The sequence below is a fragment of the Sphingobium sp. UBA5915 genome (genome assembly GCF_002431195.1).
Taxonomy (GTDB): domain Bacteria; phylum Pseudomonadota; class Alphaproteobacteria; order Sphingomonadales; family Sphingomonadaceae; genus Sphingobium; species Sphingobium soli.
The window spans coordinates 1-55,994 of the sequence record NZ_DJDV01000100.1 but is presented as its reverse complement, the minus strand read 5'-3'; the positions used below and the strand labels follow the sequence as shown (position 1 = coordinate 55,994).

Sequence of the window (55,994 nt, the reverse complement as noted above, 5' to 3'; positions counted from 1 at the left end):
GCTGCCCAGGCGGCGCGCGTGTCGAACTGCTCGATCGGCGGCATGGTGATGACGTCCGCGCGCAGATCATAATAAGCACGATCGCCGCCGCTGCGCAGCCGCGCGGGCAGCCGATCGACGAAGCGCGCCGCCCGCGGACCGAGGCGGTCGCCCGGCGGGACGAGGGAGAGGGCTTCGGGATAGAAATCGCCCGGCAGTGTATCGATCTGATCGGCATTGAAGACCGCATAGGACCGCATGACCCGGCGCTGCTCATCGACGAGCTCACCCGGACGTTCGTATGAATCGACCTTCTTCGAATAGGCTTTGTAGAAGATCGCAAATTGCGACTGCTCACCGGCACGGACCTGCCCGCCGAGGCTTTGTGCTTGCCGATAGGTCATCCAGTAGCGAGACCGATAGCCGCACTGCTCGGCGGCCAGCCATAGCCAAAAGGTGTTCATGCCGCGATAGGGCTCGCCATTGGCGCGCAGCGGGCGCCCTTGCGCGGCGCATGATCGCCAGGGCCGTACCCAGGGACGCACACCGGCCTCGAGCCGGTCGATGATGGCGCGCGTGATGGTCTCGGCCGGCGAGGGCCGGCCCGATGATTGGGTCATGGTGGATACTCCGCGAAAGAGCGGCTGCCTCAGCGCCGCCAATGAAGGGCGGCGGGCGACACGAAAGCGCCGCCCGCCGTTAGGCGTTCGCCTCAGGCGGCCTGTTCGAAGTCGCCAGCATCGCCATCGGGGGCGATCTCCCCTGCCCCGCCGTCGCTGTCGTCTTCATCGCTGAGGAAAGCGGAATAGCTCCGGAAGCTTTCGGGCTTTTCGATCGCGTCGAACCGCATCTCGTCGGGCAGCCAGGAGAGCGCCTTTTCCCGGACTTCGGCCTCGACGATGCCCTGCCCCGAACAGAGCGCAGCGCAGGCATTGGCAAGGTCACCCTTCTTGGCGTCCTTGTATCGGCCGCGCAGCACCGGCCCGCCGATCTCGTCGAGCGCTTCGAGCATGACGTCCTTCTTCACCCGCCCGAAAAAGTTCTGGGCATCGGGCCGCCACCATTGCGCGACATCAATGTCGAGCAGCCGTCCGAGATGATCGTGGAAGCCGTTGCGGCGCCCGCCATCGTCGACGTTGAGTGTCGGCTCCAGCGTCTGCGCCATGACATGGGCGAGCCAATCGGCGCGCGCCTGTTCATCCAGTTGCCGGAAGGCATCGAAACGCGACGACAGCGTGTTCCCGCCTGCCCAGCTCACATCGAGCGCCTGGCGCTGTTCGGTCAGGACATTGCTCGCCGCGCTGCCTTCATCGCGGAAGCTGACGATCGGGAAGCTCGCGGCGGCCGCCTGCAGCGTCGCGTGGTCCCGGACATAGCTGCTGGCGAACACCGTCCGGTGCGCCATCAGGAATATCGTGAGATCGAGCGCGAACCCGGCATCCGAGGCGACATGGGCTGCCAGGATCTGCCGGCGCTGGGTCGCGAGTTCGTCAACCAGCGTCGCGCTGAGCCGGGAGGCCGCGACCTTGCCGGACGGTGCTTCGGGTTCTGCATCCTCGCCCGCCTGCCGGATGGCGCGCTCGCTGAACATGCGGCTGTGCACCCGCGGACTGCCATCGGGCGCCAGATAGATGAAGGTGCCCAGCTGGTCCTTGATCGCATCATCGACCATCGTGCGCGACGCCTCGATCGTATCGAGTTCCCGCTCGATGTCGGCGAGACGCGCCGAAGCCGCCTCGGCCTCGGGCGTGCCGTCCTCGAGTTCGGTCTCAAGTTCGCGGATGAGCGCGTCGCCCTCATCCGACAGACTATCGACGCGCTCCTGCTCGTCCCCGCTCAATTCGCGCAGCGGCGGATGATATTCGTGGAGCTGGCACTCCGTATCATAGGGCACATGCGTCGCGAGAACCGGCGTCACGAACGCCAGCTTCTGTTCGGCAGCGAGCGCTTCCGCGGCCGCTTCAAGCTTCTGGGCGGCCAGCTGCTCGATGAGCTCCACGTCGATCCAGCTCTCGTCCACATCTTCACCGAACAGGTCGCGCTCGATCCGGCCGCCCGCGCCGACATAGGCCTCGCGGCCGACGAACCGTGCCTTGGCGTCGGTCGCCTTGACCGTTCCGTTGAGGAGCGCACGGCGGATATTGTCGGGATTGTCGCCATAATAGGACCGGCTCATGCTCTCGAACACGCGCGCCTGGCGATCGACGTCGGGCGTGACGGCATAAGCCTGGGCGACCCCCAGCGTGATCTCGCCCGCCGCCAGCGCCGCGAAGACGAGAGGAGCCAGTTCGGCAAGCCGTACCCGCTGCTCAACGAAGCGGGTCGTGACGCCGAAACGTTTCGCCACATCCTCGGCGCTCGCGCCCTTGTCGAGGAAGTGCTTGAAGGCCGAGCACTCATCCGCCGGGTTCATCGCGACGCGGTGGAAATTCTCGGCAAGGCTCGCTTCGGCCGATCCGGCATCATCCTCGAGCACCAGCACCTGAACCTCATGGTCCCCGGCAAGCCGGCCTGAATCGATCAGGCGCTGGAGCGCCCGCAAGCGGCGGCCACCCGCCTTGACGGTGAAATGTCCTGCCTTTTTGAGCGGCGTGACCACGAGATTCTGCAACAGGCCATGCGCGGCGATATTATCGGCGAGGCTGTCGAGGTCGGCATCGCGATTGGATTTGCGGACATTGTCCTTCGAGAGCGAGAGGTTCTTGACCTTCACGGACTGGATCATCGGTTGTCTCCTTCGAGGGTTGCGCCGACCTCGTCGGCCGGCTTGAGCCACTCAGGCCCACCCGGCCGAAGGCCCCCTCCCCTCTCTTCGGTCGCTTGGCGCGGTCGCGGGTCAGTCCGTGATCCTGGCGAGGATCTCGAGGGCGCGGCTCGGGGGAACGAACAGCCGAGTGCGGTGCTGGATGATCTCGGTGAAGCAGCCCGCCGCCTTGAGATGCGGCAGCGCCTCGGGCTTCCAGTCCAGCAATTCGAGGCGTTGATCGCCGGCAACCAAGGCGCGCTTCAGTCGCAGCGCTCCGATTGGCATGATCTCGCCCGAGGTGCGGACGTGCTGGACCCGCGCGCCGAGGTCGATCTCGACATGGGCCGCGATGCCGAACGCGCTGGCAATCCGCTCCACCAGCGGCGCCGGAATAAGACGCCCGAGAAGCGACTGGCCGTCATCGCTCATCAGCCGCCAGACCTGGACATGATCGTCGGGCAGCTTGCCCCACACCGGAAGCAGCAGGCCGGTGACCAGATAGATGATCTGCGTGCGCGTCTGCGCCGCCATTGCGTCGCATTCGGCCTGCCAGGCTTCGTCGAAGCTCGCGCGGTCCACGTCGGTCCAATGGGTTTCGGCGAAGAGGTCCTGCCGGTGCCGTTCGGTGCGCGTTGGACGCACCAGCTCATAGCGGCGCACGGTCCGTCCCTCTTCGTCCGTTAGCGAGAAGGTCGGCCGGCAAATGGCGGCCTTGCCGGAACGCGGGTTGAACAACCGGCGCGCTTCCGGGTCGGCCAGAAGCCAATGCGCTCGCTCCAGGGTCAGCGGCCGATATCGCTCCTCGGTTTCTATACGCAGAATTTCGGTTTCGGCGCCGCTTACGGGATCGCGCCGGATCACCGTCCGGTCGAGGATCGAAATACGGTCGGCCGCGATCGTTTCGACACCAAGATCGAGGGTGCCGGCCTCGCGTGCCTTTTCCACCCGTGCTTCGATCAAGCCGAGATATTCGTCGAAGATCGCGTTCTGCAGGTCGATGCGCAGCGCCAGGATGCGGTTCAACCACCGCTGGATCGTGGGCAAGGTCTCGGTGAGCCCCCCGCCCTCCCCGGCCAGGTTCAAACCGGTGAGCGCCTGGAACTGATCGAAGTGGACCGATTGGAGTTTTGCCTGGAACAGCAGGCGAAACCACTGGTCGAGCGATTCCCGCGCGAAGTCGGACTCCAGATTGTCGCGGGGGTCGAAAAGTCCCTGCCCGCCGGTCTGGCGTTGGCCGCGGGTCAGCGCGCCCAGGCTGTCGAGGCGCCGGGCGATGGTCGAGATGAACCGCCGTTCGCCGCGGCAATCGGTGGAAACGGGCCGAAACAAGGGCGGGCAGGCTTGGTGGGTGCGGTGCGTGCGGCCCAGCCCCTGGATCGCCGCGTCCGCGCGCCAACCGGGCTCGAGCAGATAGTGGATGCGGCGGCTCTGATTGGGCGCGTCGAGGCTGGCGTGGTAGCTCCGCCCCGTGCCGCCGGCGTCGGAGAAGATCAGGATGCGCTTTTCGCCGCGCATGAAGATGTCGGTCTCCGCGAGGTTCGTGCGCGCGCTGCGCCGTTCGATCCGCTGACGGCCGTCGGCATCGACGATGATCCGCCGGCTGCGACCCGTCACCTCGGCCACGGCCTCCGTCCCGAAATGCCCTATGATGTGATCGAGCGCCGAGCCGACGACCGGCAGCGCACAGAGTTGCTCGAGGAGCTGATCGCGCATGGCGATCGCTTCCCGGCACAGCACCGGCTGCCCAGCTTCGTCGATCATCGGTTCCGAGCGCACCGTGCCGCTATCGTCGGTATAGGTGCGCATCTGGCGCACCGGAAAGGCTGCCGTCAGATAGTCGACCAGGAATTCGCGCGGGGACAGCTCGATGTCGAGCCAGGCGCGCTCCTCGGGGGACAGGTCGGCAAGGGCACGGTCGAGCATGGCTTCCGACGTCGACACGAGCTGGACGACGGCGCAGTCGCCGCGCGCGAGATCGGCGGCGATCGCCGGGATCAGCGACGGCAGCTTCATCGACAGCAGGATCTGGCCGAAGAAGCGTTGCTTGGTCGATTCGAAGATCGACAATGCCGCGGCCTTCGCGCCGCTATTATAGGTGGCACCGCTGAAGCCGTCGGTGACGCGCGTGGCGGCGAGCGCGGCCTGCAGATTGTTGTGAATGATCGCCCAGGCATCGGCATAGGCATTGTAGACGGCGATCTGTTCTTCGCTGAGCCGATGCTCGAGGATGTCATATTCGACGCCGGCGAAGCTGAGCGCCCGCGCGGCATAGAGGCCCTGCGCCTTGAGGTCGCGGGCGATCAACTCCATCGCTGCGATGCCGCCGCGGCGAAGCGATTCCACGAAGGCCCGCCGGTCGGCGAAGGCCGTCTGCGGTCCCCACAATCCGAGGCGTGTCGCATAAGCGAGGTTGTTGACGTCCGAGGCGCCCGTCGCCGAGGCGTAGAGAATCCGGGCGCGCGGAGCGAGATTTTGCAGGCGGACGCCGGCGATGCCCTGTTCCGACCCTTTCGTGGCGCCGAACCGGCCCTCGCCACCGGCCACCCCGGCCATCTCATGCGCCTCGTCGAAGACGATGACGCCGCTGAAATCCTCACCCATCCATTCGATCAGCTGGCGCAGCCGCGTGCCCCTGTCACCGCGGTTGGAGCGCAGGGTGGCATAGGTCAGGAAGAGGATCCCATCGCCCAGCGCGATCGGGGTGCCGAGCTTCCACTGGTTGAGATGCTGGATGTCGAGCGGCAAGCCGCCAAGCGCCGACCAGTCGCGGCGAGCGTCTTCGATCAGCGTCTCGCTCTTGGATATCCAGAGGTGGCGGCGGTTGCCGCGCAACCACTGGTCGAGGATGACGCCCGCCACCTGCCGCCCCTTGCCGGCGCCCGTGCCATCGCCAAGGAAAAAGCCGGTCCGATAGGCGTTACCGGCCTCTGCCGGCGACAGCGAAAGACCCTCCTCGCTAGATATGAACCGGCCGGGAAGATCGCGCTCGAACGCCGCGCCAGCGTAGATCAGCGTTTCGAGCTGCGCGTCCGAGAGCAGGCCGTCGTCCAAGATCCTGGCCGGCAGCACGGGTTCATAAGCGACCGGGGGTGCGGCAATCGATCCCATTGCCTGCGATTCGACCAGCGCGCTTGGGTGCTCACGGGCATCGGCAATTAGCAGACGGCTCGGCCGATAGGGCAGGTAAATCCCTTGCGGTTCGCCCGCGGGCGCCGGCGCGTCGAGACGGTGATAGACGACCGCGCGGGTCGTGGGCAGGGTCACCGCCACACGCGAGCTTACGGGGCGGGTCCGCCGCGTGAGGCTCCGGAACAATCCGCTGGGGCGGGAGATCGGTTGCGGCGTGGGGGCGCACGGGGTCGCCATCGCATCGATGGCCGCGAGCGCAGCGCCGAACGTCGTACAGGTCTGGCGTGGGACGCAATCCCCTGCCCCGCCCTTTTCGAGGAGAATGAGCTGAACCGCTTGCCCGGTGCCGTGCTTGGCATAAGCATGGGGCGGCAGGTCGAGATGCAGCCGGAGATGCGCGCCCGCGGTGGCGTGCAGCCAATCCGCGTCCCCTGTCTCGATGCGATCGGGAAGAATGACGGCGCAGCGCCCGCCTGGTGCGAGGCGCAAGAGCGCGGAGCGCAGGTGGCGAAGCGCAGCGTGGCGGTCGCGCCCCCGTCCCTGGCTCCGCGAGAAGGGCGGGTTGATGAGCACGACGCTCGGCACCAGTTGCGGATCGAGCATGTCGTCGATCAATTCGCCGTCATGCGTGCTCAATGTGCCCTCGGGAAGGGCATGACGCAGCAAACGCGCGCGCCAGGCATCGATCTCATTGAGGAGAAGGCGAGCGCCGGCAAAATGACCGTGTACGGCCAAGAGCCCGGTCCCGGCCGAGGGCTCGAGCACGATATCGCGTGCCGTGATCGCGGCTGCCCTGGCGGCAAGGAAGCCGATCGGTGCCGGTGTCGAGAATTGCTGGAACGCGACCTGCGTTTCGCTACGCACGCTGTGCGTCGGAAGCGCCGCCGTCATGGCGATCAGCTGGGCGAGCCGCACATTCGCATCTGCCGGGAGTGTTGTGTTCTTCAGATGGAGGATCTGCGCGAGTTCGAGCACATCATAGGCGTCGCGCAATGACCACAGGCCATCCGCGCTCGAGCCACCGAAGGCGGAGGTCATCCCGGCAAGGAGGTCGTTACGTGCAACCGAACGGCCTTCGGACAGCCGGTCGGCTATGCCTTGAGCAGCGGTCCGGGCGGGATCATCGAGCGGCAGCGTGACCGCGAGGGGTTGTGTGGCCATGGGGTATCTCCGGGTCTGACACCTGGCATCAGCGCCAGGTCATCAGCCTGAAGGCCCCCTCCCCTCTCAGGCCGCCTCGGCGGCCCGGCGGACACGCCAAGCATCATTCCAATCCGCGTGCCGTTCCGGGAGGCGGAGCACCAGTTCGCGTCCATTGGCTGTGAGATGCGGCCGAGCTTTTTTGAGCATGGCGGCAGCGGCGGCACCGCGATCACCATAGACGATGATGCGTTTGACCCGTTCGGGGATGGCGACGAGTCCAAGGCGTTCGACGCCGCCCAGCGCCCAGGTTGGCGTTCCGAACCAGGCCATTGCCGAAAGGGCGTCCTCGATGCCCTCAGCAAGGCCAAGCTCCTCTCCGGCCGGCGCCAGACGGATGGCCGCGTTGCCAAGCAGGCCAAGGGCAATCTTCGGCTTTGACAGGGGCTTGTGCAAGATGTCAGCGAGATCGAGGCAGGTCCGCTGGACGGCCACGACGCCCAGATCGTTCTCGACCGCAGCGATCATCGCCGGAAAGAACCGGCGCTGGTCACCTGCCCCGACAATGGTGCGGGGATTGTAGCGCAGACAACGCGGATAGGGAGGAGCAAGACCGCGTGCGGCAAGGTAATCGGCCGCTGGCGAGCCGACTATGGGCTGGCTTGCCTTCCATAGCCGAAGCGCGAGAGCACGATGGTCGGCCATCGCCTTCGGGCGCGGCATGGTGAGCGGCACCGCATCGTGAAGTTTGCGCCGGCGCAGGGCAGTCAGAACGTCGCGCGTATCGCAGCCAGCAAAGCAGTGGAACAAGATCGCCCGTTCGCCCAGGCGCACTGACAGGCTGGGACCATGATCGTCATGAGCCGGGCAACGGCATTCGCCGCGCGTCCCGCGCCACGTTCCGCCGAGGGCTTCGACAATGGCTTTGGCGCGATGGAAAGCAGCTAGGGGCATCAACTAATCCTTGCAAAGTGGTGGAGCGCTGCTGCCGGTTGCGCCCTCCCCTCCCCGCCAATTCAGCCAGGCATGCCCTTGGCTGCGAGGATACCGAATTCCTCGACGATGCGATCGGTTGTGTAATGGGTCACGCCGTCGCGTTCATAGGAGCTGTCCTTGAGCCGCCCGGCAATGCGCACCAGATCCCCGACTTGGGCTCGGTCGGCGATATGCTTGCGCTGGCCCTCGCTGAAGACGCTCACGCGGTTCCAGTGACTGTCTTCCTGCCATTCGTCATCGTCACCCTTGCGGCGGTAATTCGCGCAGACCGACAGCAGGGTGACTTTCGGTCGCGCATCGATTTCGCCGATCCGGCCGATGATCTCGAACTTGGCGAAGTTGATCATATCCTGCTCCGCGCCAATGGGATTGGCCGCAGGATAGCGACCGAAGGACTCCCCGCAGATCCCTCCAATCGGGGGGATACTCGCGGTCCATAGTTGCGCAAGTGGCCGTGTTTTTTGCAGACAGACCTGGTGACCGACACCTCTGCTTCACAGCCAGAATAGTGCTTCCAAAGGTAATTTGTGCGCTGGTTTGACTTTGACCGGCATTTTGGGCCATTAAACACGAACTGCGTCGAATTCTCGCGGCGCTACGGAGGCTTGCTGGAAATGTCATTCACCGTAAACACGCTGCGGACAATGACTCGCTCGTGCGAGATGATGCGTGATCGTGTGAAGTCGGTGGTGTTCAAGCCGGAGGACCGCAAGGTGCTCGATATCACTTTCGGCCCGACAGCAGCAGCAGAGCTGGTCGGTCGGACGCCTGAGGCACTGGCCAAGGCCGAAAAAGAAGGTCGGCTGCCGCAGCCAAAGCAGCTAGGCAATGGCCGCCGCTTCTACAATTTGGAGGATCTCACGCTGATCCGAGAAGCCTTGCACATTAACCCTGGTAAGTCGGCGGATGAGGATGCTGTCGTGGTCGCCGTCCAGAACTTCAAAGGCGGCGTCGGCAAGAGCACAATCACGAAACATTTTGCCGATTATCTCGCCCTACATGGTTACAGCGTGCTGGTGATCGATTGCGATCCCCAGGCATCAACGACTACAATGTTCGATATTCAGCCGGAAACGCTGATCGACGAAGAGAAGACACTTGGAAACTTCTTGTCGCCTCGCAGTACCTTTGATGATTTCCGACAGTCGATCCAAGATACTGCCTGGCCGACTATCAAGATCGTTCCCTCAAGTCTTGGGCTGCAAGACGCGGAGTGGGATTTGACCGCGACCCTACGTGAGGGCGGGCAGGCTGTTCGAGAGGGCCTCCAGCGTCTTCGTATCGGTATTGAGAGTGTCATAAAAGACTTCGATGTCATCGTTCTCGACCCACCCCCTGCCATGGGTTTTCTAGGACTCAATGTAATGGCTGCGGCCACAGGCCTGCTAATCCCTGTGCCTGCACGACAGCTCGATTATCTATCGACCATCCATTTCATGGAGACAATCGCTGATAATATCGAGATCCTCGAGGAGAACGGGACGCCAGTGGATTACGGATTTATTCGGGTGGTCTGCTCGGCCTACACGCCCAGCAAGCCTGGTGAGGCCGACATGTGGAAGATGATGCAGGCAACCTATGCGAATTTTCTTCTAAGCCAGCCCATCCTAGCTTCTGAAGAGATCAAAAACGCGACGCAGGCGTTCCGCTCGATCTACGAGAGTAAACCGTCGGCAGCGCACGCCACTTATCAGCGGTGTCGAGACAATCTTGACGCCGTGTTCGGAGAGGTGCTCCAGCAGATCCGTGAACAATGGCCTTCTCAAAGCATTTCAAAGCGCGCCAGTGACACTGTCGCGAGTGTCGCAGCGTGAGCCGGCGGTCCTTGATCAGCGAGGCACTGGCGGCTCCGGCGCCCGATCCGGCGCTCGAACCTTCCGAGTCCGCCGCCCCTGCCCCTACCAAAAATTTCACCGCACGCCGACTCGAAGGTTTCACCGAAGCTGCTCGTATGGTGAAGAGGCCGACAATTCGGCTCAAGCCGTCCGAATGCTCGATCTGGCCCGGAAATGCGCGTGACTACGCGCTGCTCACCGAAGACCGTGTGCGCAGCCTCATCGATTCTATTCAGGCCGAGAACGGTAACCGTATCCCGGTCGTCGTGCGACGGACGAAGAACGCCGACCTCGAATATGAGCTCGTTATCGGCACGCGGCGCCATTGGGCGATATCTTGGCTGAACGCGAACCATTATCCCGATATCGAACTTGTGGCGATCATCGAAGATCTCGATGATGAAGCGGCATTCCGTCTGGCGGATATCGAGAATCGGGAGCGTGAGGATATCTCAGATCTCGAGCGAGGCGCAAACTATAAGGCAGCGGTCGAGACCTATTATGACGGTGTCCAGGCGCGCCTTGCGGATCGAGTAAAGCTCTCCAAGTCCATGCTGTCGCGCTACATCGGCCTCACCGAGATACCGCAGTCGATCGTTAGTGCTTTCAATTCGCCGATGGATCTTCAGGTCAGCTACGGCGACAAGCTCCTACCTCCGCTTCGCACGCCTGCCTTACGTGAGCGCATGGAAGCGGCTGCCAAGGACATTGCGGCAGAGCAGAGCTTTCGCCAATCTGGAGATGAGGAGCCGATCAGTGGCACCGAAGTGGTGGCCCGTCTGATCAAGGCAACGGCGACACGCCCCGGGCGCGTCCAGAAGGCCGCTATCGAGGCCAGAGGCACCATCATTGGTCAAGTCGATCGGGATCGCGCGCGCGGGTTAACCATCACAATCAATCCTACCGAGTTGTCAGCCGATGACATCCTCGCTGCGCTGCGCCCATTGATCGAGAAAGCGAAAATCCTGAAGAGGTCGGCGCATTGAAGCGATCGCACGCCTCGATCAAGGGAACTGCTTTTGCTACTCTGAAAAACGACATTTTTATGTTTGTTTTCAGTTGTTTAATCAATATGTCCCGTGCATGGGACGGGCGGCTTTTGCTTAGGGAAATGGTATGACGAGTGCCCTATCGACGACGGGTGTTGGCGGCCGTCGAGTGCAGTTCGAGATGTTTTTCACGCTGCCCGATTTCAGCGACATCTCGCTGCGGGATTACCAGGAAACGATGCAGCGCCCCTTCTTTAGCTTATCGAAGAAGAAGCGGGTCAGGCCCATCGAATATGTGAGCCCGGACAGGTCTGTGACCGTCCATGTGTCTGCAAATCCTGAATATGGCATGGCGACCATCTGGGACGCGGACATCATGATTTATCTCGCCTCTCACCTCAACGAACTGCGCGAGCGTGGTGATAACGACCTGTCGCCGACCGTCCGGCTTCAACCAGGTGATCTTCTCAAGCGCATCTGCTGGGGCGTGAGCGGGCGCGCCTACGAGCGGTTGATCAGTGCCCTTGATCGTCTGCAGGCCACGACGATCAAGACAAATCTCCGGGCAAACTCGAAAACGCGCGAGACTACATTCTCATGGATCGACAGCTACACACATCTCGTTGACGAACGCACCCAGCGGTCGCTCGGCATGGAAATCACGCTGTCGAAGTGGTTTTTCGATGGCGTTATGGACAAGCGAAACGTTCTTGCGATTTCGCCGCTCTATTTCGAGATCACAAGTGGTCTTGGGAAATGGCTCTATCGGGCAAGCCGCAAACATGCGGGCGGTAACGGTGCCGAGGGTTTTACGATTGGCTTCGACACCCTGCATCAAAAAAGCGGCAGCGAAAGCTCCCTCCCCTCCTTCAAGAATAAAATTCTGGAACTCGCTCGGATGAACAACCTTCCTGAGATCAGCTTAGAGGTGATTGGTGGAGAGACGCCTCGCCCAAAGCTAAAAATGGTCATGCGCCGGTTTATGGACGGCCAGCATGAAGTAAGCTCTCGGCAGCGTGCAACACCCCCCTCCTCCGCTCGCGCCGCAAAGGCCCCTAGGCCTGCCGCTCCGAACCGGCAAATGCCTGCACCTGTCGATACAGGCGCAGAGGAAATGGTCGATGCGCGGCTAGCTCGAAGCCTTGTCCAGCGAGCCATCTCCGGGCTCAAATCTACAGAGCCGCAGTCGAGCACCGACCCTCATGATCCGATCTATGCCCAGGTGGCAGCCGCGACGCCGCGTCGACGTGGCGGTCGAGCGCAAGACGTGCTCGACCCTGAGACCTATCATACGATCAAGACCGAGTGCCCAGGCTGGGATCTCGACGTGCTCATTAAGCAGTTCGACGCCTTCCTGAACAGCAATCCAGATGAGATGCCCCGCAACTATTCGAAACGCTTCCTCGGTTTCATGCGGAAGCACCACGAACGCAATAAATACAGCCTGCCAGGTTTCTAGACTTCCGCGGCGGCGCCGAGCTGCTGACTGGCACCGTCTTCGGAAATCAACATCGTGAACTAATCCGATGCTGTCCGTACCCAAGCGCGCGCACTCGGCTGATACCCCGAATTTGACCGACCGTCTGAGGCCATCGAAACCAAACGACGTCCCCCCTGCAGCATGTTATCGGTCGCTAGGCCTTCATGGCTACCCCACTGCTGCATGGAGTGTCGTTTTCCTTCCTAGTCGCTGACCGCAGACGCTAAGCAGATTCGTGACCGAGATCTAGCCGAGCGCCGAATGACAGCATGATAAACAAGCCGTCAGCGCGGGAAGGGGAGTCACCGCTGTCGTGGCGTCCGCACGGCGCTGCTCTCGCTCATCTCACCATCGTGTTTTCAGGAATCTGCCGGGAGCCGCTTTGCTATCGCCTGATTCGGATGAACCTTGGCGATCTGAAAGGACGCAGCTTCATTTAGCTCCTGTCGACATGTTTCCGAAAACACGACAGCTGTAACGCCATAGGGCCAAAGAAACCTAGGGCTTTCAGCACTTATTGCTGGGAGCCTGTCTGCCGATTGGTTGCCATGGCTGAACGTAATCACCCGCTCCTTGAGAGACGGCGCCGGTAGAACCTAACGCGAGGGGAGGGGTGCGGATTCGTGTTCCCAATAACACGACGCTTGCGGAGGTCGCATTCCTGATAACACGACCGATCCTTACTTCTCTCGGCGAGCGCGCTCTCCGGTTCGGGGTCGACAGCGGGTTTTTGGATCGAAACGCTAACTGCCGACTTCGCACACAGCACGCCACGCACCGTTTCGTGATTATCCACACCTCCCGGCGGGGCCATCGTGCTATCGGGTGGGGATCATCGTGTTATTAGAATCCGGCTGTCGTGCTATCGGAGATCAGACGTCGTGTTATCAGATTTTATCCACAAGGGGGGAATCGCCAGATTCCCGTGAGTCGCTTGGCACGTTGGCCTCAGTAACCTTTTAACTCTAAGATATAACCCATTAACGCTTACGCCTACGGCGGATTTATGATTTTGATTTTTCAGAACAGAAAGGGGAAGGAATAGGTCTCACTCCGCTGCTCACCGTCGATCCGACATCCCGGTCTTTGTCCTTCAGGCCTGTCTCGCCAACCTAGCCGCACTATGGATGATGATCCCGAATAGCTGGGCAATCTCAGCAGACAAATCCCCCAAGAAGTCAGGAAAGCAGAAAACGATCGGTTAGGGCGGAGAGTGCTCTGAAAATACTGCTTGATCGGCATTGGGCCTGATTTTCTTCGGCGTGCTGAAACTGTGAGCGACTGCAGAGGCGTTGCGATCTGCACAGGCCGATTGATTCATTGAAGCGATTTGAATTTGGGTGCATATAGGAGGCAAGGAGTGCACTCATGCTTGCCGCATTTTTGGACGATATTCGTGAGGGGGACATGATCGCGCCGCGCCGCATGGCGGAACGCCTGCGCCTACCGATGACGCGTCTATCGCGACTTGCGCACCTCAATCGCAACACCATGACCACACACCCCGGTAGCCCGGCTGTGCAGGCCAAGCTTGGGGAAATTGCCCGGATCATCGCGCGTGCCGCCGATCTGGCCGGTGATGAAGGCAAGGCGATCATCTGGTTCAAGCATCAGCCGCTTCCTGGATTTGGCAAGACGGCCGAAGAATTGGTCGAGGATGGGCATGCCGACATGGTGATCGAGGATCTCGATCGCATGGCTGCCGGTGTCTATTCCTGACATGGTTCACTTTGGTTCATGGAAATTGACCGTGACCATGTCTCTCTCTCGCCGGTAGAGCGGTGCCATGACCTATGTGCTTGCGTCCATGTCGCTTCCGCTCTGGCGGATGATCGGGATCCGCCATCAATTTAGTCCGACGTCGGGGGAGGGCGCGCGGCTCTATGGCGGTCGCTGGAATCGAAAGGGCGTTCCGGCGCTTTACCTGGCTGCAGATGCGGTCACCGCGGTGGCGGAATATTATCAAGGACTGCCGAAACCCGGAACGCTTGTTCCTTATTATCTCGACGCTGCGGCTATCGCGGATCTCACTACCAGTACGGCGGCGCCTTGCAATACGCGGGTCGGGGAGGCCCTGGAAGCAAACTGGAAAGCCATGGCGTTTCTTGATCGCCAGACACCGCCGAGCTGGGCGGTGACGGACGAACTGATCGCGGAGGGTGCGCAAGGCGCGTTGGTGCCATCGGTCCAGAATCCGGGTGGCCGGAACCTGGTGCTGTGGCAATGGCATGAGAAGGATATGCAAGGGGAGGGAGCCGCGCTGACTGTCCTTGATCCTGACGATGCCTTGATGCCTCCGGGCTAGACGAATCTAGCCACACACACGCGTTTGTCCGCTGCGCTGTGTGTCGATATATTGGCGCACCACATAGAGATCGGCGACATTGCCCGACGCCATCCGCTCGATCGCCGGGCGTCCGGCGAACAGCGGCGCCTCATTGGGTTTGCGTACCCATTCATCGGCGGTACGGGGCAGGAGCATCTTCAGCCCCTTGTAGATCCCCATGACATAGGAGATGCGCTCCAGCGCATCCTTGGGAATCGCCGCGACGGCGCCGCGCTTCCAGGTCTGCAAGGTCGAGCGGCTGTCGAGCCCGAGAAGCTTCATCTGCTCGGCTTCCTTAAGGCCCCAGGCGTCGGCAATGCGGAAAAAGGTGCGCAGCGCCGGATGAACCGCGCCGGGTTTGCCGGAGGCTCCAACTCCTGAGAAGGTGGAGCCTGTATGAGCAAGACGACGAACAAGTTTGCACCCGAGGTGCGCGAGCGTGCGGTGCGGATGGTGGCCGATCATGAGCGCGATTATCCGTCCCGCTGGGCGGCGGTGGTGTCGATCGCTGAGAAGATCGGCTGCGTTCCGCAGACGCTGCATGAGTGGGTGAAGAAGGCCGAGGTCGATAGCGGCAAGCGTGCCGGTGTCCCGACCGAGGTTGCCGACAAGGTGAAGGCGCTGGAGCGCGAGGTCCGTGAGCTGCGCCAGGCCAACGAGATTCTCCGCAAGGCGTCGGCATATTTTGCGCAGGCGGAGCTCGACCGCCCGTTCCGGCGATGATCGCCTTCATTGACGATCACCGCGATGCCTATGGGGTCGAGCCGATCTGCCGCGTCCTGCCGATCGCCCCATCCACTTACCACGAGCGCGTCGCGCAGCGACAGGATCCGACACGCCTATCGGCGCGGGCTCGGCAGGATGTGGCCCTCAAGCCGGAGATCGCGCGCGTGTTCGCCGAGAACTTCGCGGTCTACGGCGTGCGCAAGGTCTGGCGACAGATGATGAGGGAAGGCTTTCCGGTCGCCCGCTGTACGGTCGCACGGCTGATGCGTGAGATGGGCTTGGCAGGCGTGATCCGTGGCAAGCCAGTGCGCACCACGATCAGCGACAAAGCGGCGCCGTGTCCTCTGGACCACGTCAACCGCCGGTTCTACGCGCCAGCGCCGAACATGCTGTGGGTGTCGGACTTTACCTACGTCGCGACCTGGGCGGGGTTCGTCTACGTCGCCTTCGTCATCGACACCTATGCGCGGCGGATCGTTGGCTGGCGAGCAAGCCGTACGGCGCATGCCAGCTTTGTCCTCGATGCCTTGGAGCAGGCGCTTCATGACCGCCGGCCGGCCCATCGGGGCGGCCTCATCCATCATAGCGACCGCGGGTCGCAGTACGTGTCCGTCAAGTACACCGAGCGACTCGCCGAAGCCGGGATCGAGCCATCGGTGGGCAGTGTCGGCGATAGCTACGACAACGCTTTAGCCGAGACGATCAACGGCCTCTACAAAGCCGAGGTGATCCACAGGCGTGGGCCGTGGCGCAGCTTCGAAGCTGTCGAATATGCCACGCTCGAATGGGTCGACTGGTTCAACCATCGTCGGCTGCTCGAGCCCATTGGAAACATCCCGCCTGCCGAAGCCGAAGATCAATATAATGCTGCCGCAAGCAACCTCGATATGGCAGCGTGACTCACAACCCAATGCCTCCGGCAGACCCGGCGCGGTTCAGGACCCGTCAGATCCTTGCGGCTCAGCGTGTCAGCATCGGTTGATTTGACCATCGGCGGTCTTGCCTTTCTCCGTCCAACTGTATCGCATTCGCCCAAAAAGGGAATCCCGAAACATCAACTCTCGCGCGCGGCTTGGTCAACCTGGGCCAGAAGTGCGCGCCAGCAGTTGGTCGATATCGGTCATCGCCGCGTCGAATTCGGCAAGCGCCGCACGGGGGAGGGCGGTAGCCTGGTCCAGAGACGCCGGCTGCCAATCCCTTCGCGGTTCTTCGGCGACCAGCAGGACCTTCCCCTTGACCGTCTCCCTCCGTGCCATGCGCGCCGCCACAAGGGCGTCGCCGATCGCATAGGTGCCGCGCCGGCTGATCCCGCACGCCGAGGTCATCTGATCGAGCCCGAGCGGCGCAAAACCAGCGAGCAGGATCCACACCTGCGGTGCCCGCGCGCTCGAGCGCAGGTGCCCCAGCTGCTCGCGCATCAGCGCCGCGCGCTTTCGCGCTTTCGCGACCAGCTCTGCAAGCCGGGTAGTGGTCGCGTGGAGAGTCCGCGCTGAGACAAGGGCGCGTTCGCCCGGCCAGAGCTGCGGCTGAAGCGTTTCGGCGGTCATCACGCCGGGACAGGGAAGGTCAAGCTGCCACGCGCCGCACGCGGTCAGCAGCCGCCCCAGCGAGGCATCGGCCGCCCAGAGCGGTGTGCGCGGGGCGGCCTGCTCGATCGCCACCGCGCGGTTCCCAAGCGAACGGATTTGCACCGCGCGCTCCAGCGGCGCGAACAGGGGATCGGCCCGCAGCAGGGCGTTGAGACGGGCCAGACCCGCGAAGGGCAGGGGGGGCTCGTCATCCGCGCCGGCCTGTTCCATCAGCGTGAGCGCCCTGCCGATCGCGTCGTCCGCCAGCGCATCTTCGGCTTGCATTGGGCGGTCAGCCCCGAAGCGCGCGGCCAGAGCGATGGTCTGTGCGGCGTCGGCGAGCGGTTCCCACGGATGATGGCTGAGTCCGCCCAGCAGGGCGCGGACCACGGCATAGGCGGAGCAGGCGGTGAGGGGCGTCTCTTGGGGGCCGCGATCGAGCCCGGCGAACCAGGCGTTGAACTGGTGTTCGGCGTCAGCAAATCCCGCCTGCGCCAAGGCCGAGAGGAGCACCTCGCGCAGCAGTCCTACGCAGAACAGCCGCTTTTCGGTATCGGTGAGGCCGGCGAGGAGCCCGTCGAGGCGGCCGAGCGCCAGTGCGCATTCGCCTTGCGCGAGCGCCAGCTCTTCGGGTGGGGCGTCGGTGTCGGCGGCGAGGGGATGGAAGCGCTCCATGCCGAATGTGTAGTGAATGCCAAAACACTGCACAACTGCTCGGATGGTTGGTGAATCAACATGTGATAATTGCACTTATCACATAAGCAGATTTGACCGTTCTTTATAAGGTGGGCTACAAGCGCGGCTGAGGAGCGAGGCGCGTCGTGAGCACCGAAACCGCCCGGGAAGGGCCAGAAATCCCCGTAGCGCCGCCTGAGGCTGTCCTGCCGGCCGTCAGGGCGCCGGCCGACCTTGCGTGGACGATCGTGCAGATGCGCGCCGGCGAGCGCATCACCGTCAACGAGGGCCTGATCGCCGCCTATCAGGCCGCTTCATCGCCCCATAGCATCCGTGCGCTCAAGTCCGACGTCGAGGCGTTCGATGCGTGGTGTAGGCGCAACAACCGGATCGCGCTGCCGGCCACGCCCGAGACCGTGGCCGATTATCTCGACGCGCGGGCCGGGAAGGGGAGCCGGCCGGCCTCGCTATCCCGCTACAAGGCGTCGATCGCCAAGATCCACCAGCTGCTCGAGCTCAAGGATCCGACGCCGGCGCCGCTGGTGAAGCTGCGGCTCCAGACGGTGCGCCGCGAGAAGGGGGCTGCGCAGAAGCAGGCGCGGCCGCTGCGGTTCAAGGGCCCGGTGCGCGACGTCGAGCGCGACAAGGCGCGGGGGCTCAACATCCGCGCGCTGCTCGAGAGTTGTGGCGAGGATCTGCCGGGGCTGCGTGATCGGGCGCTGCTATCAGCCGCTTATGACACCGGGCTGCGCGCCTCCGAACTGGTGGCGGTCGCCATTGAGCATATTGAGGAGGCGATCGATCCCGAAGCGCGGCTGCTGCAGATTCTGCGTCATAAGGGCGATCAAGACGGGGAGGGGGCGACCGCCTACCTCAGCCCGCGCACCGTCGCGGCGATCGCGGCGTGGACCGAAGCGGCGGGGATCACGACAGGGCCGCTGTTCCGGCGGGTGCAGGTGCGGCGCTACAAGGCGCGGGCAGCCGTGCGCGGTCGGCCGATCGACAGCATCTCGGGCCGGGAGACGTGGGATCTGCGCAAGACGCTGTCCAAGCCGGCGGTGAAGGCGCGCGTCGAATATGACATCGGCACCGTGGCGCTGCACCCGGGCTCGATCGGACCAATCTTTCGGTCGATCATCGGCCGCGCGTTCGACCGTGGCGCGCTGCCCGATTTGACGGCGGACGATCTGGCGCGGTTGCTGAAGGGGATCAGTGCGCACTCGACGCGGATCGGGCTCAATCAGGACCTGTTCGCCAGCGGGGAGGATTTGGCCGGCATCATGGACGCGCTGCGGTGGAAGTCGCCGCGGATGCCGCTCGCTTATAATCGCAATCTCGCGGCAGAGCAGGGGGCGGCGGGGCGCCTTATGGCGAAGATTGGCTAGTCATGACGGCCTAAATAGGTCTTTGGATGATGCCGTGCGACCACACGACGGCGGCAGGTAGATCGAGGGATTTGCGCAGCGGCAAGAACCGGAGAAGGGAGGCTGAGCCCCCGGGGTCTTGAGCTACAACGTTAAGCCTAAGAAACGGGCAGGGGCCTGGTAGCGCGTAGTGTATGAGCGAAGCCACCATCGCTCAAACTCATCAGCACAGTCCAATTTCGAAGAGGAAACAAGAAAGTGGTTCCGGAAACGGTATGGATCTTATCCTGTGTAAACGCTCGCGCTAAATGGCGGCGTTCTGATCGCGCTATTTGTCAGTTGCCGGGTCCGATGACGAGGCAATCGCGCGCGGCCTGAACGATGTCAGCGGTGACCTCCTCGACGCGGTTGAGGGTCATGATCCGCCGCATCTGCGCGAACAGGCGCTCCATGAGCCGGAAGTTGCCGCGCGTGATGCGGATCACGGCTGCCTGCGCTTCGATCGCGTCGAGTTGGGCCGGGTCGAAGCTGATCCCGAAATCGCCGGCGTGGGTCGCGAGCAGCAGCCGCATTTCGGTCTCGGTAAGCGGTTTGAACTCGTGGACGAAGCCGATCCGCGAGTAGAGCTGGGCATAGCGGGCGAGGCGCTTCTCCAAGCCCGGCATACCCATCAGGATCAGCCCGAAGCCGTGGCGATCGGCCATGTCGCGGAGATGTTCGAGCGACTTTATGGTCAGGCGGTCGGCCTCGTCGACGATGACGAGGGGGCAGGCGATGCGGGCGGCGTCATGGGTGATTTCGTCCTGCGAGCCGCCCGCGACCGTCAGCCGGGCATAGCCCAGCTTAATGAGGTTGAGGCCCAACACCGCGTCGATCGTCTTGGGCGTGTTGCTGACCGACACGGTGTAGAAGACGGCGCGGCAGCGAGCGACCTTTTCGCCAAGGAGCGCGGCAATGGGACGGAGCGCGGCATATTCCCCCAGGTCGGGGAAGCTGGAAAACTCGCGCGCCGATCGCGTCTTTCCGACGCCCGGCCGGCCATGACACACGCCGATATAGCGGTAGTGCGCGCAGGCTTCGGCAAACTCGACGAACCGGGCATGGTCGCGGGTCGCCAGGAACGGCTGCTCGACCAGGAACTCAATCGTCAGCGGCGTAGAGCCGGAGCCCTCGGTAGGTGGTGGGCCGGGAAGCCGTATCCTCTTGGTCGCCATCGAAGGTCTCCGTGGGGGCAGGCACCTGCTTGTCGCGCTCCTTCGCGCCGCGCCGGGCGCGCTGGATCGCGCGCAACGACGGGTGCCCAGCGTGCTCGGAGCTGAGCGCACGGCAGACGAACCGGCCCTGGTCGTAGACGTGGATCTCGGTCAGGTCGCGGGGGTCATAGACCGCCTCGACCTGCTCGCCGACGAAGGCCGCGAGCGTGGGTTCGACATAGCGCCTGCCCATCAGACGGATGCCGTCGCGCAGCACTTTACGGGGCTTGGGCACGTGCACGAGCAGCATGTCGAGCTGTTCAAGGCTGTCGGGCATTGCGGGCAGGAACCCGCCCTTCTGCCAGCGCGTGATCGGCGGTTCGCCGGTGCTGCCATGCGGGCGACGATGATAGACGCCGCACACGAACGCCTCGAAGCGGGCGCGCAGCTCGTCGAGCGTGAGCACTGGCGCCGACAGCGGCTTGCCCGCGATCAGGTGGCCGGGCAGGTCGGGCAGGAACATGTCGTTGATGGTGCGGAACAGCCGCTCGATCTTGCCGCGCCCGCGAGGACGCCCCGGCAGCGAATGGATGAGGCGGATTTTGAGGGCGATGCACGCCTGCTCGATATGCTCGGAGATGAAATCCGAGCCGTTGTCGACGTAAAGCTGTTCGGGAATGCCGCTGACGATCCATTCGGGATTGGGCTTGCGCCAGATCGCCTGCCGCAAGGCGAGCGCCGTGTTGAGGGCACTGGGGGCATCGAGGCTGAGGAAGTAACCGGCGATGGCTCGGCTGTGATCGTCAACGATGACGGTCAGCCAAGGACGCACCGGGGTTCCGGCATCATCGAGCACGAGAATGTCGAGAACGGTATGATCGGCCTGCCACATCTCGTTCGAGGTCGCGGCTTCGCGCCGATGCACTAGCTCGTGCTGGTCGCGGTAGACGGCCGGATCGGAGGCTGCGGCGATCTGGCTTGCCGGTATCGCCCTGACGACACGCGCGACGGCCGCATAGCTGGGGGTTCGGTGTCCATGCGCGATGGCGAGTTCCTGCACCTTTCGGTGAATGGCGGCGACCGGGGGTCGCGGGCGCTTGGTGGCGAGAGTGCGGGTCAGTTCGACCAGATGTTCCGGCAGGTGCAGCCTGCCCCGATCGTTGCGCGGCAGACGCGCGAGACCGGCAAGTCCTTCGGCACGGTAGCGCCCGAGCCAGCGCTGCAACGTCCGCTCGCTCAGCGTGCCGGTGCGGGCGAGGTCCGCGAGCGGGATGCCATCGGCGAGGTGCGGTTCAAGGACGCGGTAGCGCTCGATCGCCAGCGGCGGGACAAGCGCCGGATGCGTCACCGCCGACGGTCCGTGTCGCAGGTAAGGAAAACGGAGATTTGCCTGCCCATCGCCATGCGAGTCCGCTCGCGTTGCCAAACCGGCCTGTTCGACGTAAATCTACCCGGTAAAGAAAACTAGGGCAACATAGACCTGCCGATGACGACTTTCTTCCCAAACCGCGCCCGATCGGGGCGCCACCGGCCCTACGCATGAAAATCGGTTACGCCCGCGTATCGACCGCCGAGCAGAACCTGGACCTCCAGCGTGATGCGCTGAAGGCTGCCGGCTGCGAGAAGGTCATCACCGACAAGGCCTCCGGGGCGACTGCCGCTCGCCCTGGATTGGAAAAGGTGAAGGAGCTGCTTCGCGCCGGCGACACACTGGTGGTCTGGCGCCTCGACAGGCTCGGCCGCTCGCTCCGTGATCTGATCGGATGGATGACCTACCTCGACGAGGAAAAGGTCGGGCTGCTGAGCCTGCACGAGGCGATCGACACGACCACCACGTCGGGCAAGCTTACCTTCCACCTGTTCGGGGCATTGGCGGAGTTCGAGCGCAACCTGATCCGCGAGCGGACCCAGGCCGGTCTCACCGCAGCCCGCGCTCGCGGCAAGAAGGGTGGCCGGCCGGCCGCACTCGGCAAGGACAAGCGCGACCTGCCCGTCAGGCTCTACCACGAGAACACGATGCCGATCGCCAAGATTTGCTCGATGCTCGGCATCTCCAAGCCAAAACTCTACGCCTATGTGCGATCGGCCGAGACCAAGCCGGTAGCCGCGTAGCGACGCTCGCCGACAAATAGCGCGATCAGAATGCCGCCACTTAGCGCGAGCGTTTACACCGTTCGCGGTCCCGATCGGCCCAGCGTCCCCCGGAACCGTTCGTTATCGGGAAGGCATCTAAGCGGTCTGCACCATCCTTCATCTAAAGTTCTCCAAGCGCTTCTGAGGATTTTCGGGCGCACCAAAAGCACTTGCTCCTCCAGTGGCTGGAGCATGTAACCGCAATTTGCTCTCCTGCGGACGGGGGGCTGGAGGTGGCTTTTTGACGGCCCGTGTTGAAGCAATCGGTATGTCTCGACGCTCATTAGTGGCGCGGCTGGTGGCCTGTGGAACCGGCTTGGTGCTCGGTTCTCCAACGCTCGCGCGACAGACTTCCCGGTCTGCGGGCTCGTGGAACTTCGGTGCGGCTCACCTCGAATGGGAGCCGCTGGAAGTCGGCACGGGTGATACCCTCCTTGTTTCGGCACAAGTGCGCGGAGTGCCGGTGCGGGCGGTGCTCGACAGTGGCAGCGGCGCGTCGATCATGAGCACGGCGCTCGCGGCGAAGCTCGGCTTGAACGATGGTGAGCGGCGCATGATTAGCGGGCTGAGCGCCAAGGCCCCGGTGCTGCTGGTCCGCGACATCGACGTACAGCTCGCCCGCGAAACCCGTCGCTTACCCTTTGCCGTCGTTGGTGATCTGAGTTCAGTGTCGGCGGCCTTCGGACGACCGATCGATATCCTCCTCGGTGCCGATATGTTCACGGGTAGCTGCATCGCGCTCGATTTCGCGAAAAGGCGTATGGCGGTCGTCAAGTCAGGCACGTTTCTCGCCGGTCCCGACTGGCGCGCTGTCGCGCTCGGGCGCGGTGCCAAGCAGGAGCTGTTCATTCGAGCTTCCGTCTCGGGTTTGCCTCCCGTGCCCTTGATGATCGATCTTGGCAGCTCGGCCGCGCTGATGCTCTCGTCGGCCTATGCCCGCGATCAAGGGCTGTTGAACGGGAAGCTCGTCTCGACCGCGGCGATCGGCGGCGTCGATGGTGTGCGTATCAACGATGCTTTCACGATCCAGAACATCAACATCGAAGGGCTTGGCGTCTCGAACGTCCCCACACTCGGGATGAGAGCTTGGCTCTCCACCAGCACGGTTGGCAATGTCGGCCTACCGCTGATCGCTCAATTCGACGTGGTGTTCGACGTGACCGCCGGATTCGTGTGGCTCCGGCCACTCGGTCCTCGTCGTCGCCTGCCGATGCTGAAGGACCGTAGCGGCCTTGGCCTCGCAGCCTCACCAACGGCGCTCACCGTTGTTCATGTGGCGGCGAACAGTCCCGCGGAAAAGGCTGGCTGGGCGGTCGGCGACCGGATCGTGGCGGTGAACGGCCATTCGATCGATGCGAACTATACGCGTGGGGAGCTCTGGCAAGTGCGCTCCCGGCCTGCTGGCACCCTCGTAAAGCTGACGATGGCCTCGGGTGATGTGCGCGAGCTCAGGCTGGCCGATTATTATTGATCGGCTTGAGGGTGGCCTTTGCCGATCGCCTTCATGATCCGACAATCGGCCATGCGCGCCTTGGTGCAGCTCTGGCTGAGCATTGCCAACTCATCCCGCAACACCGCGAGTTGCGCCAGTCTCTCCTCCACATCCTTGAGGTGCTGAGCAGCGATAGCTGAGGCGGCACCACAATCCTGGTCCGGGTTCTGCGCCAGCCCCATCAACGAACGGATCTCGTCGACGGAGAAGCCAAGCCGGCGACCGTTGCGGATGAAGTGCAAACGCTCAATGTCACTGGCATCGTAGGTTCTGCGACCCGACGCCGTGCGAGGGGCGGATCGGAGCAACCCGATCGACTCATAAAAGCGGATCGTCGTCACCTTCGTCGAGGTCTCGCTGGCGAGCTGCCCAATCATCACCGGCTTCATCATGCCATCCTTGCTTATGCGAACGTGTCGCACATTTCGCTTGCTTCTACAGCGACTGGAGGTGGTAAGGAAGGCCGCATGAATGCTTCTACCGAAAGCTGCGGGTGCCACGGGGAGCCCGCGCGCGCGCAAACCGATCCGGCCTATCGCCGTGCGCTGCTGACCGTCGTGGTGCTCAACCTCGGCTTCGGAGTCGCCGAGCTGTTCGGCGGGTTCATCGCCGATAGCCAAGCGCTGAAAGCGGATTCCCTCGATTTTCTCGGGGACGGGTCGATCAGCCTTATCGGTCTTCTCGCGCTTGCCTGGTCCGCACGGGCGAGGGCAAAGGTCGCGCTGACGCAGGGGTTGTTTCTCGGTGCGCTTGGCGTGGGCGTAATCGGTTTCGCGATTTGGCGCGCCCTGAACGCAACCGCGCCCGATGCCGAACTGATGGGCACAATCGGCGTTGTCGCGCTCGCGATCAATGTCGTGTCCGCCTTGGTGCTTGCGCGTTTCCGGGAAGGGGACGCCAATGTTCGCGCGATCTGGCTGTTCAGCCGCAACGACGCGCTCGCCAACGTGGCGGTGATCGCCGCGGCCGGTCTGGTGGCGTGGACAGGAAGCGCCTGGCCGGACCTCGCCGTCGCCGGCCTCATCGCCCTCCTGTTCCTCCACTCCGCTTATGAAATCGTCACTGGCGCTCGGCGCGAATTGGGAGAGCGGTAGTGCGTCTGCTCGCGTTGATCCGGGCAATGCTCTCGTTGCGGCTGCTCTCCGCGCTCGCGGCGCTGCTGATCCCTGCTGCGGCAATCGCCGAACCCGGCGACGTGCAAACCGCATGGCGGCTGCTCGACTATATGGCCGTCGATTATGGCGGCGCGGTCGCCAACGGTCGGATCAAGAGCACGTCGGAATATGCCGAGATGACGGAGTTCGCCGCGTCGGTCTCGACACGGCTTCAGGGCCTGCCGGCGAAGCCGGAGCGTCAAGCCCTCATCCAGCGGGCTGCCAACCTCCAGGCGGTGATCGCGGAAAAGGGACCGACTGAACAGGTGGCAACATTGGCGCACGGGCTCGCGGCCGATCTGTTGCGCGCCTACCCGGTGCCGCTCGCGCCCGATAAGGCTCCGAACCTCGTCTCCAGCGATGCACTGTTCCGACAATCCTGCGCGTCCTGCCACGGGATGACGGGCAACGGCCGTGGCCCTGACGCCGCCAAGCTCGCTACGCCCCCGATTGCTTTCACCGATGCCGAGCGCGCGCGCCAGCGCAGCGTGTTCGCGCTCTATCAGGTGGTGACGCAAGGCATCGACGGGACCGCGATGCAGAGCTTCGCCGATCTGCCCAACGATCAGCGCTGGGCGTTAGCATTCCGAGCTGGGAGCTTCGCCTTCACGGATGCGCAGGCGCGCGAAGGCGAGCGGCTTTGGAAATCCGACCCGACCCTTCGCCGGCGCATTCCGGACCTGAAAACCCTGGTCGCGCTCACCCCGGCCGCGCTCGGCGCGGCGATCGGCGACGCCAAGGCTGACCCAGTGCTCGCGTTCCTGCGTCGTCATCCCGAACAGGTGATACAACAGGCTCCCGGCTCGCTCGCGGTCGCCCGCGCCAAACTCGCCGAAAGCGTGGCGGCTGCGCGGCGCGGCGATGCGCGCATGGCGAAAGAGCTGGCGCTGTCGGCCTATCTCGATGGGTTCGAGCCGATCGAGCCAACACTCACCGCGCGCGACGCGACGCTGATGGGTCGAATCGAGGGCGCGATGGGGGAGTTCCGCGCCTCGATCGACCGGGGCGCGTCGCCCGATGATCTCGCGGAGAAGGTCGCAGTACTGGGCGGCCTTTTCGACGATGCGGAAGCGGCGCTCGCGCCTGATGCCGCCACCGAAGCGTCCACGTTCCTGGGCGCGTTCACGATCCTGCTGCGTGAAGGGCTCGAAGCCCTGCTCATCGTTGTCGCCATGATCGCGTTCCTGCGTAAAGCCGAGCGCGGCGAGGCGCTGCGGTACGTGCATGGCGGCTGGGTCAGCGCGATCATCGCGGGCGGGATCACCTGGGCGGTCGCCACCTATGCGATCGGGATCAGCGGTGCGAGCCGGGAGCTGACGGAAGGGTTTGGCTCGCTGTTCGCCGCGGTCGTGCTGCTCTCGGTCGGGATTTGGATGCACGGCAAGGCGCAGGCCGATCAGTGGCAGCGCTATATTCGCGAGAAGATGTCGCGGGCGCTCTCGGGCGGGTCGGGCTGGTTCCTGTTCGGGCTGGCGTTCGTCGTAGTTTATCGCGAGGTCTTCGAGACGATCCTGTTCTATGCCGCGCTTTCGGCGCAAGGTGACAACGGGATGCTTCTCGCGGGGGCCGGGTCGGCGATTGGACTGCTCAGCCTGATCGCTTGGGCCATGCTTCGCTACAGTCGCAAGCTGCCGATCGCGCAGTTCTTCCGCTATAGCTCCTGGCTCATGGCGGTCCTGACCGTCGTGCTGGCGGGTAAAGGCGTCGCCGCGCTCCAGGAAGCCGGCCTTATCAACATCGCACCGCTCGCGGACGTGCCACGGCTGTCGATGCTCGGCGTGTTTCCCACTTGGCAATCGGTGCTGGCGCAACTCCTGATGGCGGTCGCCATTGCGGTCGGGTTCGCCTGGAACGGGCGCGACCGATCCCGCTCGGGTTCCGGCTCAGTGACCCTTGGTTCGAATTAGTGCAATGACATGAAAACCCTTCCGTGATAGAGGCAAGCTAGTGCGAGCCTTTTTGCCTTTCCTGACATGCCTGATGCTGGTCCTGACCAGCTTCTCCGGCATGGCCCATGCCGCCGATCTGGCGGGGGGAAGCATCGCGGGCGTTGAGTTCACGGTCCATACCGCCGGTGACATCGATCAGGTGCCATCGGACTCGGACAAGAATGTCCCGCATCATCACAATTATTGTCACGGACACGACGTCGGCGTGCCTGCGCGCACGACGATGGAATATACCCCCGTCCTCACAGTGCCCAAGCCGACAATCTCCGCCTCTGCGTCGCTCGACGGCCGCACCGGCATGGTCCATTTGAGGCCCCCCCAAGCCTGACGTCCGATTTGGGCGTGCGTTGGCGCGCCCCTGTCGATCATCGTCAGGAGTCCTATTTTCATGAATCGTATCCTCGCGGCCATGCTGGCCGCAGCGTCTTGCGCCACGATGGCGCAGGCGCAGGTCGGACCGTCCGCGCCTGTTGCGCAGGATGCGCCGGTCTACACGCTTGACCAAGCGGTCAGTGCAGCGGGCGGTTCGGCCCCTGCTGCGGAAGCGGCGACAGCTGGAATCGACGCGGCCCGTGCAGGTCGCACAGTCGCCGGCTTGCGGCCCAATCCGGTGGTTCAAGGCCAAGTCGAGAATGTCATCGGCTCCGGGCCGTATCGGGGGGTCCGCAGCGCGGAAACCACGGTCGGCTTTGCGATCCCGATCGAGCTAGGCGGCAAGCGCGGCGCCCGCGTCGCGGTCGCCAATGCGCAATTGTCCCGGGCCGAGATCCAGGCCGCGATCATCGCGGCGGATGTCCGGCTTCAGGTAACGCAGCTCTATGTCGAAGCGGTCGCGGCCGATCGCCGGGTAATGACAGCCCGCGATCAGGCCCGGATCGCCAGCGATGCGCTGCGGGCCGCGAGCGTTCGCGTGCAGGCAGGGCGGGCATCGCCACTCGAGCAACAGCGCGCGGATGTCGCGCGTATCAATGCCGACGCCAATGTGGAGCGGCAGCTTCGCTTGGCCGAGGCGGCCCGCGCCAATCTGGCGCGTCGGATCGGACGGCCGATCGACGGCCTGCTCGATGACACGCTGCTCGATCGCCTTCCCGATGTGAACGTCTATGGGCCGTTGGCACCGGTCAACACGACCGGCACACTCGCGCTGGCGGCAGCCAACGCGGATTTCTCCATTGCCGAAGCCGGCGTGCGGCTCGCGCGCGCCAATCGCGTGCCTGACCTGAACGTCGGGCCGTCGATCCGCCGCCTGGAAGCGACCAACGACATGGCGGCGGTGTTCAGCGTGTCGATCCCGATCCCGGTGTTCAACAATGGTCGCGCCGCGATTGCGCAGGCGACCGCGCAGCGGACCCAGGCGGATGCGCAGCGCCGCGTGACCGCGCTCGACATCGAACAGGCGATCACGGACGCGCAGGCGCAGGCGGCCAATGCCGCAACGACGGCTCGTGCGGCGTCGGGGCCGGCGCTGGCGGCTGCACAGGAGGCCGCCCGCATCGCGCGGATCGGCTATCGCGAGGGCAAGTTCGGCCAGCTCGAATTGCTCGATGCTGAACGCACGCTCGCCGAAACGCGGGTCGCCGCGATCGACGCGCTTGCCAATTACCAGAATGCCCGCGCGCAAGTGGAGCGACTGACCGCTCGTGCGCCCAATGGGGGGAATCAGTGATGAAGAGCTTTTATCTCGCGGGCGCGGCGTCGCTCGCCCTGCTCTTGGCTGCCTGCGGCGGCAAGGATGGCGGAAACGAGGCAACTGCCGAAGGCGCAGCTGCCAATGAGACGGCAGCGGGCACGGAAAAGGGCGGTGCTGAAGGCGGTCATGCCGGTGAAGGCGTCGTCACATTGGGTGCCGACCAGATCGCCACAGCGGGCGTCCAGGTCGGACGGCCGATCATCGGCGGGGCCGGGACGATCGAGCTGCCCGCGATCATCGAGGGCGACCCACAGGGAACGCAGGTCGTCTCGGCCGCAATTGCGGGACGCGTGGTCGCGCTCACCCGTAACCTCGGCCAATCGGTCGGACGCGGCCAGACCATTGCGGTCATCGAAAGCCGCGAGGCGGCGCAGATCAAGGGCGAGGTCGAGGCGGCGCGGGCGCGGCTTCAGCTCGCTAATTCGAACCTCGCGCGCGAACAGCGGCTGTTCGCGCAGAGAGTCTCCCCTGAACAGGATCTGATCGCCGCCCGCACAGCGGCGACGGAGGCGCGGATCGCCCTGACGCAGGCGCAGAGCATGGTTTCGGCGGCGGGTGTCGGCGGCGGCGGGCTCAACCGGCTCGGCATTGCCGCGCCGATCTCGGGCCAGATCATTGCGCGCCCCGTGACGCTGGGACAAACGGTCGCGGCGGATGCCGAACTCTATCGCATCGCCAACCTGAGCCAGGTGTCGATCGCGCTTAATCTCAAGCCCGAGGATGCGGGCCGGGTGCGTCCCGGCAATACGGTGCTGGTGAAGGCGGCAGGCCGTCAGGCGACCGCCCGCGTGACCTTCGTGTCGCCGGCGCTTGATCCGCAGACGCGGCTCGTGCCTGCGCTCGCCACCCTCGACAATCGCGGTGGCGAATGGCGGGTCGGCGAGCCTGTGACGGCAGCCGTGCAGCTCACGGGCAGCGGCGGGAGCGGGGCGGTCCGCGTGCCGACGACGGCGGTCCAGAGTTTCGAGGGCAAGTCGGTCGTGTTCGTGCGCACGCCCACCGGCTTCAAGGCGACCCCGGTCCAGCTCGGCGATGCGTCGGGCGACACGGTGATCGTCCGGTCGGGCCTGACCGGCAACGAACAGATCGCCACCACCGGAAGTTTCACGCTCAAGGCCGAGATCGGCAAGGGCGAAGCGAGCCACGAGGATTAAGCCATGATCGCCCGTATCGTAACCTGGGCGGTCGAGAAGCGCTGGCTAGTCCTGCTCCTCACCGTCATCGTCGCCGCCATCGGCGCCTTTTCCCTCTACCGGCTACCGATCGACGCGGTGCCGGACATCACCAACAATCAGGTCCAGATCAACGTCCGCGCGCCTGCCCTCTCGCCCGAGCTGGTCGAGAAGCAGGTGTCGTTTCCAATCGAAACCGCGCTCGCCGGCACCCCCGGCCTGGAATATACGCGCTCGTTGAGCCGCAACGGCTTCGCGCAGATCACGGCGGTCTTTTCGGACGCGACGGACATCTATTTCGCCCGCCAGCAGGTGGGCGAGCGTCTGCGGGGCGTGCAAGAGAATCTGCCCGACGGCGTGAACCCTGAAATGGGTCCGATCGCGACAGGCCTGGGCGAGGTGTACATGTACACCGTTCGTCTCGATCATCGCGAGGACGACAAGCACAAGCCCGGTGAACCGGGCCAACAGCCCGATGGCAGCTACATCACGCCAGAGGGCGAGCGACTGACGACCGAAGAGGACAAGGCGACCTACCTGCGCACCGCGCAGGACTGGATCGTGACGCCGCTTCTGAAGACCACACCGGGCCTCGCCGGTGTCGACTCGATTGGCGGTTACGCCAAGCAGTTCCTCGTCGTGCCCGACGTGCAGAAGCTGGCCTCGCTCGGCATCACGCTGACGGACCTGGGAAATGCGCTGGAGCGCAATAACACCAGCGTCGGCGGTGGCTTCGTCAATCGCAATGGCGAAGGTCTGGCTGTTCGCTCGGATGCGCTCGTTCGCAATGCCAGCGAGTTGGCCAGGACCGTGATCGCGACACGTAACGGCGTGCCGATCACGGTCGAACAAGTTGCGACTGTGAAGACGGGTCAGGCGATCCGCATGGGTTCGGCATCGGAGAACGGTACCGAAGTCGTCGTCGGCACGGCGATCATGCGGATCGGCGAGAACAGCCGCATCGTGTCGACCGCGGTCGCTGAGAAACTGAAGACGATCAACGCTTCGCTGCCTCCTGACGTCGTAATTCAGCCGGTGCTGAACCGCACCGAGCTGGTCAATTCGACGATCAAGACGGTCGCGAAAAACCTGTCCGAAGGCGCGGTGCTGGTCATCGTCGTGCTCTTCCTGCTGCTCGGCAACTTCCGTGCGGCCCTGATCGCGGCGTTGGTCATCCCGATCACCATGATGCTGACAGGCTTTGGTATGCTGCGCGCTGGGGTCTCGGCCAATCTGATGAGCCTTGGGGCTTTGGACTTCGGTCTGATCGTCGACGGCGCCGTCATCATTGTCGAAAACGCGCTGCGCCGGCTTGCCGAGCAACAGCATCATGAAGGCCGATTGCTCAGCGTCAAGGAACGGCTCGCGACCGTGGCAGCCGCTGCGCGTGAGATGATCCGTCCCTCTGTGTACGGGCAGGCAATCATCATCCTCGTCTACGTACCGCTGCTCACGCTGACCGGCGTGGAGGGTAAAACGTTCGGACCGATGGCGCTGACCGTCATCATCGCGCTCGCCTTCGCCTTCATCCTCTCTCTCACCTTCGTGCCGGCGATGATTGCGATCTGGCTGTCGAAGAAGGTCGAGGAGAAGGACGGCCGCATCATCACGTGGCTGAAGAAGCGCTACGAACCCGGTCTCGACCGGGCCATGAAGCGCCCGACGCTGACGATCGGTGCGGGTGTGGGAAGCCTTGTGGTGGCGGCGCTTGCTTTCACTACGCTCGGCTCGGTGTTCCTGCCGCAGCTCGACGAAGGCGATTTGCTGATCCAGTCGCTCCGCATTCCGGCAACGTCGGTCCAGCAGAGCCAGGCGATGCAGGTGCCGATCGAGCGGATGATGTCGAAGCAGCCGGAGGTGCAATTCGTCTATTCCAAGACGGGCACCGCCGAGCTGGCGGCCGACCCGATGCCGCCGAACGCGACCGACATGTTCGTCATCCTGAAGCCGCGCAAGGATTGGCCGGATCCTGAGCTTCCCAAGGAGGAGCTGGTCAGCCGGATCGAGGGTAATCTCGCGAAGATTCCGGGAAATGCCTACGAGATCACCCAGCCCATCCAGATGCGCTTCAACGAGCTGATCGCCGGCGTGCGCGGCGACATCGCGGTGAAGGTGTTCGGGGACGACTTCAACCAGATGAACCGGACGGCCGAGCAAATCGCGGCGGTGCTGCGCAGAACGCAAGGCGCAGCGGACGTGAAGGTGGAGCAGACGACCGGTCTTCCCATGCTCGACATTCGCGTCAACCGCGACGCGATGGCGCGGTTGGGCGTTACGGCTCAGGATGTGCAGGACACCGTGACTGCGACGATCGGCGGGCGAACATCGGGCCAGATCTTCGAGGGCGACCGTCGCTTCCCCGTGGTGATCCGCCTGTCGGAGGCGCAGCGTGCCGACATCGGCCTGCTCCAACAGGTGCAGGTGCCGGTGGCAGGCGGCGGCTATGTACCGCTGTCCAGCGTCGCCGAGATCAAGGTGGTCGATGGTCCGAACCAGATCAGCCGCGAGAACGGCAAGCGGCGCGTGGTGGTGCAAGCCAACGTGCGTGGCCGCGACGTCGGATCCGTCGTGGCGGATGCGCAGGCGGCGATCGGCAGCCAACTCCGGCTGCCTGCCGGCACCTATCTCGAATGGGGCGGCCAGTTCGAGAACCTCCAATCGGCAAGCGAACGGCTGAAGCTGGTCATTCCGGCTTGCTTCATTTTGATCCTGCTGCTCCTCTACGGGGCGTTGGGATCGGTCCGCGACGCCGCGATCGTGTTCACCGGCGTGCCTTTCGCGCTGGTGGGCGGCGTCCTGTTGCTGTTCCTGCGGGGCATGGACTTCTCGATCTCGGCGGCAGTGGGCTTCATCGCCCTCTCGGGCATCGCGGTCCTCAACGGCCTCGTCATGGTCAGCTCGATCCAAGATCTGATCCGATCAGGGATGAGCCGCGAGGAAGCCGCGCATGTTGGCGCGATGCAGCGTCTGCGACCCGTCATCATGACCGCGCTAGTCGCCAGCCTCGGCTTCGTGCCGATGGCGCTGGGCGAAGGCGCCGGCGCAGAGGTTCAAAAGCCTTTGGCGACGGTCGTCATCGGCGGTCTGATCTCGGCGACGCTTCTTACGCTGTTCGTGCTGCCGACACTCTATGCCCGGTTCGGGCAGAAAGTGATCGAGAAACCCGAGCACTACAATGAGGAGCATGAAGGGGACGACCACGGTCAGACCTTCGTGAACAACTTGGCCTGATGGATGGGCGGGGCGATCCGCGATCGCCCCGCCCATCTCTGGGAGATGGGGATATGCCTCGCACCATAACCAGCTCGATGCTTCACGGCGGGCCACTGCGCATCTGGTCGGCACTCACCGATCCGGATCATCGCCGGGCGTGGAGTCCGCTCGTATTTCTCGATGATCCGTCCCGGCTCGGCGACACAGAATGCACCTTTGCGATCCAGGGCATCACCCGGCCAATTCGGACGCCAGCACGGATTGATCGATTCGATAAACCGCACGCCTTCGCTTGGTCCTGCGGCATCCCCTATCTGTTCACGCTCGAAGAGCGGTACGAGCTGGCGGGGGACGATGGCGGCACCAGGCTAACGCATAGCTGCACGCTGCGCGGGGCGCTCTCCCTGCCGTTCGCGGCGATGATGTTGCGCCGCCTGCGATCCCTGATGGTCGAATCTGACGATCGCCTCGCAACCTATCTCCGCTGGCGGGTAGGTCAGCCTGCCCGGGCTATCAATCGTCAGCGCGTCCCCTTCCGCTGCAGGAGGAAGGCGCGATGATGATGCACTGTAAGCGGGTGCTGCCCGCCGTCATCCTCGTTGTCGGGCTCGCGGCGTGCTCGGAAAGAAAGCCGCCAGCCCCGCCAACGGAGCAGCAGATCCATTCGTCCGACAGCGCCGTGGCGACCGGGGAAATGGGGCGGCATAGATATCGCTGTTCCGACGGGGAACCGCTGTTCGTCGATTACAAGGACAACGGCCTGCAGATCGATTTGCGGCGCTCCAACGGGGGACCGCCGATGATGCTGACCGCGCCAGCGCAGGGCCTGCAATATGTCGGCGAAACAGCCACCGCGACCTTCAAGGGGTCGCAGCTCACCATCGTGGAAGGCGATGGCCGTACCCGGATCTGCGAGCAGGAAGGCACGCGATGAACTGCCCTGCCTTCGAACGCCACAGGGCGCTTCGTCGGAAGAGACCGATGTCTGACACGTCGATTTCAAATGTGACAACCTTGTGCGGCCTGAATCGGGCCGGTCTGGCGATCGCGCGCCTCGGCGTCGTTCTCGTCTCCGGGGCGGTTATAGGGGCGTGTAATCCAGCGCCGACCCAGCCTACCGAGCCGGCGCATGAAAAGCATCTGACGTCGAAACTAATCGCGCAGCGCATCATGTACTGCGACGACGGCACACGCGCCGATGTCGACTTCATCGATGACGGCTTGAAAATGGCCGTCACCTGGCTGCCGAAGGGCAGGACCGAGATCCTGCGCGCGCAGCGAACCGGTGACGAGTTTCGCGGCGACCATTCGCGGGCTGTCGTGGCGGGCGGATCGATCGCGTTCACGCGACGCGGGAAGATCCGCGTCTGCCACCGAACCCCGGAGGAGTCCTAGGAAATGCAGGCACTGCTCTATACGCTTGCGCCTGTGCTGGCGGTCGTGCTCGGCGCGATTGTCGCGAGCCGCACCAAGTTGAAACCTGGCCTCGTGGCGGGCCTACAGCATCTCGCTGCCGGCGTCGTGTTCGCGGCGGCAGCGACCGAAATCCTGCCGCAGGTCAAGCATGAGGCATCGCCCAGCGCGACGTTGATCGGCGGGGCGGCGGGCGTCGCGACCATGCTGGGGCTCAAGGCTCTTGAGGCCCGCTTCAAGGGGCCGATGGCGCTACTCGCCGCGATCGGCATCGACATTCTGGTCGACGGCCTGGTGCTCGGCCTCGCTTTCGTGGCGGGCGAGAAGGCAGGTCTCCTGCTGACGATCGCGCTCACTCTGGAAGTGTTATTTCTGGGACTGACGCTGACCGACGAGCTGGCGGAAACCTATCGCTCGCGCTTGCGCATCATCGTGATCGTCTCGGCATTGGCCCTGCTGCTGCCGATCGGCGCGCTCGCTGCCGTGCCGGTCGCCGCGCTGTCGCCGGTGATGATCGCCGGCTTCCTCAGCTTCGGGCTGATGGCGCTGCTCTACCTCGTCACGGAGGAGTTGCTGGTCGAGGCGCACGAGAAACCCGACACCCCGCTCATCAGCTCGATGTTTTTCGTCGGCTTCCTGGCCCTGCTGACACTTGAGGAGATGATGGGATGATCCCGGGCAACGACAACAATGGCGGGCAGGAGCGCCGCACACTGTGGATCGTCCTGCTGCTGAACGCGGCGATCGCTGCGGGCTTCTTCGTTTCCGGCTTCTTCGCGGACTCGAGCGCGCTGATCGCCAACGGCGTCGACAACCTGTCCGATACGGCTGTGTATGCGCTGAGCCTTGTGGCGCTCACCCGGGGCCAGACATGGAAGACACGCGCCGCGGTCGCTTCGGGCGTCATGCTGCTGATCTTCGCGGGCGGCATCTTGATCGATGTCGGACGGCGCTACGTGCAGGGCAGCGAGCCCATCGGACCTACCATGATGGTCATGTCCGCGATCGCCGGCGTCGTGAATTACCTCTGCCTGCGGCTGCTCCAGCGCCTCAAGGATCCGGACGTCAATCTCCGGGCCGCAACCACCTTCAGCTTCAACGACTTCATTTCCAACGGCGGCATCCTGATCGCCGGCGTGCTGGTGCTGTGGTTGGGTACCAATTGGCCGGACCTGCTGGTCGGCTTCGCCACCGCCATCATCGCCATCAAGGGCGGTGTCGAAATCCTGCGCGACGCGCGCGCCGAAACCAAGAAAAGCGAAAGGAGGTCGTCATGAACGACAAGCTCGAACTCGACATTCCAGTGTTGTTGCCGGACCTTCCTGACGCGGCCGATGCCTGCCTGGACCGTCTCGTATCAACCCTGTCAAAGCGCGAAGGTGTCGAGCGGGCGCATGTGATCTGTCTCGACGGCAACACGCCAGCGGCGCTGTGCATCCATTTCGATGCCGCCAAGCTGCCGCTGCCACGGTTGCGCGAAATGGTGCGCGCCGCAGGTGCCGAAATCACCGAGCGCTACGGCCATGCGATCTGGCAGGTGACGGGGATCAACCACGAACGTCGGGCGCGCACGGTCAGCGATGCGCTGTGCGCCTTGCCCGGCGTGGTCCAGGCAAGCGCCAGCACCAGCGGGTCTGTCCGGGTCGAATATGATCGCCGCGAAACCACCGAAGAGGAGGTGCGCGCTGCGCTTCGCAAGCTGAAGGTGAGGGTGGGCAAGCGGGTCGCTGCCGATGAACATGCCGGCCACGACCACGGCCCCGGGGGCCACGGCGCGGGCGAAGAGAAGCACGGCCCCGGCGATGGCCACGACCATAGCCACGCCGAATTTCTCGGCCCCAATACCGAGCTGATCTTCGCGCTCGCCTGTGGCGCGCTGCTGGGGATCGGCTACGCGATCGAGAGGCTGGTCGCTGGCGCGCCCGAATGGCTGCCGACCGCCTGCTATATCGCAGCCTATTTCTTCGGCGGATTCTTCACGCTGCGCGAGGCGATCGACAACCTCCGGATGAAGAAGTTCGAGATCGACACGCTGATGTTGGTCGCTGCGGCCGGCGCCGCTGCGCTGGGCGCATGGGCCGAAGGTGCGCTGCTGCTGTTCCTGTTCAGCCTCGGCCATGCGCTTGAGCATTATGCAATGGGCCGCGCCAAGAAGGCGATCGAGGCGCTGGCGAAGCTCGCGCCCGAAACCGCGACCGTGCGACGCGGCGGGCAGACCAGCGAAATCCCGGTCGAGCAGATGGTCGTCGGGGACATTGCCATCGTCCGCCCGAACGAGCGCCTGCCTGCCGACGGCTTCGTCATCAAGGGCACCAGCGCGATCAACCAGGCCCCGGTCACGGGTGAAAGCATCCCGGTCGACAAGGTGCCGGTTGCAGATGCCGCAGCGGCACGCGCCAAGCCCGATGCAGTCGACGCGGAAAGCCGGGTTTTTGCTGGTACGATCAACGGCGGCGGCGCGATCGAGATCGAGGTGACACGCCGTTCCAATGAAAGCGCGCTTGCCAAGGTCGTGAAGATGGTGAGCGAAGCGGAGACGCAGAAGTCGCCGACGCAGCGCTTCACCGACCGGTTCGAACGGATCTTCGTGCCCGCCGTCCTGGTCCTGTCAGTGCTCCTGCTGTTCGCATGGGTGGTCGTCGACGAGCCGTTCCGCGACAGCTTCTATCGCGCGATGGCGGTGCTGGTGGCGGCAAGCCCGTGCGCGCTCGCGATCGCAACGCCGAGCGCGGTCCTGTCGGGCGTTGCCCGTGCAGCGCGGGGCGGCGTGCTCGTGAAGGGCGGTGCACCGCTCGAAAACCTCGGGTCGCTCAAAGCGATCGCTTTCGACAAGACGGGCACGCTGACCGAAGGTCGTCCGCGCATCACTGATGTCGTGCCCGTCGATGGCGCCGATGAAGGCGAGTTGCTGGCGCTGGCTGTCGCCGTCGAAGCGTTGAGCGACCATCCCCTGGCCCAAGCGATCGTCAAGGACGGCCGCGAACGTCTGAACGATCGTGCCGTGCCGACTGCCGGCGACCTCAAGAGCCTGACCGGTCGGGGCGTCACCGCGAGCGTGGATGGCGAGACGGTGTGGATCGGCAAGGCCGAGATGTTCGGAAGTGAGGGCATTCCGGCGCTGGGGCAGGGCGCGCAGGACGCAATCGCGAAGCTGCGCGAGAACGGCCGCACGACAATGGTGGTCCGCAAGGGGGACCGCGACCTGGGCGCGATCGGCCTGATGGACACGCCTCGCGAAGCTGCCAAGACCGCGTTGCGTCGGCTGCACGAGATGGGCGTGTCGCGGATGATAATGATCTCCGGCGATCACCAGAAAGTCGCCGAAGCGATCGCCGACGAAGTCGGGATCGACGAAGCGTGGGGCGACCTCATGCCCGAAGACAAGGTTGCCGCGATCAAGAAGCTCGCCGGCGAAGACAAGGTCGCGATGGTGGGCGACGGCGTGAACGATGCGCCGGCGATGGCAAGCGCCACGGTCGGCATCGCGATGGGCGCGGCGGGGTCGGACGTTGCGCTGGAGACAGCCGACGTGGCGCTGATGGCCGACGATCTGGCGCACCTGCCATTCGCAGTCGGTCTTAGCCGCCATACCCGTGGAATCATCCGGCAGAACGTCTTCGTCAGCCTGGGTGTCGTCGCCTTCCTGGTGCCTGCTACCATCCTCGGCCTCGGCATTGGGCCAGCGGTGGCGGTTCATGAGGGATCGACGCTGCTCGTCGTCATCAATGCGCTCAGGCTGCTCGCCTACCGCGATCCGGCAGGGAAGGCGGCATGAAGTGGCTGATCGCCTTCGACCTCGACGGCACGCTTGCCGAGAGCAAGCGGCCGTGGCTGTTGAAAAAGTCCTACTGAAGGCTGCCGATCGTCTGTCGAAATCGCCTTTTTAGATTATGCGAGAGGTTTGCTTATCCGGTTCCACCTGAGACATCAGGAGCCACCTTGGGGTCGGGATCCTGTGCCTTGCCGGTTGCGGGTGCCGCTTTCTGGCTCGGCATAGCGGTGAGATAAGCAACGATCGCGTCAACGTCCTTCTCGGCCACCGGCGCCTTGTACACCTCACGCATCTTGGTGACGGTCGCCTTCCACTGGTCCGCCGATAGCGCAGGCTGAGTTAGCGCCATGCTGGCCGAGTGGCACGAAGTGCAGTTGGCGTTGATGACGTCGGCGTGCGGACCATCGGGGTAGGTAGCGTCATCGACCGGCAGGTCGACGCTGGTCGAGGCGAGCGAAAAGCCGCGGGCTGAGACGCTGGTGGGCGGTGCCGGCTCGGATGTCTCGGAGATCGGGGCAGGCGCCTTGCGGCTGCTCGGCGCCCCGATCGAGACGAGGATAATGCCGGTCAGGCCGATCAGGCCAGCGGCCATGATGCCGGGAGACGGGGTCTTCATGCTACTCGCTCCTCAGGCCGCGATGATGGTGGTGGTCTCGATATTGCCGCGCATGAACCCGCCCGGGTTCCAGATCGGCTTCATCGGCTGGGCGACACCGTTGGTGTTCCAGCAGCGCACCATGATCGGGTTGGCACCGCGTCGCAGCGGCACGCGACCATCCCACCGACGGAAGCTGTACCTGCCCTCGTCCGCTCCGAGCGTCGTCCTGTACCAGGTGCGGCCTCCGTCCGACGATACATCGACCTTGGCGACGCCGCAGTCGCCGCCCATCGCGATGCCGCCGACCGGGATCGATGCCTCATAGGCTATCGTCTGGCCATCGGGCAGGCTGGTCATCCAGCTGCGCGGGATCATGCGGTTGATGGGGACAGTCGGGAAGTCTCTGGCGCCGGGCGCGACATTCGCGCCCGGCGTCGCGGGGATCTTGTAGGCCTTGGCCATCCAATACTGGTCGTCGGGGCCGGGCAGTACCTCGATCGAGTTCAGCATCTTGACCCAATAGGTCGAGTACCAGCCCGGCACGATCAGCCGGCAGGGAAAGCCATTGAGGAGCGGCAGCTGCTCGCCGTTCATGCCGAAGGCGATCATCACTTCGCCGTCGCGGGCATGGTCGATGTCGAGCGCCTTCTCAAAGTCAGGGGCGCCCGCCACGACCGGTTGATCGAGCGCACCGAAGCGCACCTGCACCGCGCCTGTCTTGACCCCGGCGAGGTCGAGCACGTCGCGCAGGCGCACACCGAGCCATTTGGCATTGCCCATCGCGCCGTTGCCCCATTGCGCGCCGGCAACACGTGGCTGGAACAGCCCACGGCTGTTTCCCGAGCATTGGTTGACCGCCGCCATCTCGACCCGCGGCAGGCGCAGCAGCTGGGCGAGGCTGATCGACAGCGGTCGGTTGACGTGGCCGAAGACGTTGAGGCGGAAAGTCTCGACATCGATCGAGGTCGGGATGTCGGCCCAGTGCCAGCGGACGAAGAACTGGTCGTTGGGCGTGAACACCGACTTGTCGAACACGTCCATCGGCGTTTCCAGCAAGGGCGGATGGACACGCTGGAGGATCATGCTGCCCTTGCCGGGAAAGGCGCTGGTCATCGGCCGTTCGGCATTGCCGCCAGGCAGCTTCAGGTCGACGAGCTGCTGCGCCAGTGCCGGCGCGGCGGCAAGGCCGGCGGTACCGAGCGCGGCATGCCTGAGAAAGCGGCGACGGCTGGTCTCACTCGCCAGTTCGGCGTCGAAATTGTCCATGACAAGGCTCTCCTGTGGCCAGCCACGCTGGCGGATCGAAGGGGCGTTTCGCAAGTGATCGGACCGACTGATCCGATCATCATGGCGGATCAGTTCGGGGTGGCGATGCAGGGTGAGACGAACAGGTTGCCGCGCCATGCGCCGGCCAGCGTCTTGGCGCCGACGAGCAGCCACATCGCCGCAAGCGCGACTGTCAGCACCGTGCCGACGAAACCGAAGAAACCGAGGTTCAGCGTCGTGCCTAGGCGTAAGGTGGCGACGGTGTAGACGCCGAGCGGAAAGGTATAGCCCCACCAGCCCAGGTTGAACGGGACGCCGGCGCGCCAGTAGCGGATGGTGATGAGCGTCGCGAGCGCCAGCCACCACAGGCCGAAGCCCCACAGGCAGAGTCCGGCCACAACGCCGATCCCTTGCGCGACGGCACCGATACCGGCCAGCCCGTGCGCCGCGAGGATAGCCGGCGCGTCCGCCCCGAGCACCAGCATGCCCAGAGCACCCGTGCCGATCGGTCCCAGCGCCAGCCAGGAGGACGCCGCCATGCTCTCCTGCGGCAGTTTGTGGAGCGCCATGCGCAGGATGAGGATGGCGAGGATGCCGAACGCGACCGGCACCGAATAGGCCCACAGCACATAGGAGGTCGCAAGCGTGACGAGCTGCGCGTGAGGATCGGCCAGATGCGGCGCGAGCAGCCCGCCGCTGGCGCCCGCCACTTCGGCAGCGACGACCGGCAGCAACCATACCGCGGTCATGCCGTCCAGGCTGTGCTCGTGACGGGTGAACATCATGTACGGGATCAGCACGCCACAGGCGAGCGACATGGCGGCGTCGATCCACCACAGGACGTGTGCGACCGGTACGATGCCATTCCCGAACCGTGCGATGCCGAAGGCGAGGCAGCCGTTGATGATCGTCGCGAGGCCCATCGGGATGGTGCCGATGAACATCGACACGGTGTTATGCCCGAAGATGCGCCGCGCCTCGTGCCCGAACATCACCCAGCGCGCGCCATAAAGGCCGGCGAACAGCGCGAAGAGTGCGATATTGAAGAACCACAACACCTCGCCGACGGGTTTAAGCGAAGGCCCGATGCCGGGCACCTGCGGCAGCGCGAGCGCGAGGATACCGGTGCCCATCGTCGCGGCGAACCAGTTGGGCGTGAACTGACGAATCATCTCGCGGGGATGATCGAGCCGGCTGAGCGGCTTGAGGCCGCTGAGAACGGAGTGCGTGTCGGCAGTCATGCGACCTGCTCCTTGATGAGGTCCGTCAGCGCGTCGGCCGCGCGGGTGCGATAGCGTTCCTTGTGGCGCAGCGCGTGAAAGGCGCGGTCGGGCAGCCCGAGCGGCAGCTCGACAAGGTCACCGGCCTTGAGCGCGCGCGCGACGACCAATCGCGACAAGACGGCAACGCCGGCACCCGCCTCGACGGCGGTGCGCACCGCCTCGTTGGACGGCAGCGTCATCGCTATCGTCAGCTGGGCCGGATCAAACCCGCGCGTTCGCAGCACGTCCTCGAAGGTCGAGCGCGTACCCGATCCCAGCTCACGGACGATCCAGCGTTCAGTGCGCAGCCAGTCCTCGTCGACGCGCCCGGTGTCCTCGCGGCCGACCAGCACCATCGGATCACGCCCGACATGCCAGTGGGCGAGCGCCGGTTCGTCCACCTCGCCCTCGACGAAACCGAGCTCCGCCGCGCCGCTCAGGACCTGCGCTGCCGCACCTTCGGTGTTGTCGATCGCCAGTTCGACCGCGATCTGCGGGTGGCGTTCGTGGAAGGCGGCTAGCTTTGCCGGCAACCAGTAGCTCGCGATCGTCTGGCTGGCGACGATCCGCAATGAACCACGGGCAAGCCCGGCATAGTCCGCCAGCATCGTCTCGGCATGCGCTGCCCGCCCCAGCACCGCGCGCGCTTCCTCCAGAAAGCCGCGGCCTGCTTCGGTCAGCTGGATGCCACGCCCGACGCGGTGAAACAGAGGAACCCCGTAGCGCGCTTCGAGGGCAGCAATCGCGCCGGAGGCAGCGGACTGCGTGACGTTCAGCACCTCCGCTGCCTTGGTGACGTGTTCGCGCTCCGCGACACCGACGAAGATTCTGAGCTGCTCCAGGGTCATGCAGCATATATCGCGTACTTAGATCGATACGACCAACCGTTTGATATGGTCATTCCAATCTGGATATCGGAATGATCGGCAGCCTTTCGTCTGCGATGGTCTCGAAGACTTGGAGCGTTAGGCGGGCCTGCGACGTTTGATCGTCCATGACCGCTCATCACTGGCGGGGTGATCCTTGCGATGCTCGTCCTGTTCGTCGGCGCGCCGCTGGAACGCCACATCCGCGAGCGAGCCCGCCTGACGCCGGCCGAGGCCGCCAGGAAGGATGCCGAGCGCAAGCCCTGATCGCGCTGGCCCGCCCGGTGCCTGTCGGCGCTGAGGAGCAGCAAGGGCGCTATCAGGACACCAGCGCCGCATCGGCCTGCCGCCGGACTTCATCGGCAATCGGATGCAGCTCGGCCGCAGGCCGCTCGCCCACCACACTATAGCCGATCCCGTCGACTGCCCATGTGACCCGGCCCATGGTCCCGCTGGACGTGCTGGTCATGCTCGCAGTCTTGTCGATCTGCATAGGCCTCGTCAGCACCGCGAGTTTCGACGCTTGCGGTCCGTCGTAGAGGAGCAGTGCCGCAGGGCCGTGAGGCGTCGCGACCAGTCGCCCCCCACCATAGCGATAGCCGGCTGTGCTGAGGTCCGGGATGGTGACGCGCTCACCCAAACGGGCGGAGGTCCATCGGATCAGCATGGCGCGCTGATCCGGACCGATCTCCGCCGGTCGTATCCGGTCGGCGGCATAGACACGGAAATTGTCACTCGCCTCGTTGGCCAGCGCCGCGATGCCTGCGCGGGGTTCACCGCTCCACTTCGCGCTCGACCAACCACCGCCAAACCCGACCGCCAGCAGAAGTGACGCGGCGATGGCGAATTGCCATCGCGGCTGACGTTGCCGCCCCCTGATGGCTGCGACGCGCATCGTCGCCGGGATCGGTTCATCCGCGATCGGGGCAAACAGGGATGCAAGGGCTCGCGCCTGCTCCGCCTGTTCCCGCAAACGGGCATGCAGGTCCGGCTGGCCTTCAAGATAGGCGTCGACCAGGCGCTGCCGCTCGGGCGACAGCCTGCCATCGATCCATGCGGCCAGATCGTCCTCGCCGATCGGGCTGGTCATTGCACGCTCCTCAATCGCGGCCGTTCACCCTCCCGGAGGAGGGTCGCCAGTCGGTCGCGCGCCCGGGATATGCGCGACATCACCGTGCCCAGCGGCACGCCGACAACGGCAGCGACCTCCGCATAGGGCAGGCCCTCGACCGATACGAGGAGCAGCACCGTTCGCTGCTCCTCGGGCAACGCATCAAGGGCGCGCAGCAGGTCGCGGTGGTGTAGGCCTGTTTCCTGATCGGCCGGACGGCCGAGCGTGGCGTCGTCCACGAGGTGGAGCGGAACCGCTGTGCCTCGCCGGCTATGCTGCCGCTGATGGTCGACCAACAGATTGTGCAGGATCGTATAGACCCATGGGCGCACCTCCGCCCCGCGTCGTTGTCGCCAGCGCCCGACCGCGCGCTCGAGACAATCCTGCACCACGTCATCTGCCATTGCCCGATCGCGCAACCACGACCGGGCATAGCGGCGCAGACCGGGGATCAGGGGCTCGATCGCGGCGGCAAGCGGGTCCATGTCAGTCGCGCTGTACCTGCACGATGCGTCCCGGCGCGCCGTTCACCACCTCAGCGACCGCCAGAAAACGGCGGGGCGTCGCGGTGCTGCCTTGAACGATCTGCCGGATCGGACCCGACGCGTTGACGATCGCCGCACCCGCCGGGTTGCTCATGAAGTTGGCAAGCGGCTCTACAGCGCCGCTACCATCCGCGTTGGCGGTCAGCACGAGCATGTAGGGCTTCTTGGGCTGCAAACCGGTAACGGCACTCTGCACGACCTGAATGATGCCTTGGTCGAAGAGGGTGATGCTGCTTGCCGCACCCTTGCCGCCGATCGGCCCCATAGTCAGATGCAACGCCTTGCCGGCCGTGCCGAGCGGCTGGAGATTGTCGGTGCCGGGGCCTGTCGGAACAGCGTTCGGCACATAGGCGATCGCCTGCGGTGCCTGTCCGACCGGCACGGTAGCGACGACCGTGTTGCCAGCGGTGTCGATCGCGGCCAGCTCATCGGCATTCTCCAGCCCGACATAGATGCGCCGACCGTCGCCGGACGGCCAGACACCGTGCGGCATCTTGCCGACTGGAATGGTTGCCACCAGCGTGAAGTCGGACGTGCGGAACACCTTCACCGCATTCTCCCCGCCGACCGTCACATAGGCGAACTGCCCCTTGGCCGTGCGGGCGAAGTTGACGTGATTGGTGATCGGCCCGGTATCCAGCACCTTGAGGATTGTGAAGGGTGGCCTGGCATCGAATGCGACCGTCTTGCCGATGTCCTTTAGCGTAAACCACGCCTGCTTGCCGTCCGGCGTCGCGGCGATGTTGGGGCAGAATGGGCTCGGCTGCGCCACCTGTCCGACCTGTGCGTGGGTTGCGACATCGAACACGGCCAGCACCGGATTGAACGAGGAACAGACATAGCCGTATCGCCCATCGGGCGAGAAGATCGTCATACCCGGACCACCGGGCGTCTTGATGCGGCCGGTTTCCTTGTACGTCGCGGGATCGAGCACGGCGATATAGTCCTCGCCGCGAACGGTGACCCAGACCTCCTTTCCGTCCGGCGTGAAGAACGCCTCGTGCGGACTGCGCCCGACATAGGTCGTGTGTTTGACCGTGTTGGTGGCGGTGTCGATCCACGACACGGCATTCGATCCGATCGACACGACCGCCAAGGTCTTCCCGTCCGGCGAGAAGCCCAGGCCGTGGACCAGCACTTGTCCCTTGTAGAGCGGGGAGAAGTTCATCGGCTGCGGATCGCCGAGCTTGATGACGCCGAGCAGCCGGTTGTCGGCAGGGTCCGTCACCGACACCGTGTTGGAGAATTGTTCGGACGCATAGACGCGGTCGCGGTGGCTGACGGGCATGTCCTTGGCGTTCCACGGCGCCTGCTGCGCCATGGCGAGGCCCGGTGCGGCGCTCATCAGCAAGGCGGCCGAGCGCAGGATGGTCCGGATCATGTCAGTGCTCCATAGGGCTGTGGTGGTCGCCGCCCTGCGTCGGGGCCGGCGTCGAAGGCGGTAGCGGCTGACCGATCGCCAACTTCATAGCGGCAATCTCCTGCTGCTGATCGATGATGATCTCCTGCGCGATGCGCTTGAGCTGCTCGTTATGGCCGTAGCGCAGCTCCGCCACTGCCATATCGATCGCACCCTGATGATGCGGGAGCATCATCGTGACGAAGTCGCGGTCGACGTTGCCGGACGGCTTGACCATCATGCCCGCCATCATCCGGTCCATCGCGGCAGCCACCATGCTGGCGTAACCACCGGCAGGGGCGGCCGCGACTGCGCCTGTGAGCAGGGCCGAAGCAGTCAGACCGAGCATCCAATATCGTCTACGCATAAGCCTCCGGCGCATCAGTCCTGAAAGCATAGACGACGCTCGTCCGGGTTTATTCCATGGGTGAGCCGGTTATCAGCCTTCCCGATTGGGAACCTCCAACGGGACGACCGTGACCGACACAAAAATCCGCTGTATGCCCGCCGGGGCTTTCCCAAAATATGTTCCCGAAATATGAGTCCCGAAATTCGCTGTTTGAGATGGGATAACGGGACTCATGCTGGTTGGTTATGCGCGTGTCTCGACCTCCGACCAGGACCTGACGCTACAAACCGATGCGCTGACCAAGGCTGGCTGTGAAAAGCTGTTCACCGACAAGGTGAGCGGCGCGAAGCTGAACCGTCCCGGTCTGACCGAAGCTCTCAATTTCGTGCGGGCCGGTGACACGCTGGTGATATGGAAGCTCGATCGCCTTGGCCGATCGATCGGGGGCCTGATCGAACTGGCGGCGGACTTGTCCGCTCGGAAGATTGATTTCCGGTCCCTGACGGACGGGTTCGACACGGCAACCCCATCGGGCCGTCTGCTGTTCCATATCCTCGCTTCTGTCGCGGAGATGGAGCGCGAACTGATAAAGGAACGGACGATTGCCGGTTTGGCAGCGGCACGGGCCAAGGGCGGCACGGGCGGAGGCCGCAAGTCGGTCATGACGCCTGACATGCTCGATACCGCCCGCAAGCTGCTCAAGGCTGGCGACAAACCGGCGAAGGTCGCGAAGCTGCTCCAGGTCGGCCGTTCTACCTTCTATCGCCACTTCCCTGCGGCCGAGCGCGAACCCGGCTAACCGGCGTCAGAAGATCGTCGCGTAGTAGGATTGCTCGAACCGGCCACGGCTGATCCGGGCCATGCGCTCGATGCGTTCCGGCACCGGGGGCGGGCGACGGTTCCGGGCCGGTCTTGCGTCGGTGCGGGCTAACAGCACGAGATTGGCAATGGCCGCGCCCAACAGAAACTCTTCTTCGGCACCGCGCAGTCCGCGAAGGTGCAGGCGGGTCAGCCCTCGCTTGCCTTTGGCATCGGCGAACACCCGCTCGACACCCCGGCGCAGCCGCATCGACCGCTTGAATAGCGGCGTCTGCATCTCGCCGCGCACCATCTCACGCACGTCCTCATATTCGCTGTGCGTGACCGACCTGTTGCTGCCTGCGGTGCATTTCCGTTTGAGGTGACAGGCGCGGCAATCGGCAGGACTGGCGCTGTATCGGAGAAAGCCCGCCCGACGATCGGCACCGCGAAAGGGCAGTATCTTCCCAGCGGGGCAGACATAGCGGTCCTGCTCCCGCTCATAGCGGAAGGCTTCGCGGGGGAATTTGCCCTTGGTCTGTTCGGATCGTTCCAGCACCGGGATATGCGGGATGGTGCCGCGATCGGTGACGAACGCCAGGAACGCAGCGCTGCCATAGGCGGTGTCGGCCGCGACACGCTTTGGCCGATAGCCGAACCGATTGTCGGCCCGTGCCAGCATGGTCCGCCCCGCATCGACTTCCGCGGCGAAGCGGGCGGGACTGGCCTCCACGTCGATCGCCACCCCTCCCGGCGTGTCAATCAGGACATTGAAGGCATAGCCGAACCGGCCCCGCGCCGTGCGCGCCGACCATGCCGACGCCGGATCGGTGCGTGACACCTCGGCCGGTTTGCCACGCGGTACGCCATGTTCCTGCGGTGGAGCATTGGCCTGATCCGCCAGCCATTCACAAACCGGGCGGGGAAGCCGGGGCGCGGCCATGTCGGCGTCCCGCATCTTGCGCTGCCAGCTTGCATCGGCCGCGACGAACGATGCATCGATTGCGGCATCCTTGTGGGCGATCAGCCCCGCATCGGCGCAGCGCCGCACCGTCTGCTCGAACAGGATGCGGAAGATGCTAGCATCGCGGAAGCGGCCATGCCGGTTCTTGCTAAACGTCGAGTGGTGCGGCACCGGCGCGTTGAGCGGCAATCGGCAGAACCAGCGATAGGCGAGGTTGAAGCGGACTTCCTCACACAGACGGCGCTCCGACGTGATGCCATAGAGGCGAGCGATCAGCGCCATGCGGACCAGCAATTCAGGCGCGATCGAGGGACGCCCACGGCAACTGTAGTGCGGCGCGAGCGCATCGCGCAGTTCACCCAGGTCGATCAGCCCGTCTATCCTGTGCAGCATATGATCGGCGGGGATCATCGCTCCCAGCGCCCGCCAGCTTGCGCCCTTGCCGCCTCGCTGTTGCTCACCCATCATGGCCGCTGCTCCCGATGTGTCGAAGCAGGGAACCCGTTAGGAACGCGATCGGATCACCCGGCCTTTTTTCAACAGCCCCGACCGGTTTTGACACCTAAGTGGTTGTATATTGGTCAAGCAATTCGATCACGGCACAACTCGCCGCCCCGTCGCCCTCGCAACGGTCGATCGTCGTGGCAAGCAGGCTTTCGAGTTGCGCTAGGTCTGCCATTTTCGCGCGAACCCGCTCCAGGTGGTGGGCCGCGATCTCGCGGACCTCACTGCACGACGCCTGCGCGGGACCGCCAAGTGACAGGATCGCGCGCACCTCGGCCGGGGTGAAGCCGAGTTCACGCGCGCCACGGATGAATCCAAGGACGCGGACGTGGCCGGCCCCATATACTCGCCGGCCCCCGCTCGTGCGGGGTGGGGTCGCCACAATGCCGACGCGCTCGAAATAGCGGATCGTCTCGATGTTCACGCCGGTTCGGCGCGACAACTCGCCGATAGCTAGGCCTTTCTCATCCCTCATAATTCGCTTGCTCCTGTAGCCGCTACAGGAGGCATTAGGGGGTTATTCCGCCGGAGACGACTGATGAATAAAAGGATTTTGCCGCACGAAACCCTGGCCGCTTCCGCATCGCCACGCCGCGCCGACGCGGGGCTATCCGCCCTGGGTGCGCTGGCGAGCTTCGGCGCGGTCCTAGCCGCCGCATCCTGCTGCGTCTTGCCGCTCGCGCTGGCGGCGCTGGGCGTGGGGGCGGGCCTGTCGAGCACCTTCGCCGCGCTGATGCCTCTGCGCTGGGCCCTGACGGCGCTTTCCCTCGTCGGCCTGGCTGCCGGGTGGTGGGCGTATGTGCGGCGTCGGAGGACCTGCGCTGCGGATCGGTCCTGCACCGTGACCCTACCGTCCCGCGCAACTCCGATCATGCTCACGATCGGCACGACCCTGACGCTGACCGCGCTGATATGGGATCGCATTGAAGCGCCGCTTATAAAGGCGCTTTCCTGATGCAGCTCACCTCCACGCTGACCTGTCCCGAGTGCGGCGGTGTCGCGACCGAGACGATGCCCACCAACGCCTGCCAGTTCTTCTATGATTGCCGACATTGCGCGGCGGTGCTGCGGCCCCTGGCCGGCGACTGCTGCGTGTTCTGCTCGTTCGGCGATGTCCCATGCCCTCCGATTCAGGAGGCGAAGGCGAACGGGACCGTGGCGGGCTGCTGCGGGTGAGGGGGTATCGCACCTTTCAATCCGGGATGAGCGCGTAACCCCGGATTTGTAGATTCGCCAAGGTTGTAAGCGCCGAATCATCGATCTCAACGCCCGAAGCCACTTGGTTCGGCATGATCTCATTTCCGACCATGGCCTGACTGCAAACGCGGATTGAAACACCGGCTTTCTGGAGAGCGGCAATCAGCGCAGCGTTCGGGTTGGCCGCTACCTTCATACGCGCCGCATATGGCGCGTTCTGCAGGACGAGCGGGGTCGCGGGACCATGAATGATGACGGCGATGTCACCAGCCGGATGGACCTTGTCCGCGCCTAGCAGGTTCACGAAGCGCGCGACCTTCTCAAGGCTGGGATTCACTTTGTTGGGAGAGCTTGCGGCCTTGGTGACATTGAACAAGACGCGGTAGCGAAGCTTGGGATCGGGCCGCTCGGCAGCACTGGGCACGGCCACGATCCCGCCAAATCCCGGTATTACGGGATAAACCAGATTATCCTGTGCAGCTAGCGAGGTGCCGCCGGTCAGCATCGTTGCCGCGAGCAGAAATGTGGCGAAAGCTCTTTTTGGCAACCTTGCTCTCCTGTTGGACGGTAGGCGCTGCATAAACTCTCCAGAAGTGGGAGCCTACGCCTACGCAACACTGAACTGGCCCATCATTCCATTATCCTCATGTTCAAGGATATGGCAGTGATACATGAAGGGAGCGCTCTTGGCCGGCTGATCAAATCGGATGAGAAGCTCCACCGGTTCCTTGACGAGGACCGTGTCGCGCGGCCCCTGGTCGAGAACATCGGGCTGCCCGCCACCGCGGGTGAGAACATCAAAGTGGACGCCGTGAATATGGATCGGGTGGCGCATCATTTCGCCAGACACCTCCCATATTTCGGTGGAGCCTAGCTTCACCGTCTCATCGATGCGATTCATGTCGAATGGCTTGCCATTGATCGTAAGGCCGCCACCGCCGCTTCCTGAGCCCATCATGCCGCCCATGCCCATGTTGAGGCTCAGACGGCGACGGCGCACCGCCTTGCTGGCGTCGGGCCCAGTTCGTGATGCCAGAAGGGTCGGCACGACGCCGCTGGCACGAGCCTGTCCCAACGGCCGTGGTTCAAACCGCAGCACGGTCGCTGGTGCCGCGGCATCGGTCCTTCGGGCGCCACGCCCCATCATACCCATGCCGCCCATCATCGAGCTGTTGGTATCAGCCGCCGTCACCAGCGAGGCGGACCTACCGTCCGTGAAGTCCACGAGAAGCTCGGCACGTTGGCCCGGCGCCAAGGTTATGGCTTCCAATGCCACTGCGTGTTCGAGCAGCCCCCCTTCGGTTCCGATCCAGTGAAAGCTCCGCCGATCGGAAAACGACAGCTCATAAATCCGCGCGTTCGATGCGTTGACGAGCCGCAGGCGAACCAACCGATTTGGCACCGCCGCCAGCGGATTCACCGCGCCGTTCACAAGGATCGTGTCGCCGCGCCGGCCCTGCATGGCGACCATCATGCCGCCTGGCATGACAAGGCGACCATTTTCGAACTGGCGATCCTGGATGAGCAGGGGCAGATCGTCCACGCCATATTCTGACGGGAGCCCCAGGCCCTGCTCTTCGTCGTCGGTTACCAGCAACGCCCCAGCCAGGCCCGAATAGACTTGCTCGGCCGTCAACCCATGGACGTGTGAGTGATAAAGGAGGGTCGCTGCGGGCTGCCGGATCGGGAGCGTGGGCCGCCAGGTCGCGCCCGGCGCGATGATCTGATGGGGGCCGCCATCCAGCTCTCCGGGGATCAGAAGCCCGTGCCAATGCACAGTCGTGTCCGCGTTGAGCCCGTTGGTCACGACAGCCGCCACGTCGTCGCCACGGCGCACCCTGATCGTCGGTCCGAGATAGCTGCCATTATACCCGAGCGTGTCACTCGGCCGGCCTGGATAAAATGAAGTCGTTCCGGACTGGACCCGTAGCGCGAATGAGCGGCCAGGCCGTGCGTCCAACAGCGGCGGCATCGGAAGCGGGTTTGCACCTCCCCCGCCGAGGCCCGGCGTGGAGCGCGAGCAAGCGGTGGTTGCGAACAATGCCGCTCCGCCAGCCAACAGCGAACGTCGATCGAGCATCTAAATCTGTCCCAGCGTGCAGCGCAGCTCGGAAGCGATACGGACAGCCTGGTCGATCAGCATGGGGTTACCTCGCACTCCGGCGCTTCGAAGGAGCCTCGATGGCTTGGCGAAATAGTAGCTCACGGGGGGAACCTCCTAGCTGGCGCTTGATCGAACACCACTCCATCATATATGCTACATATAAGATGTTTGGAGCAACTGTGCCACCTTCCCTCGTTAAAATGTCTCCGGAGCTTCTGGAGGAAAAGGCCGGCGAAGCGGAAGCGTTCCTCCGTTCGCTTGCGAGCCGGCACCGTCTGATGATCCTGTGCAGCCTGCTCGGCGGGGAGTTGTCGGTAACCGATCTGGGCGAACGCCTCGGACTGACACAGTCGAATTTGTCCCGCCATCTGGCCACGCTGCGCGACGAAGGCCTGGTCGGAACACGGCGGGAGAAAACGACGATATTCTACCGCATCACGTCCGAGCGCGTGCTGCCGATCCTGACGGAACTCTACGCACTCTTTTGCGCCGGTGACGAAGCTGAGAGCAGAGAATCCTGACGATGGAGGGTTTCACCCCATTCTCGGCCATCGTGGGCGGCGCGCTAATCGGCCTCTCGGCTTCCTTCCTGTGGATCGCCAATGGGCGCATCGCTGGAATCAGCGGCATCGTCGGCGGGGTGCTTGCGCCTGTCCGCGGCGAGATGGCCTGGCGCGCAACATTCCTGGTCGGCCTGCTCGCCGCGCCCTTGCTCTACCGGGCGGCGGGCGGCCTGCTACCGGACCTCACGTCGCCGGCCCCAGTCGCCGTCGTGATCGCAGCCGGCCTTCTGGTGGGATTTGGGACTCGGCTCGGGAGTGGTTGCACCAGCGGGCATGGCGTCTGCGGAATAGCGAGGCTCTCGCCCCGCTCGCTCGCCGCGACAGGCGTCTTCCTCATCACAGCGGCCGCGACTGTGTACGTCGCCCGACACGTCATCGGACTCTGAGCAATGAGGAAGCTGCTCATCGCGCTCGCCTCGGGGCTCATTTTCGGCTTCGGCCTGATCGTCTCCGCCATGATAGCCCCCAGCAAGGTTCTGGCGTTTCTTGATGTCGCCGCGCCGTCGTGGGACCCGAGCCTTGCCTTGGTGCTGGCCTCGGCCGTCATGGTTTCAGCGTTGGGATTTGCACTCGGCCGAAGGCGCGATGCTCCGCTTTTCGCACCGGCGTTCAATGGGCCATCGTCCCGGTCCCTGGACAAGAAGCTTCTCTCGGGCGCGGCTTTGTTCGGCGTCGGATGGGGCCTCGTCGGCTACTGCCCTGGTCCGGCCCTGGTCGCCCTGAGCCTCGGAGCGCCGGCGGCGCTGGTGTTCGTCGTGGCGATGCTGGCGGGCATGGGCGTCTTCGCCCTTCAGGAACGTTATCGCGCAGCCAGGCCCGGGGCAAACCCATGACGCCGGTCGACATCCTCACGCTCATATCCGGTGTCGTCGTCGGCTTTACCCTCGGGGTGATCGGCGGCGGCGGCTCGATCCTTGCCCTGCCGTTGCTGCTGTATGTCGTGGGCATGAAGGACCCGCACGTCGCGATCGGCACGAGCGCGCTGGCGGTGGCCGCCAATGCCTTCGCCAACCTGATCCAGCACGCCCGGGCCGGAACCGTGAAGTGGCCCTGCGCCCTCGTCTTCGGGGCATCGGGCGTCATAGGCGCCCTGATCGGCTCCACCCTGGGCAAGATGGTGGCGGGTCAGCATCTCCTGGTGCTGTTCGCAGGCGTGATGATCGTGGTGGGGGTTTCCATGCTGCGCGGCAAATCCGGCGGCGGCGACCCGGGCGTGCGGATCACGCGCCCCATCGCTGTGCGGCTCGTGGCGATCGGCCTTCTCGCCGGCCTCCTGTCAGGGTTCTTCGGCATCGGCGGCGGCTTCCTGATTGTGCCCGGCATCATGCTCGGCAGCGGCATGCCCATCCTCAACGCGGTCGGATCGTCGCTGTTTTCGGTGGGAACGTTCGGATCGGCGACAGCCCTCAACTATGCCCTGTCAGGACTCGTGGATTGGCGCGTGGCCGGCTTCTTCATCGCTGGCGGGGTCGCTGGCGGCGTCGCCGGCATGCAAACCGCCATCCGGCTCGCCGATCATAAGGGCTTGCTCACCCGCATCTTCGCTTTCGTCCTGCTGGCCGTGGCCGCCTACATGCTGTTCCGCAGCCTGGGCGGGATCGGCGGCTAGACACCATTGGAGACCGATCATGATCTTTCGTCAGTTGTTCGAGCCGGAGTCCTCGACCTACACCTACCTCCTCGGTTGCCCGGAGACGCGCAAAGCCGTCCTGATCGATCCTGTCCTCGAAACGATCGAACGCGACCTTGCCGCGCTTCAGGAACTGGATCTCGAACTGGCTTATACGTTGGAGACGCATGTGCATGCGGACCACGTCACATCGGCCTGCTATCTGCGCAGCCTTACCGGCTCCAAGATCGCGTACCCCGCCATGGACGGCCTTCCCTGTGCTGACGTGGGGGTCGCCGAGGACCAGCCTTTGACTGTCGGCGCGCTCAAGCTTCAGCCGCTGTTTACGCCGGGGCACACCGACGCCCACCATACCTACCTGGTTGAGCAGCCCGATGGTCTTCGCGCCTTCACCGGCGACGCCCTGCTAATCGACGGCTGTGGCCGCACCGACTTCCAAAACGGTGACGCCGCCACCCTTTATCACTCCGTCACGCAGAAGATTTTCACGCTGCCGGGCGATGGTCTGATCTACCCGGCTCACGACTACAATCATCGCCACATCACGACAGTGGCGCAGGAGCGTGAACGGAACCCGCGCCTTGCGGGCAAGACCGTTCAGGAATTCGTCGCGATCATGGCCGCTCTCGATCTTCCCTACCCAAAGAAGATCGACGTTGCCGTTCCGGCAAACAAGCTTTGCGGTGATTGCCCGACAGATTTGCCGGAAATGCTGCGCCAGATAGGCGGCAAGTCCGAGCAGGGCTGAGCCATCCGATACAGGTTCATTTACAGGAGAAAGTCGATGCCAACACGCACCTCGAAACAACTCGTTTCCGAAGCGAATGCGATTGTCGAAACTATCGCGCCTGACGATGCAGCCAAACTTGTCGGCAATCCCAAGGTCCAGTTCGTTGACATCCGCGAGCCAGGGGAAGTCGCAAAATCGGGGCTGGTGGCTGGTGCGGTGCATGTCCCGCGTGGCCTTCTGGAATTCCAGGTCGATCCTGAAAGCCCCACCCACAATGCCAAACTCGCCAGTGGATCGCGGTTGGTGCTCTATTGTGGGTCCGGCGCCCGCTCGGCGCTGGCCGCAAAATCACTCAAGGAGATGGGCGTGGAGAATGTCGCCCACGTCCCCGGCGGGTTTGCGGCGCTCAAGGATGCCGGCGCTTCAATCGCACCGGAATAACCCATGGCGCGCTCGAGCGCCGCTTCTCGCAGGCAGGATACAATCCTTGGATAGCCATATCGCATTCGCCAGCCTCGGATTGAGCCCGATAGCCATCTCCATAGGCCCGCTCGACATCCGCTGGTACTCGCTGGCCTATATCGCCGGCATCATTGCCGGGTGGTGGTATCTGCTGCGGCTGCTGGCCCAACCAGCGGCCCCGATGAACCGCGCACAAGCCGACGATCTCGTGTTCTACGCGACGTTGGGCGTTATCCTCGGTGGCCGTCTCGGCTATGTGATCTTTTACGGTCCTGAGATGATCTTCGACCCCCTGCAAATCCTCAAGCTGTGGGACGGCGGCATGTCGTTCCACGGGGGTGCAGCTGGCGTCTCGCTCGCGCTGATCCTGTTCGCGCGACGACACGGCCTCGAATGGCTGCGGGTCCATGATTATGTCGCCTGCACCGTGCCGATCGGCCTGTTCTTCGGCCGCCTCGCTAATTTCGTGAATGGTGAGCTTTGGGGAAAGCCCACCGATGTGCCTTGGGCGATTGTGTTCCCCGGAAGTCGCGATGGCCTCGCGCGTCACCCGAGCCAGCTCTACGAAGCCGGGCTGGAAGGACTGGTCTTGTTTGCCGTGCTCGCGTGCCTTTTCTGGTTTACCAACGCCCGACGTCGCCCTGGCATGCTCGTCGGCGTGTTCCTTCTTGGCTATGGGCTCGCTCGCTTCATTGTCGAATTCTTCCGGGAGCCGGATGCCCAGCTTGTCGGCTTCACAGCCAGAACAGGGCTTCATATGGGTCAGTGGCTCACCGTGCCGATGATTGCCGCAGGTATCTATTTGATAGTCGCAGCTTGGCGCGCCGGCTCGCGCAACCAGCAGGGCAAATCAGTAAAAAGTGAGCCAGCAATCATGCCAAAATCGAGTTGCAGTGAATAGGAACTAGCGGTCGCTATCCTGCTGCTCCTCAAGGCTAGCACCAACTTTGATTGTGCATCGCACCGTCTCGCGCGTTCGGGCTGCGGCCTTGCTGCACCCTTCGATCGTTTCGCGATTGGCCAACACCATCCTGTCGGCCGCTATGATCGCGCGGAACGCGGTGGGCGAGGCGGCCTGCATCATCCGCTGCCCGCCTTCCCACATTGACAGGTCGAGCGCTCGCGCCGCCATCTTTTCCGGCCATTGCCAGCTCGCCGGCACGGCACGCGCGACGACGCCGGCGAACGCCGCCCAAAGCACCATGCCGAGCACCACTCCGCCGATCGCCGTCCACATCAACCAGCGGTTCTGCTCGTAGCCCCGCCGCGCCGATGCGGTGACGCCCTGAAGCGCCCGAGTTGCATCCTTCAGCTCTGCGGCTGCGGTCGCGATCGTCCGCCGGTCCTCGGCGCGGGCGTCACCGCCTGCCGCTACGATCCGGTCAACAACGTGACGCGGCGTTGCTCCGTCCCTGGCTGCCGTCACCAGCGCGTCGGCGCGCTGCAAGGTGGCGTCGATCTTCTGCACCATGCCCGCCAGCGTCTCGCTATAGGGGGCGTTTGCGGGAGGGG

General features: G+C 64.3%; 54 protein-coding genes, 1 pseudogene and 1 other annotated feature (1 of these 56 running past the window's edge). Of the genes and pseudogenes, 31 read left to right on the top strand and 24 right to left on the bottom strand.

Annotated features, from left to right (window positions below; all coding sequences use genetic code 11):
• The 5 genes from B2V90_RS18295 to B2V90_RS18275 all read right to left on the bottom strand — a co-directional run.
• Positions 1–599, bottom strand: partial view of an ArdC family protein gene (locus B2V90_RS18295; RefSeq protein WP_086491633.1) — the 5' portion only. Its footprint begins 325 nt before the window's first position; 599 of the gene's 924 nt are visible here — the first part of the coding sequence; the start codon lies at positions 597–599; its stop codon lies off the left edge, out of view.
• Positions 600–691: 92 nt separating this feature from the next.
• Positions 692–2,704: a ParB/RepB/Spo0J family partition protein gene (locus B2V90_RS18290; protein WP_086491632.1), complete on the bottom strand. Its 2,013-nt coding sequence runs from the start codon at positions 2,702–2,704 to the stop codon at positions 692–694.
• Between the two features lie 111 nt (positions 2,705–2,815).
• A complete protein-coding gene (locus tag B2V90_RS18285) occupies positions 2,816–7,015 on the bottom strand; it encodes a strawberry notch family protein (RefSeq protein ID WP_206046213.1) in 4,200 nt (1,399 codons plus the stop codon).
• A gap of 66 nt (positions 7,016–7,081) precedes the next feature.
• Positions 7,082–7,948, bottom strand: a complete 867-nt coding sequence (locus tag B2V90_RS18280) for a DUF7146 domain-containing protein (protein WP_086491631.1) — start codon at positions 7,946–7,948, stop codon at positions 7,082–7,084.
• A gap of 62 nt (positions 7,949–8,010) precedes the next feature.
• On the bottom strand, positions 8,011–8,337 hold the full coding sequence (locus B2V90_RS18275; RefSeq protein ID WP_017183648.1) for a single-stranded DNA-binding protein: 327 nt from the start codon (positions 8,335–8,337) through the stop codon (positions 8,011–8,013).
• A 267-nt stretch (positions 8,338–8,604) separates the two neighbouring features.
• On the opposite strand from B2V90_RS18275, the gene B2V90_RS18270 reads away from it, so the two are divergent.
• The 5 genes from B2V90_RS18270 to B2V90_RS18250 all read left to right on the top strand — a co-directional run bounded on the left by B2V90_RS18270 (position 8,605) and on the right by B2V90_RS18250 (position 14,599).
• Entirely contained in the window at positions 8,605–9,804 is a 1,200-nt protein-coding gene (locus tag B2V90_RS18270; protein ID WP_167381848.1) for an AAA family ATPase, read from the top strand.
• Entirely contained in the window at positions 9,801–10,811 is a 1,011-nt protein-coding gene (locus B2V90_RS18265) for a ParB/RepB/Spo0J family partition protein (protein WP_086491630.1), read from the top strand. The genes B2V90_RS18270 and B2V90_RS18265 overlap by 4 nt, the downstream gene beginning before the upstream one ends.
• 130 nt (positions 10,812–10,941) lie before the next feature.
• On the top strand, positions 10,942–12,273 hold the full coding sequence (locus B2V90_RS18260; RefSeq protein WP_086491629.1) for a replication initiator protein A: 1,332 nt from the start codon (positions 10,942–10,944) through the stop codon (positions 12,271–12,273).
• A gap of 1,389 nt (positions 12,274–13,662) precedes the next feature.
• Entirely contained in the window at positions 13,663–14,013 is a 351-nt protein-coding gene (locus B2V90_RS18255) for an antitoxin Xre/MbcA/ParS toxin-binding domain-containing protein (protein ID WP_086491628.1), read from the top strand.
• A gap of 67 nt (positions 14,014–14,080) precedes the next feature.
• Positions 14,081–14,599 carry an RES family NAD+ phosphorylase gene (locus B2V90_RS18250; RefSeq protein ID WP_086491627.1) on the top strand — a complete coding sequence of 173 codons (519 nt, stop codon included), beginning with the start codon at positions 14,081–14,083 and terminating at the stop codon, positions 14,597–14,599.
• Between the two features lie 6 nt (positions 14,600–14,605).
• On the opposite strand, the gene B2V90_RS18245 is transcribed toward B2V90_RS18250, so the two are convergent.
• On the bottom strand, positions 14,606–14,956 hold the full coding sequence (locus B2V90_RS18245; RefSeq protein WP_086491669.1) for an antitoxin Xre-like helix-turn-helix domain-containing protein: 351 nt from the start codon (positions 14,954–14,956) through the stop codon (positions 14,606–14,608).
• Positions 14,957–15,016: 60 nt separating this feature from the next.
• Here B2V90_RS18245 and B2V90_RS18240 point away from each other — a divergent pair.
• Positions 15,017–16,245 (top strand): IS3 family transposase gene (locus B2V90_RS18240; RefSeq protein ID WP_143840424.1). Its coding sequence is split into 2 segments (ribosomal slippage): positions 15,017–15,305 and positions 15,305–16,245, totalling 1,230 coding nucleotides; the frame shifts between segments, so codons are not numbered across the junction.
• Positions 15,298–15,414, top strand: a sequence feature (AL1L pseudoknot). It overlaps the preceding gene by 117 nt.
• Before the next feature lie 177 nt (positions 16,246–16,422).
• Here B2V90_RS18240 and B2V90_RS18235 read toward each other — a convergent pair.
• The gene (locus B2V90_RS18235; protein ID WP_086491626.1) at positions 16,423–17,589 is read right to left on the bottom strand and encodes a hypothetical protein; all 1,167 of its coding nucleotides are present in this window, start codon (positions 17,587–17,589) and stop codon (positions 16,423–16,425) included.
• A 146-nt stretch (positions 17,590–17,735) separates the two neighbouring features.
• Here B2V90_RS18235 and B2V90_RS18230 point away from each other — a divergent pair, with 146 nt between their 5' ends.
• Positions 17,736–18,974 (top strand): site-specific integrase, encoded by a 1,239-nt coding sequence (locus B2V90_RS18230; protein ID WP_013039113.1) that lies wholly within the window; start codon positions 17,736–17,738, stop codon positions 18,972–18,974.
• Between the two features lie 314 nt (positions 18,975–19,288).
• Here B2V90_RS18230 and B2V90_RS18225 read toward each other — a convergent pair whose 3' ends face one another.
• Positions 19,289–20,167 carry an AAA family ATPase gene (locus tag B2V90_RS18225; protein WP_086491602.1) on the bottom strand — a complete coding sequence of 293 codons (879 nt, stop codon included), beginning with the start codon at positions 20,165–20,167 and terminating at the stop codon, positions 19,289–19,291.
• Entirely contained in the window at positions 20,094–21,494 is a 1,401-nt protein-coding gene (locus B2V90_RS18220) for a Mu transposase C-terminal domain-containing protein (RefSeq protein WP_086491601.1), read from the bottom strand. The genes B2V90_RS18225 and B2V90_RS18220 overlap by 74 nt, the downstream gene beginning before the upstream one ends.
• A gap of 191 nt (positions 21,495–21,685) precedes the next feature.
• Here B2V90_RS18220 and B2V90_RS18215 point away from each other — a divergent pair, with 191 nt between their 5' ends.
• Positions 21,686–22,258, top strand: coding sequence for a recombinase family protein (locus B2V90_RS18215; RefSeq protein ID WP_009824027.1), 573 nt, complete (start codon positions 21,686–21,688; stop codon positions 22,256–22,258).
• Between the two features lie 289 nt (positions 22,259–22,547).
• Positions 22,548–23,750, top strand: a complete 1,203-nt coding sequence (locus B2V90_RS18210) for an aspartyl protease family protein (RefSeq protein ID WP_013039112.1) — start codon at positions 22,548–22,550, stop codon at positions 23,748–23,750.
• On the opposite strand, the gene B2V90_RS18205 is transcribed toward B2V90_RS18210, so the two are convergent.
• The gene (locus B2V90_RS18205) at positions 23,744–24,163 is read right to left on the bottom strand and encodes a MerR family transcriptional regulator (protein ID WP_007406847.1); all 420 of its coding nucleotides are present in this window, start codon (positions 24,161–24,163) and stop codon (positions 23,744–23,746) included. The genes B2V90_RS18210 and B2V90_RS18205 overlap by 7 nt on opposite strands.
• 75 nt (positions 24,164–24,238) lie before the next feature.
• Between B2V90_RS18205 and B2V90_RS18200 the strand changes: the two genes are divergently transcribed.
• The 12 genes from B2V90_RS18200 (at position 24,239) to B2V90_RS18145 (ending at position 38,137) form a co-directional block, all read left to right on the top strand.
• Positions 24,239–24,865, top strand: a complete 627-nt coding sequence (locus B2V90_RS18200) for a cation transporter (protein ID WP_004212870.1) — start codon at positions 24,239–24,241, stop codon at positions 24,863–24,865.
• On the top strand, positions 24,865–26,832 hold the full coding sequence (locus tag B2V90_RS18195; protein WP_004212871.1) for a cytochrome c/FTR1 family iron permease: 1,968 nt from the start codon (positions 24,865–24,867) through the stop codon (positions 26,830–26,832). The genes B2V90_RS18200 and B2V90_RS18195 overlap by 1 nt, the downstream gene beginning before the upstream one ends.
• Positions 26,833–26,905: 73 nt before the next feature.
• On the top strand, positions 26,906–27,202 hold the full coding sequence (locus B2V90_RS18190; protein ID WP_086491600.1) for a hypothetical protein: 297 nt from the start codon (positions 26,906–26,908) through the stop codon (positions 27,200–27,202).
• A 60-nt stretch (positions 27,203–27,262) separates the two neighbouring features.
• On the top strand, positions 27,263–28,540 hold the full coding sequence (locus B2V90_RS18185; protein ID WP_013039111.1) for a TolC family protein: 1,278 nt from the start codon (positions 27,263–27,265) through the stop codon (positions 28,538–28,540).
• The gene (locus B2V90_RS18180; RefSeq protein WP_004212877.1) at positions 28,540–29,718 is read left to right on the top strand and encodes an efflux RND transporter periplasmic adaptor subunit; all 1,179 of its coding nucleotides are present in this window, start codon (positions 28,540–28,542) and stop codon (positions 29,716–29,718) included. The genes B2V90_RS18185 and B2V90_RS18180 overlap by 1 nt, the downstream gene beginning before the upstream one ends.
• A gap of 3 nt (positions 29,719–29,721) precedes the next feature.
• Positions 29,722–32,967 carry an efflux RND transporter permease subunit gene (locus B2V90_RS18175; protein WP_004212878.1) on the top strand — a complete coding sequence of 1,082 codons (3,246 nt, stop codon included), beginning with the start codon at positions 29,722–29,724 and terminating at the stop codon, positions 32,965–32,967.
• Between the two features lie 53 nt (positions 32,968–33,020).
• Complete coding sequence (locus B2V90_RS18170; RefSeq protein ID WP_013849881.1) at positions 33,021–33,509, top strand: SRPBCC domain-containing protein; 489 nt, start codon at positions 33,021–33,023, stop codon at positions 33,507–33,509.
• On the top strand, positions 33,506–33,883 hold the full coding sequence (locus B2V90_RS18165) for a hypothetical protein (protein ID WP_009824022.1): 378 nt from the start codon (positions 33,506–33,508) through the stop codon (positions 33,881–33,883). The genes B2V90_RS18170 and B2V90_RS18165 overlap by 4 nt, the downstream gene beginning before the upstream one ends.
• 47 nt (positions 33,884–33,930) lie before the next feature.
• Positions 33,931–34,344, top strand: a complete 414-nt coding sequence (locus B2V90_RS18160) for a hypothetical protein (protein ID WP_004212881.1) — start codon at positions 33,931–33,933, stop codon at positions 34,342–34,344.
• Positions 34,345–34,347: 3 nt separating this feature from the next.
• Positions 34,348–35,034, top strand: coding sequence for a ZIP family metal transporter (locus B2V90_RS18155; protein WP_004212882.1), 687 nt, complete (start codon positions 34,348–34,350; stop codon positions 35,032–35,034).
• Positions 35,031–35,639, top strand: a complete 609-nt coding sequence (locus tag B2V90_RS18150; protein ID WP_004212885.1) for a cation transporter — start codon at positions 35,031–35,033, stop codon at positions 35,637–35,639. The genes B2V90_RS18155 and B2V90_RS18150 overlap by 4 nt, the downstream gene beginning before the upstream one ends.
• Positions 35,636–38,137, top strand: coding sequence for a heavy metal translocating P-type ATPase (locus B2V90_RS18145; protein ID WP_004212886.1), 2,502 nt, complete (start codon positions 35,636–35,638; stop codon positions 38,135–38,137). Before B2V90_RS18150 ends, B2V90_RS18145 begins: the two co-directional genes overlap by 4 nt.
• Positions 38,138–38,267: 130 nt before the next feature.
• Here the strand turns inward: B2V90_RS18145 and B2V90_RS18140 are convergent, their stop codons facing one another.
• The 8 genes from B2V90_RS18140 to B2V90_RS18105 all read right to left on the bottom strand — a co-directional run bounded on the left by B2V90_RS18140 (position 38,268) and on the right by B2V90_RS18105 (position 45,530).
• Complete coding sequence (locus B2V90_RS18140; protein ID WP_021224435.1) at positions 38,268–38,750, bottom strand: c-type cytochrome; 483 nt, start codon at positions 38,748–38,750, stop codon at positions 38,268–38,270.
• 12 nt (positions 38,751–38,762) lie between these two features.
• Complete coding sequence (locus B2V90_RS18135) at positions 38,763–39,998, bottom strand: molybdopterin-dependent oxidoreductase (RefSeq protein WP_021224436.1); 1,236 nt, start codon at positions 39,996–39,998, stop codon at positions 38,763–38,765.
• A gap of 89 nt (positions 39,999–40,087) precedes the next feature.
• Positions 40,088–41,239, bottom strand: a complete 1,152-nt coding sequence (locus B2V90_RS18130) for a TDT family transporter (protein WP_021224437.1) — start codon at positions 41,237–41,239, stop codon at positions 40,088–40,090.
• Positions 41,236–42,108, bottom strand: coding sequence for a LysR family transcriptional regulator (locus B2V90_RS18125; RefSeq protein WP_021224438.1), 873 nt, complete (start codon positions 42,106–42,108; stop codon positions 41,236–41,238). The genes B2V90_RS18130 and B2V90_RS18125 overlap by 4 nt, the downstream gene beginning before the upstream one ends.
• Positions 42,109–42,445: 337 nt before the next feature.
• Positions 42,446–43,216: an anti-sigma factor family protein gene (locus B2V90_RS18120; protein WP_021224441.1), complete on the bottom strand. Its 771-nt coding sequence runs from the start codon at positions 43,214–43,216 to the stop codon at positions 42,446–42,448.
• Complete coding sequence (locus B2V90_RS18115; protein WP_021224442.1) at positions 43,213–43,722, bottom strand: RNA polymerase sigma factor; 510 nt, start codon at positions 43,720–43,722, stop codon at positions 43,213–43,215. Before B2V90_RS18115 ends, B2V90_RS18120 begins: the two co-directional genes overlap by 4 nt.
• A 1-nt stretch (position 43,723) precedes the next feature.
• A complete protein-coding gene (locus B2V90_RS18110) occupies positions 43,724–45,163 on the bottom strand; it encodes a YncE family protein (RefSeq protein WP_021224443.1) in 1,440 nt (479 codons plus the stop codon).
• 1 nt (position 45,164) lies between these two features.
• A complete protein-coding gene (locus B2V90_RS18105) occupies positions 45,165–45,530 on the bottom strand; it encodes a DUF305 domain-containing protein (RefSeq protein ID WP_021224444.1) in 366 nt (121 codons plus the stop codon).
• Positions 45,531–45,762: 232 nt separating this feature from the next.
• Here B2V90_RS18105 and B2V90_RS18100 point away from each other — a divergent pair, with 232 nt between their 5' ends.
• Entirely contained in the window at positions 45,763–46,329 is a 567-nt protein-coding gene (locus tag B2V90_RS18100; protein ID WP_004212894.1) for a recombinase family protein, read from the top strand.
• Positions 46,330–46,335: 6 nt separating this feature from the next.
• On the opposite strand, the gene B2V90_RS18095 is transcribed toward B2V90_RS18100, so the two are convergent.
• The gene (locus B2V90_RS18095; RefSeq protein ID WP_021224445.1) at positions 46,336–47,760 is read right to left on the bottom strand and encodes a transposase; all 1,425 of its coding nucleotides are present in this window, start codon (positions 47,758–47,760) and stop codon (positions 46,336–46,338) included.
• Between the two features lie 94 nt (positions 47,761–47,854).
• Positions 47,855–48,271 (bottom strand): MerR family transcriptional regulator, encoded by a 417-nt coding sequence (locus tag B2V90_RS18090; RefSeq protein ID WP_021224446.1) that lies wholly within the window; start codon positions 48,269–48,271, stop codon positions 47,855–47,857.
• 63 nt (positions 48,272–48,334) lie between these two features.
• Between B2V90_RS18090 and B2V90_RS18085 the strand changes: the two genes are divergently transcribed.
• Both B2V90_RS18085 and B2V90_RS18080 read left to right on the top strand, forming a co-directional pair.
• Positions 48,335–48,751: a mercuric transporter MerT family protein gene (locus B2V90_RS18085; RefSeq protein ID WP_004213257.1), complete on the top strand. Its 417-nt coding sequence runs from the start codon at positions 48,335–48,337 to the stop codon at positions 48,749–48,751.
• Positions 48,751–48,972 carry a GDCCVxC domain-containing (seleno)protein gene (locus B2V90_RS18080; RefSeq protein WP_004213258.1) on the top strand — a complete coding sequence of 74 codons (222 nt, stop codon included), beginning with the start codon at positions 48,751–48,753 and terminating at the stop codon, positions 48,970–48,972. The genes B2V90_RS18085 and B2V90_RS18080 overlap by 1 nt, the downstream gene beginning before the upstream one ends.
• 16 nt (positions 48,973–48,988) lie before the next feature.
• Here the strand turns inward: B2V90_RS18080 and B2V90_RS18075 are convergent, their stop codons facing one another.
• From B2V90_RS18075 to B2V90_RS18065, 3 genes and pseudogenes are all read right to left on the bottom strand, one after another.
• Positions 48,989–49,573 (bottom strand): DsrE family protein, encoded by a 585-nt coding sequence (locus B2V90_RS18075; protein WP_293922652.1) that lies wholly within the window; start codon positions 49,571–49,573, stop codon positions 48,989–48,991.
• 27 nt (positions 49,574–49,600) lie between these two features.
• Entirely contained in the window at positions 49,601–50,467 is an 867-nt protein-coding gene (locus B2V90_RS18070; RefSeq protein WP_293922780.1) for a multicopper oxidase family protein, read from the bottom strand.
• A 114-nt stretch (positions 50,468–50,581) separates the two neighbouring features.
• Positions 50,582–50,965, bottom strand: a pseudogene (locus B2V90_RS18065) (multicopper oxidase domain-containing protein); the annotation flags it as partial.
• 311 nt (positions 50,966–51,276) lie between these two features.
• Here B2V90_RS18065 and B2V90_RS18060 point away from each other — a divergent pair.
• Genes B2V90_RS18060 through lgt form a run of 7 tightly spaced genes read left to right on the top strand, consistent with a single transcriptional unit; the run spans position 51,277 to position 55,383 of the window.
• Positions 51,277–51,618, top strand: a complete 342-nt coding sequence (locus tag B2V90_RS18060) for an ArsR/SmtB family transcription factor (protein ID WP_004213264.1) — start codon at positions 51,277–51,279, stop codon at positions 51,616–51,618.
• 2 nt (positions 51,619–51,620) lie between these two features.
• The gene (locus B2V90_RS18055) at positions 51,621–52,046 is read left to right on the top strand and encodes a YeeE/YedE family protein (protein WP_004213265.1); all 426 of its coding nucleotides are present in this window, start codon (positions 51,621–51,623) and stop codon (positions 52,044–52,046) included.
• Between the two features lie 3 nt (positions 52,047–52,049).
• Positions 52,050–52,493, top strand: a complete 444-nt coding sequence (locus tag B2V90_RS18050; RefSeq protein ID WP_004213266.1) for a DUF6691 family protein — start codon at positions 52,050–52,052, stop codon at positions 52,491–52,493.
• Positions 52,490–53,269: a sulfite exporter TauE/SafE family protein gene (locus B2V90_RS18045; RefSeq protein ID WP_004213267.1), complete on the top strand. Its 780-nt coding sequence runs from the start codon at positions 52,490–52,492 to the stop codon at positions 53,267–53,269. The genes B2V90_RS18050 and B2V90_RS18045 overlap by 4 nt, the downstream gene beginning before the upstream one ends.
• Before the next feature lie 19 nt (positions 53,270–53,288).
• Positions 53,289–54,038, top strand: a complete 750-nt coding sequence (locus tag B2V90_RS18040) for an MBL fold metallo-hydrolase (RefSeq protein WP_007016078.1) — start codon at positions 53,289–53,291, stop codon at positions 54,036–54,038.
• 36 nt (positions 54,039–54,074) lie between these two features.
• Complete coding sequence (locus B2V90_RS18035; RefSeq protein WP_004213269.1) at positions 54,075–54,461, top strand: rhodanese-like domain-containing protein; 387 nt, start codon at positions 54,075–54,077, stop codon at positions 54,459–54,461.
• Between the two features lie 46 nt (positions 54,462–54,507).
• Positions 54,508–55,383: a prolipoprotein diacylglyceryl transferase gene (lgt, locus tag B2V90_RS18030; protein WP_007016079.1), complete on the top strand. Its 876-nt coding sequence runs from the start codon at positions 54,508–54,510 to the stop codon at positions 55,381–55,383.
• A gap of 3 nt (positions 55,384–55,386) precedes the next feature.
• Here lgt and B2V90_RS18025 read toward each other — a convergent pair.
• Positions 55,387–55,994 (bottom strand): DUF6118 family protein (locus tag B2V90_RS18025; RefSeq protein WP_293922646.1); only part of this gene is annotated, 608 nt, incomplete at its 5' end.

What these genes read in the sequence shown, in the direction of transcription:
- B2V90_RS18290 (WP_086491632.1), bottom strand. Translation starts at nt 2,704, where the DNA reads ATGATCCAGTCCGTGAAGGTCAAGAACCTCTCGCTCTCGAAGGACAAT.
- B2V90_RS18285 (WP_206046213.1), bottom strand. Translation starts at nt 7,015, where the DNA reads ATGGCCACACAACCCCTCGCGGTCACGCTGCCGCTCGATGATCCCGCC.
- B2V90_RS18280 (WP_086491631.1), bottom strand. Translation starts at nt 7,948, where the DNA reads ATGCCCCTAGCTGCTTTCCATCGCGCCAAAGCCATTGTCGAAGCCCTC.
- B2V90_RS18275 (WP_017183648.1), bottom strand. Translation starts at nt 8,337, where the DNA reads ATGATCAACTTCGCCAAGTTCGAGATCATCGGCCGGATCGGCGAAATC.
- B2V90_RS18270 (WP_167381848.1), top strand. Translation starts at nt 8,605, where the DNA reads ATGTCATTCACCGTAAACACGCTGCGGACAATGACTCGCTCGTGCGAG.
- B2V90_RS18260 (WP_086491629.1), top strand. Translation starts at nt 10,942, where the DNA reads ATGACGAGTGCCCTATCGACGACGGGTGTTGGCGGCCGTCGAGTGCAG.
- B2V90_RS18255 (WP_086491628.1), top strand. Translation starts at nt 13,663, where the DNA reads ATGCTTGCCGCATTTTTGGACGATATTCGTGAGGGGGACATGATCGCG.
- B2V90_RS18250 (WP_086491627.1), top strand. Translation starts at nt 14,081, where the DNA reads ATGACCTATGTGCTTGCGTCCATGTCGCTTCCGCTCTGGCGGATGATC.
- B2V90_RS18235 (WP_086491626.1), bottom strand. Translation starts at nt 17,589, where the DNA reads ATGGAGCGCTTCCATCCCCTCGCCGCCGACACCGACGCCCCACCCGAA.
- B2V90_RS18225 (WP_086491602.1), bottom strand. Translation starts at nt 20,167, where the DNA reads ATGGCGACCAAGAGGATACGGCTTCCCGGCCCACCACCTACCGAGGGC.
- B2V90_RS18215 (WP_009824027.1), top strand. Translation starts at nt 21,686, where the DNA reads ATGAAAATCGGTTACGCCCGCGTATCGACCGCCGAGCAGAACCTGGAC.
- B2V90_RS18210 (WP_013039112.1), top strand. Translation starts at nt 22,548, where the DNA reads ATGTCTCGACGCTCATTAGTGGCGCGGCTGGTGGCCTGTGGAACCGGC.
- B2V90_RS18205 (WP_007406847.1), bottom strand. Translation starts at nt 24,163, where the DNA reads ATGATGAAGCCGGTGATGATTGGGCAGCTCGCCAGCGAGACCTCGACG.
- B2V90_RS18200 (WP_004212870.1), top strand. Translation starts at nt 24,239, where the DNA reads ATGAATGCTTCTACCGAAAGCTGCGGGTGCCACGGGGAGCCCGCGCGC.
- B2V90_RS18190 (WP_086491600.1), top strand. Translation starts at nt 26,906, where the DNA reads ATGCTGGTCCTGACCAGCTTCTCCGGCATGGCCCATGCCGCCGATCTG.
- B2V90_RS18185 (WP_013039111.1), top strand. Translation starts at nt 27,263, where the DNA reads ATGAATCGTATCCTCGCGGCCATGCTGGCCGCAGCGTCTTGCGCCACG.
- B2V90_RS18180 (WP_004212877.1), top strand. Translation starts at nt 28,540, where the DNA reads ATGAAGAGCTTTTATCTCGCGGGCGCGGCGTCGCTCGCCCTGCTCTTG.
- B2V90_RS18175 (WP_004212878.1), top strand. Translation starts at nt 29,722, where the DNA reads ATGATCGCCCGTATCGTAACCTGGGCGGTCGAGAAGCGCTGGCTAGTC.
- B2V90_RS18170 (WP_013849881.1), top strand. Translation starts at nt 33,021, where the DNA reads ATGCCTCGCACCATAACCAGCTCGATGCTTCACGGCGGGCCACTGCGC.
- B2V90_RS18165 (WP_009824022.1), top strand. Translation starts at nt 33,506, where the DNA reads ATGATGATGCACTGTAAGCGGGTGCTGCCCGCCGTCATCCTCGTTGTC.
- B2V90_RS18160 (WP_004212881.1), top strand. Translation starts at nt 33,931, where the DNA reads ATGTCTGACACGTCGATTTCAAATGTGACAACCTTGTGCGGCCTGAAT.
- B2V90_RS18155 (WP_004212882.1), top strand. Translation starts at nt 34,348, where the DNA reads ATGCAGGCACTGCTCTATACGCTTGCGCCTGTGCTGGCGGTCGTGCTC.
- B2V90_RS18150 (WP_004212885.1), top strand. Translation starts at nt 35,031, where the DNA reads ATGATCCCGGGCAACGACAACAATGGCGGGCAGGAGCGCCGCACACTG.
- B2V90_RS18145 (WP_004212886.1), top strand. Translation starts at nt 35,636, where the DNA reads ATGAACGACAAGCTCGAACTCGACATTCCAGTGTTGTTGCCGGACCTT.
- B2V90_RS18140 (WP_021224435.1), bottom strand. Translation starts at nt 38,750, where the DNA reads ATGAAGACCCCGTCTCCCGGCATCATGGCCGCTGGCCTGATCGGCCTG.
- B2V90_RS18135 (WP_021224436.1), bottom strand. Translation starts at nt 39,998, where the DNA reads ATGGACAATTTCGACGCCGAACTGGCGAGTGAGACCAGCCGTCGCCGC.
- B2V90_RS18130 (WP_021224437.1), bottom strand. Translation starts at nt 41,239, where the DNA reads ATGACTGCCGACACGCACTCCGTTCTCAGCGGCCTCAAGCCGCTCAGC.
- B2V90_RS18125 (WP_021224438.1), bottom strand. Translation starts at nt 42,108, where the DNA reads ATGACCCTGGAGCAGCTCAGAATCTTCGTCGGTGTCGCGGAGCGCGAA.
- B2V90_RS18120 (WP_021224441.1), bottom strand. Translation starts at nt 43,216, where the DNA reads ATGACCAGCCCGATCGGCGAGGACGATCTGGCCGCATGGATCGATGGC.
- B2V90_RS18115 (WP_021224442.1), bottom strand. Translation starts at nt 43,722, where the DNA reads ATGGACCCGCTTGCCGCCGCGATCGAGCCCCTGATCCCCGGTCTGCGC.
- B2V90_RS18110 (WP_021224443.1), bottom strand. Translation starts at nt 45,163, where the DNA reads ATGATCCGGACCATCCTGCGCTCGGCCGCCTTGCTGATGAGCGCCGCA.
- B2V90_RS18105 (WP_021224444.1), bottom strand. Translation starts at nt 45,530, where the DNA reads ATGCTCGGTCTGACTGCTTCGGCCCTGCTCACAGGCGCAGTCGCGGCC.
- B2V90_RS18100 (WP_004212894.1), top strand. Translation starts at nt 45,763, where the DNA reads ATGCTGGTTGGTTATGCGCGTGTCTCGACCTCCGACCAGGACCTGACG.
- B2V90_RS18095 (WP_021224445.1), bottom strand. Translation starts at nt 47,760, where the DNA reads ATGATGGGTGAGCAACAGCGAGGCGGCAAGGGCGCAAGCTGGCGGGCG.
- B2V90_RS18090 (WP_021224446.1), bottom strand. Translation starts at nt 48,271, where the DNA reads ATGAGGGATGAGAAAGGCCTAGCTATCGGCGAGTTGTCGCGCCGAACC.
- B2V90_RS18085 (WP_004213257.1), top strand. Translation starts at nt 48,335, where the DNA reads ATGAATAAAAGGATTTTGCCGCACGAAACCCTGGCCGCTTCCGCATCG.
- B2V90_RS18080 (WP_004213258.1), top strand. Translation starts at nt 48,751, where the DNA reads ATGCAGCTCACCTCCACGCTGACCTGTCCCGAGTGCGGCGGTGTCGCG.
- B2V90_RS18075 (WP_293922652.1), bottom strand. Translation starts at nt 49,573, where the DNA reads ATGCAGCGCCTACCGTCCAACAGGAGAGCAAGGTTGCCAAAAAGAGCT.
- B2V90_RS18070 (WP_293922780.1), bottom strand. Translation starts at nt 50,467, where the DNA reads ATGATGGTCGCCATGCAGGGCCGGCGCGGCGACACGATCCTTGTGAAC.
- B2V90_RS18055 (WP_004213265.1), top strand. Translation starts at nt 51,621, where the DNA reads ATGGAGGGTTTCACCCCATTCTCGGCCATCGTGGGCGGCGCGCTAATC.
- B2V90_RS18050 (WP_004213266.1), top strand. Translation starts at nt 52,050, where the DNA reads ATGAGGAAGCTGCTCATCGCGCTCGCCTCGGGGCTCATTTTCGGCTTC.
- B2V90_RS18045 (WP_004213267.1), top strand. Translation starts at nt 52,490, where the DNA reads ATGACGCCGGTCGACATCCTCACGCTCATATCCGGTGTCGTCGTCGGC.
- B2V90_RS18040 (WP_007016078.1), top strand. Translation starts at nt 53,289, where the DNA reads ATGATCTTTCGTCAGTTGTTCGAGCCGGAGTCCTCGACCTACACCTAC.
- B2V90_RS18035 (WP_004213269.1), top strand. Translation starts at nt 54,075, where the DNA reads ATGCCAACACGCACCTCGAAACAACTCGTTTCCGAAGCGAATGCGATT.